General features: G+C 31.1%; 57 protein-coding genes (2 of these 57 cut by a window edge). 27 read left to right on the top strand and 30 right to left on the bottom strand.

The window, feature by feature from the left end; translation table 11 throughout:
* A protein-coding gene (gene pdxR / locus ACKTTR_RS07865; protein WP_408027321.1) for a MocR-like pyridoxine biosynthesis transcription factor PdxR crosses the window boundary here: on the bottom strand, positions 1-798 show its 5' portion. It extends 690 nt beyond the left edge of the window; the window shows 798 of its 1,488 coding nt (coding positions 1-798); the start codon lies at positions 796-798; its stop codon lies off the left edge, out of view.
* An 82-nt stretch (positions 799-880) separates the two neighbouring features.
* On the opposite strand from pdxR, the gene ACKTTR_RS07860 reads away from it, so the two are divergent.
* Genes ACKTTR_RS07860 through ACKTTR_RS07840 form a run of 5 tightly spaced genes read left to right on the top strand, consistent with a single transcriptional unit; the run spans position 881 to position 4,015 of the window.
* The gene (locus ACKTTR_RS07860) at positions 881-1,399 is read left to right on the top strand and encodes a DinB family protein (protein WP_408027320.1); all 519 of its coding nucleotides are present in this window, start codon (positions 881-883) and stop codon (positions 1,397-1,399) included.
* Positions 1,400-1,435: 36 nt separating this feature from the next.
* The gene (locus ACKTTR_RS07855) at positions 1,436-1,726 is read left to right on the top strand and encodes a DUF1272 domain-containing protein (protein ID WP_408027319.1); all 291 of its coding nucleotides are present in this window, start codon (positions 1,436-1,438) and stop codon (positions 1,724-1,726) included.
* A 3-nt stretch (positions 1,727-1,729) separates the two neighbouring features.
* Complete coding sequence (locus tag ACKTTR_RS07850; protein WP_408027318.1) at positions 1,730-2,389, top strand: pyridoxamine 5'-phosphate oxidase family protein; 660 nt, start codon at positions 1,730-1,732, stop codon at positions 2,387-2,389.
* A 38-nt stretch (positions 2,390-2,427) separates the two neighbouring features.
* Positions 2,428-3,345: an ATP-grasp domain-containing protein gene (locus ACKTTR_RS07845; protein ID WP_408027317.1), complete on the top strand. Its 918-nt coding sequence runs from the start codon at positions 2,428-2,430 to the stop codon at positions 3,343-3,345.
* Positions 3,329-4,015: a hypothetical protein gene (locus ACKTTR_RS07840; protein ID WP_408027316.1), complete on the top strand. Its 687-nt coding sequence runs from the start codon at positions 3,329-3,331 to the stop codon at positions 4,013-4,015. The genes ACKTTR_RS07845 and ACKTTR_RS07840 overlap by 17 nt, the downstream gene beginning before the upstream one ends.
* Positions 4,016-4,092: 77 nt before the next feature.
* Here the strand turns inward: ACKTTR_RS07840 and ACKTTR_RS07835 are convergent, their stop codons facing one another.
* Positions 4,093-4,959: an outer membrane beta-barrel protein gene (locus ACKTTR_RS07835; RefSeq protein WP_408027315.1), complete on the bottom strand. Its 867-nt coding sequence runs from the start codon at positions 4,957-4,959 to the stop codon at positions 4,093-4,095.
* 133 nt (positions 4,960-5,092) lie between these two features.
* On the opposite strand from ACKTTR_RS07835, the gene ACKTTR_RS07830 reads away from it, so the two are divergent.
* From ACKTTR_RS07830 to nhaA, 5 genes are all read left to right on the top strand, one after another.
* Positions 5,093-6,274, top strand: coding sequence for a class I SAM-dependent methyltransferase (locus ACKTTR_RS07830; protein ID WP_408027314.1), 1,182 nt, complete (start codon positions 5,093-5,095; stop codon positions 6,272-6,274).
* Positions 6,275-6,422: 148 nt separating this feature from the next.
* Positions 6,423-7,232, top strand: coding sequence for a formate dehydrogenase accessory sulfurtransferase FdhD (gene fdhD / locus ACKTTR_RS07825; protein ID WP_408027313.1), 810 nt, complete (start codon positions 6,423-6,425; stop codon positions 7,230-7,232).
* A gap of 95 nt (positions 7,233-7,327) precedes the next feature.
* On the top strand, positions 7,328-7,969 hold the full coding sequence (locus ACKTTR_RS07820; RefSeq protein WP_408027312.1) for an SPOR domain-containing protein: 642 nt from the start codon (positions 7,328-7,330) through the stop codon (positions 7,967-7,969).
* A gap of 55 nt (positions 7,970-8,024) precedes the next feature.
* Positions 8,025-9,503, top strand: coding sequence for a hypothetical protein (locus ACKTTR_RS07815; protein ID WP_408027311.1), 1,479 nt, complete (start codon positions 8,025-8,027; stop codon positions 9,501-9,503).
* A 113-nt stretch (positions 9,504-9,616) separates the two neighbouring features.
* Positions 9,617-10,945, top strand: a complete 1,329-nt coding sequence (gene nhaA, locus ACKTTR_RS07810; RefSeq protein ID WP_408027310.1) for a Na+/H+ antiporter NhaA — start codon at positions 9,617-9,619, stop codon at positions 10,943-10,945.
* A 12-nt stretch (positions 10,946-10,957) separates the two neighbouring features.
* On the opposite strand, the gene recG is transcribed toward nhaA, so the two are convergent.
* A complete protein-coding gene (gene recG, locus ACKTTR_RS07805; protein ID WP_408027309.1) occupies positions 10,958-13,069 on the bottom strand; it encodes an ATP-dependent DNA helicase RecG in 2,112 nt (703 codons plus the stop codon).
* Positions 13,070-13,130: 61 nt separating this feature from the next.
* On the opposite strand from recG, the gene ACKTTR_RS07800 reads away from it, so the two are divergent.
* Together ACKTTR_RS07800 and ACKTTR_RS07795 are read left to right on the top strand one after the other, a co-directional pair.
* Positions 13,131-14,342: an RsmB/NOP family class I SAM-dependent RNA methyltransferase gene (locus ACKTTR_RS07800; RefSeq protein WP_408027308.1), complete on the top strand. Its 1,212-nt coding sequence runs from the start codon at positions 13,131-13,133 to the stop codon at positions 14,340-14,342.
* A 308-nt stretch (positions 14,343-14,650) separates the two neighbouring features.
* Positions 14,651-15,082 carry a hypothetical protein gene (locus tag ACKTTR_RS07795; protein WP_408027307.1) on the top strand — a complete coding sequence of 144 codons (432 nt, stop codon included), beginning with the start codon at positions 14,651-14,653 and terminating at the stop codon, positions 15,080-15,082.
* A gap of 51 nt (positions 15,083-15,133) precedes the next feature.
* On the opposite strand, the gene ACKTTR_RS07790 is transcribed toward ACKTTR_RS07795, so the two are convergent.
* From ACKTTR_RS07790 to ACKTTR_RS07775, 4 genes are read right to left on the bottom strand one after another with little or no spacing between them, the layout of a single operon-like run.
* On the bottom strand, positions 15,134-15,595 hold the full coding sequence (locus ACKTTR_RS07790) for a MaoC family dehydratase (protein WP_408027306.1): 462 nt from the start codon (positions 15,593-15,595) through the stop codon (positions 15,134-15,136).
* 4 nt (positions 15,596-15,599) lie between these two features.
* Positions 15,600-16,220: a trimeric intracellular cation channel family protein gene (locus ACKTTR_RS07785; RefSeq protein ID WP_408027305.1), complete on the bottom strand. Its 621-nt coding sequence runs from the start codon at positions 16,218-16,220 to the stop codon at positions 15,600-15,602.
* Complete coding sequence (locus ACKTTR_RS07780) at positions 16,221-17,339, bottom strand: DEAD/DEAH box helicase (protein WP_408027304.1); 1,119 nt, start codon at positions 17,337-17,339, stop codon at positions 16,221-16,223.
* 35 nt (positions 17,340-17,374) lie between these two features.
* Positions 17,375-17,761: an acyl-CoA thioesterase gene (locus ACKTTR_RS07775; protein ID WP_121146808.1), complete on the bottom strand. Its 387-nt coding sequence runs from the start codon at positions 17,759-17,761 to the stop codon at positions 17,375-17,377.
* Between the two features lie 89 nt (positions 17,762-17,850).
* Here ACKTTR_RS07775 and ACKTTR_RS07770 point away from each other — a divergent pair, with 89 nt between their 5' ends.
* The gene (locus ACKTTR_RS07770; protein WP_408027303.1) at positions 17,851-19,188 is read left to right on the top strand and encodes an MATE family efflux transporter; all 1,338 of its coding nucleotides are present in this window, start codon (positions 17,851-17,853) and stop codon (positions 19,186-19,188) included.
* On the opposite strand, the gene ACKTTR_RS07765 is transcribed toward ACKTTR_RS07770, so the two are convergent.
* Together ACKTTR_RS07765 and ychF are read right to left on the bottom strand one after the other, a co-directional pair.
* A complete protein-coding gene (locus ACKTTR_RS07765; protein ID WP_408027302.1) occupies positions 19,185-19,859 on the bottom strand; it encodes a DUF2461 domain-containing protein in 675 nt (224 codons plus the stop codon). The two genes, ACKTTR_RS07770 and ACKTTR_RS07765, sit on opposite strands and share 4 nt — an antisense overlap.
* A gap of 79 nt (positions 19,860-19,938) precedes the next feature.
* Positions 19,939-21,030 carry a redox-regulated ATPase YchF gene (ychF, locus tag ACKTTR_RS07760; protein ID WP_408027301.1) on the bottom strand — a complete coding sequence of 364 codons (1,092 nt, stop codon included), beginning with the start codon at positions 21,028-21,030 and terminating at the stop codon, positions 19,939-19,941.
* 180 nt (positions 21,031-21,210) lie between these two features.
* Between ychF and ACKTTR_RS07755 the strand changes: the two genes are divergently transcribed.
* The gene (locus ACKTTR_RS07755) at positions 21,211-23,898 is read left to right on the top strand and encodes a TonB-dependent receptor (protein WP_408027300.1); all 2,688 of its coding nucleotides are present in this window, start codon (positions 21,211-21,213) and stop codon (positions 23,896-23,898) included.
* A gap of 82 nt (positions 23,899-23,980) precedes the next feature.
* Here the strand turns inward: ACKTTR_RS07755 and ACKTTR_RS07750 are convergent, their stop codons facing one another.
* A complete protein-coding gene (locus tag ACKTTR_RS07750; RefSeq protein WP_099214435.1) occupies positions 23,981-24,331 on the bottom strand; it encodes a 4Fe-4S dicluster domain-containing protein in 351 nt (116 codons plus the stop codon).
* A 70-nt stretch (positions 24,332-24,401) separates the two neighbouring features.
* Between ACKTTR_RS07750 and ACKTTR_RS07745 the strand changes: the two genes are divergently transcribed.
* From ACKTTR_RS07745 to ACKTTR_RS07695, 11 genes are read left to right on the top strand one after another with little or no spacing between them, the layout of a single operon-like run.
* Positions 24,402-25,463 carry an acyl-CoA reductase gene (locus ACKTTR_RS07745; RefSeq protein WP_408027299.1) on the top strand — a complete coding sequence of 354 codons (1,062 nt, stop codon included), beginning with the start codon at positions 24,402-24,404 and terminating at the stop codon, positions 25,461-25,463.
* 52 nt (positions 25,464-25,515) lie between these two features.
* Entirely contained in the window at positions 25,516-26,580 is a 1,065-nt protein-coding gene (serC, locus tag ACKTTR_RS07740; protein WP_408027298.1) for a 3-phosphoserine/phosphohydroxythreonine transaminase, read from the top strand.
* A 43-nt stretch (positions 26,581-26,623) separates the two neighbouring features.
* Positions 26,624-27,577 (top strand): D-2-hydroxyacid dehydrogenase, encoded by a 954-nt coding sequence (locus ACKTTR_RS07735; protein ID WP_408027297.1) that lies wholly within the window; start codon positions 26,624-26,626, stop codon positions 27,575-27,577.
* Between the two features lie 3 nt (positions 27,578-27,580).
* Positions 27,581-28,819: a DUF1015 domain-containing protein gene (locus tag ACKTTR_RS07730; protein WP_408027296.1), complete on the top strand. Its 1,239-nt coding sequence runs from the start codon at positions 27,581-27,583 to the stop codon at positions 28,817-28,819.
* Between the two features lie 24 nt (positions 28,820-28,843).
* Positions 28,844-29,512, top strand: a complete 669-nt coding sequence (locus ACKTTR_RS07725) for a YggS family pyridoxal phosphate-dependent enzyme (protein ID WP_408027295.1) — start codon at positions 28,844-28,846, stop codon at positions 29,510-29,512.
* Positions 29,513-29,545: 33 nt separating this feature from the next.
* Complete coding sequence (locus tag ACKTTR_RS07720; protein WP_408027294.1) at positions 29,546-30,643, top strand: exonuclease domain-containing protein; 1,098 nt, start codon at positions 29,546-29,548, stop codon at positions 30,641-30,643.
* Between the two features lie 32 nt (positions 30,644-30,675).
* Positions 30,676-31,491, top strand: a complete 816-nt coding sequence (locus ACKTTR_RS07715; protein WP_408027293.1) for an ion transporter — start codon at positions 30,676-30,678, stop codon at positions 31,489-31,491.
* Positions 31,492-32,400: a tRNA (adenosine(37)-N6)-dimethylallyltransferase MiaA gene (gene miaA / locus ACKTTR_RS07710; protein ID WP_408027292.1), complete on the top strand. Its 909-nt coding sequence runs from the start codon at positions 31,492-31,494 to the stop codon at positions 32,398-32,400. It abuts the gene before it with no gap.
* Between the two features lie 57 nt (positions 32,401-32,457).
* Positions 32,458-32,961: an OmpH family outer membrane protein gene (locus ACKTTR_RS07705; protein ID WP_408027291.1), complete on the top strand. Its 504-nt coding sequence runs from the start codon at positions 32,458-32,460 to the stop codon at positions 32,959-32,961.
* A gap of 7 nt (positions 32,962-32,968) precedes the next feature.
* A complete protein-coding gene (locus ACKTTR_RS07700; protein ID WP_408027290.1) occupies positions 32,969-33,790 on the top strand; it encodes a DUF1853 family protein in 822 nt (273 codons plus the stop codon).
* A 42-nt stretch (positions 33,791-33,832) separates the two neighbouring features.
* Complete coding sequence (locus tag ACKTTR_RS07695) at positions 33,833-34,228, top strand: hypothetical protein (protein WP_408027289.1); 396 nt, start codon at positions 33,833-33,835, stop codon at positions 34,226-34,228.
* Positions 34,229-34,276: 48 nt separating this feature from the next.
* Here the strand turns inward: ACKTTR_RS07695 and ACKTTR_RS07690 are convergent, their stop codons facing one another.
* From ACKTTR_RS07690 to ACKTTR_RS07615, 16 genes are all read right to left on the bottom strand, one after another.
* Positions 34,277-35,200, bottom strand: a complete 924-nt coding sequence (locus ACKTTR_RS07690; protein ID WP_408027288.1) for an EamA family transporter — start codon at positions 35,198-35,200, stop codon at positions 34,277-34,279.
* A 117-nt stretch (positions 35,201-35,317) separates the two neighbouring features.
* Complete coding sequence (locus tag ACKTTR_RS07685; RefSeq protein WP_408027287.1) at positions 35,318-35,992, bottom strand: type 1 glutamine amidotransferase domain-containing protein; 675 nt, start codon at positions 35,990-35,992, stop codon at positions 35,318-35,320.
* Between the two features lie 79 nt (positions 35,993-36,071).
* Positions 36,072-36,641, bottom strand: coding sequence for a Crp/Fnr family transcriptional regulator (locus ACKTTR_RS07680; RefSeq protein ID WP_408027286.1), 570 nt, complete (start codon positions 36,639-36,641; stop codon positions 36,072-36,074).
* Positions 36,642-36,650: 9 nt separating this feature from the next.
* Positions 36,651-37,805, bottom strand: a complete 1,155-nt coding sequence (locus ACKTTR_RS07675; RefSeq protein ID WP_408027285.1) for a class I SAM-dependent methyltransferase — start codon at positions 37,803-37,805, stop codon at positions 36,651-36,653.
* A gap of 18 nt (positions 37,806-37,823) precedes the next feature.
* Positions 37,824-38,411: a bifunctional phosphoribosyl-AMP cyclohydrolase/phosphoribosyl-ATP diphosphatase HisIE gene (hisIE, locus tag ACKTTR_RS07670; RefSeq protein WP_408027284.1), complete on the bottom strand. Its 588-nt coding sequence runs from the start codon at positions 38,409-38,411 to the stop codon at positions 37,824-37,826.
* Positions 38,408-39,160 (bottom strand): imidazole glycerol phosphate synthase subunit HisF, encoded by a 753-nt coding sequence (gene hisF / locus ACKTTR_RS07665; protein ID WP_408027283.1) that lies wholly within the window; start codon positions 39,158-39,160, stop codon positions 38,408-38,410. The genes hisIE and hisF overlap by 4 nt, the downstream gene beginning before the upstream one ends.
* Positions 39,161-39,163: 3 nt before the next feature.
* Positions 39,164-39,880 (bottom strand): 1-(5-phosphoribosyl)-5-[(5-phosphoribosylamino)methylideneamino]imidazole-4-carboxamide isomerase, encoded by a 717-nt coding sequence (hisA, locus tag ACKTTR_RS07660; protein WP_408027282.1) that lies wholly within the window; start codon positions 39,878-39,880, stop codon positions 39,164-39,166.
* 13 nt (positions 39,881-39,893) lie between these two features.
* Complete coding sequence (hisH, locus tag ACKTTR_RS07655; RefSeq protein ID WP_408027281.1) at positions 39,894-40,475, bottom strand: imidazole glycerol phosphate synthase subunit HisH; 582 nt, start codon at positions 40,473-40,475, stop codon at positions 39,894-39,896.
* A gap of 84 nt (positions 40,476-40,559) precedes the next feature.
* On the bottom strand, positions 40,560-41,693 hold the full coding sequence (gene hisB / locus ACKTTR_RS07650) for a bifunctional histidinol-phosphatase/imidazoleglycerol-phosphate dehydratase HisB (protein WP_408027280.1): 1,134 nt from the start codon (positions 41,691-41,693) through the stop codon (positions 40,560-40,562).
* Positions 41,694-41,707: 14 nt separating this feature from the next.
* Complete coding sequence (gene hisC / locus ACKTTR_RS07645; protein ID WP_408027279.1) at positions 41,708-42,766, bottom strand: histidinol-phosphate transaminase; 1,059 nt, start codon at positions 42,764-42,766, stop codon at positions 41,708-41,710.
* On the bottom strand, positions 42,759-44,048 hold the full coding sequence (gene hisD, locus ACKTTR_RS07640) for a histidinol dehydrogenase (protein ID WP_408027278.1): 1,290 nt from the start codon (positions 44,046-44,048) through the stop codon (positions 42,759-42,761). Before hisD ends, hisC begins: the two co-directional genes overlap by 8 nt.
* A gap of 88 nt (positions 44,049-44,136) precedes the next feature.
* Entirely contained in the window at positions 44,137-44,994 is an 858-nt protein-coding gene (hisG, locus tag ACKTTR_RS07635) for an ATP phosphoribosyltransferase (protein ID WP_408027277.1), read from the bottom strand.
* 282 nt (positions 44,995-45,276) lie between these two features.
* Positions 45,277-46,812, bottom strand: a complete 1,536-nt coding sequence (locus ACKTTR_RS07630) for a tetratricopeptide repeat protein (protein ID WP_408027276.1) — start codon at positions 46,810-46,812, stop codon at positions 45,277-45,279.
* Positions 46,813-47,156: 344 nt separating this feature from the next.
* Positions 47,157-48,929, bottom strand: a complete 1,773-nt coding sequence (gene typA / locus ACKTTR_RS07625) for a translational GTPase TypA (RefSeq protein ID WP_408027275.1) — start codon at positions 48,927-48,929, stop codon at positions 47,157-47,159.
* A gap of 203 nt (positions 48,930-49,132) precedes the next feature.
* Positions 49,133-49,441, bottom strand: coding sequence for an LETM1 domain-containing protein (locus ACKTTR_RS07620; RefSeq protein ID WP_408027274.1), 309 nt, complete (start codon positions 49,439-49,441; stop codon positions 49,133-49,135).
* The gene (locus ACKTTR_RS07615; RefSeq protein ID WP_408027992.1) at positions 49,441-50,607 is read right to left on the bottom strand and encodes a proline dehydrogenase family protein; all 1,167 of its coding nucleotides are present in this window, start codon (positions 50,605-50,607) and stop codon (positions 49,441-49,443) included. Before ACKTTR_RS07615 ends, ACKTTR_RS07620 begins: the two co-directional genes overlap by 1 nt.
* Before the next feature lie 102 nt (positions 50,608-50,709).
* On the opposite strand from ACKTTR_RS07615, the gene aroB reads away from it, so the two are divergent.
* Positions 50,710-51,768: a 3-dehydroquinate synthase gene (gene aroB / locus ACKTTR_RS07610; protein ID WP_408027273.1), complete on the top strand. Its 1,059-nt coding sequence runs from the start codon at positions 50,710-50,712 to the stop codon at positions 51,766-51,768.
* A 17-nt stretch (positions 51,769-51,785) separates the two neighbouring features.
* Here aroB and ACKTTR_RS07605 read toward each other — a convergent pair whose 3' ends face one another.
* The 3 genes from ACKTTR_RS07605 to ACKTTR_RS07595 all read right to left on the bottom strand — a co-directional run bounded on the left by ACKTTR_RS07605 (position 51,786) and on the right by ACKTTR_RS07595 (position 54,768).
* Positions 51,786-52,580, bottom strand: a complete 795-nt coding sequence (locus tag ACKTTR_RS07605) for a patatin-like phospholipase family protein (RefSeq protein WP_408027272.1) — start codon at positions 52,578-52,580, stop codon at positions 51,786-51,788.
* A 73-nt stretch (positions 52,581-52,653) separates the two neighbouring features.
* Positions 52,654-53,781 (bottom strand): N-acetyl-alpha-D-glucosaminyl L-malate synthase BshA, encoded by a 1,128-nt coding sequence (bshA, locus tag ACKTTR_RS07600; RefSeq protein WP_408027271.1) that lies wholly within the window; start codon positions 53,779-53,781, stop codon positions 52,654-52,656.
* Positions 53,782-53,922: 141 nt separating this feature from the next.
* Positions 53,923-54,768 carry a transketolase gene (locus tag ACKTTR_RS07595; protein WP_408027270.1) on the bottom strand — a complete coding sequence of 282 codons (846 nt, stop codon included), beginning with the start codon at positions 54,766-54,768 and terminating at the stop codon, positions 53,923-53,925.
* A 323-nt stretch (positions 54,769-55,091) separates the two neighbouring features.
* Between ACKTTR_RS07595 and ACKTTR_RS07590 the strand changes: the two genes are divergently transcribed.
* Positions 55,092-56,777: a helix-turn-helix domain-containing protein gene (locus ACKTTR_RS07590; protein WP_408027269.1), complete on the top strand. Its 1,686-nt coding sequence runs from the start codon at positions 55,092-55,094 to the stop codon at positions 56,775-56,777.
* Here ACKTTR_RS07590 and ACKTTR_RS07585 read toward each other — a convergent pair.
* On the bottom strand, positions 56,774-57,671 hold the 3' portion of the coding sequence (locus tag ACKTTR_RS07585; RefSeq protein WP_408027268.1) for an asparagine synthetase B. Its footprint extends 287 nt past the window's final position; the window shows 898 of its 1,185 coding nt (coding positions 288-1,185); the start codon falls outside the window, past its right edge; the stop codon is at positions 56,774-56,776. The two genes, ACKTTR_RS07590 and ACKTTR_RS07585, sit on opposite strands and share 4 nt — an antisense overlap.

The following is a 57,671-nucleotide window of genomic DNA, read 5'->3' as shown; positions in this document are numbered from 1 at the left end:
ATAAACAGCCTTTATAGGTTGTTTTTTACATAACTTTTCAATTTGATCTATTACTAGGCCATTTTCATCAACTGAAACCCTTTTAATTTGCGCTTTTTGATACTGAAAGGTAATGTCCGCAGAAGAATAATTAGTCTCTCCAACAACTATTATATCACTTTCTTTTAAAAGTAGTTGAGAAGACAACCACACTCCCATTTGGCTACCACGCGTAATTAAAATGTTTTCTTTGTTTATTTTTAAACCACGAGAATTGTTTAAATACAAAGCCAACACTTCTCTTAACTTTACATTTCCATGTGTTGAGTTATAATCTAAAAAAGCATGAACACTCTTTTTAGAGGCTATTTTTCTGTAAATTCTAGCTATCTCTTTTGTTGGCGTAAGCCTTGTGTCTGAGGTGCCATCATTTATATACATCACTCCTTCTCTTTTCTCAGTATTTTTCTCTGGTAAACGATTATTCTCGTAAAAATTAAACCCCGAGTTTTTCCTTTTAGATGTTTTAGTGGTATTTGTTAATGTTACTTTTTGAATAAGAGGTAAATTCTTGTTTACAAAAGTTCCTTTTTTAGGAATACTCTCTACCCATCCTTGCAGTAATAACTCCTCATAACAAGCAACAACTGTTTTTCTATGCACTTGTAGTAAATCAGCCAAAGTTCTTGAACCCACTAATTTTGTTCCTGGTAACAACTTCCCTTCTCTAATTAATAATATAAATTGATTAGCTAACTGTAAGTATAAAGGCTCTTTAAGGTTCTTATTAAGCTTTAATGAAGTTTTATAAGGAAACATCTGGACTACTAATTATTTAAAATCTGGATTAAAACAATAGACCATAAATATACTACATTTGAAAAAGTAAATAATATAAACAATGAAAAAACAAGAAGTACAACCAACTGAATTTAATGAATTTTATGCAAGATATTTAGCTAAAGTACTAGATAACACAAGCTTAAAAGAAGGCTTTAAAAACGATAAAGAAACTGTTATAAGGTTTTTCTCATCTATTTCAAAAGACAAGCTAGAATACCGTTATCAACCAGAAAAATGGAGTATAAAAGAAGTGTTACAACACATAATTGATACAGAACGCGTTTTTATGTATCGTATACTACGAATTGCTAGAAAAGATATGACTCCAATTGAAGGTTTTGATCAAGATATTTATATAAAACCTTCAGAAGCAAATAACAAAACAATAGAAGTTCTATTAGAAGAGTTTAAAACAACCCGTTCATATTCAATTAGCTTATTAAACAGTATTTCCAATGAAAACTTAAGCAATATTGGAGTAGCAAACAATTCTCCTGCCTCTGCAAGAGCTTGTGCTTTTATATTATTAGGTCATAGTGTTTGGCACATGGATATTATTAAAGAACGTTACTTATAATCTTAACAAGATAAACCTAAATAAAAAACTTAAAAAATGTTAGAGATTAGACCTAATTGTGAACATTGCGGTAAAGATTTACCAAATACCTCTACCGAAGCAATGATTTGTAGTTTCGAATGCACTTACTGTAAAGATTGCGCTATAGATCTATTCGAAAATGTATGTCCAACGTGCTCTGGTAATTTTGTTCCAAGACCTATTAGACCCAAAAAATTTATAGATAGACACCCCGCATCTACAAAAAAAGTTTATGACCCAAAAAATATAGATAAAACAAAAGAAAAACGCTTGAAATTTAAAGATGTTTTACCTGAAAACAGATAACAAATGAAAGAGTATCAAAAATCAAAATTAAACAGAGTTAAAAGAGGGCAAAAAAGAGCAGTTTATGATGTTGAGAAAATCAACACTATTTTAGATGCAGGGTTTATAGGTTTTGTAAGTTATATACACGAAGGAAAAGCCATCTCTTTACCTATGGCTTATGGAAGGAATAGTGATAAAATATACTTACACAGCTCGCAAACCAATAGAATGTTATTATCGCTTTTAGATGCAGGAGAAATGAGTATGACAGTAATGCATTTAGACGCTTTAGTTTTAGCACGTTCAGGATTACATCATTCTGTAAATTACCGGTCAGTAACATTATTTGGCTCAGTAAAAAAAATAGAAACCCCTAAAGAAAAAGAAGCTGCTTTATATTGTTTTATGGAACATATGATGAAGGGACGTTGGGATGATATTAGAGCTATGAAAGCTGAAGAACTTGATAGAACATTAGTAGTAGAAATGACAATTGAAACTGCCTCAGCAAAAATTAGAGATGTTGGCGTTAACGATGAGCCTGAAGATGAATTTTTGCCTGTTTGGGCAGGATTAGTTCCTTTAAAACAAATAGCGCTCCCTCCTATTTCAGACAAAAAACTAAGAGAAGATATAAAAGTACCAAATCACGTAATAGAGTATTATAATATGCATAAATAAGCATTTTATAACTTTAAAAATAGCACTACATTGCATGTATGAAAAAATACGATGTTATTATTCTCACAGACAAGAGATATGTAAATCCTCAAAAGCTTGACAACTACATTCAGAATGTATTAGATGAAGATAATTATGTCAAAATAGCTATTGAAAACCAAGGTTTAAAAGTAGCTCGTCTCTCATGGGATGATGCTACTTTTGATTGGTCTACAACAAAGTATATTTTGTTTAGAACTACTTGGGATTATTTTGATCGATTTCCTGAATTTTCAAAATGGTTAAACACTGTAAGTAAACAAACAACACTGTTAAATTCAGAAAGAATTATTCGTTGGAATATTGACAAACATTATTTACAAGATTTAAAACAAAACGGAGTACATATTTGCGAATCCTATTTTATTGAAAAAGGAACACAATTTACATTAAAAGAACTTTCTCTAAAGTATGATTTAAAAGATTTCGTTTTAAAACCTTGTATTTCTGGTGCTGCGAGACACACTTACAAGATCAATTTAGAGAATATAAACGAATATGAAGAGACTTTTTCTTCGTTAATTTTAGAAGAAGCTATGATTATTCAACCTTTTCAGTATAACATAGTTGAAAAGGGAGAAATTTCGTTAATGGTTATGAATGGTAAGTTTACACATGCTGTTCTAAAAATAGCAAAACCAGGAGACTTTAGAGTACAAGACGATTTCGGAGGCTCAGTTCACAACTACACACCTACTAAAGAAGAAATTATTTTTGCTGAAAATGCTGTTAAAGCTTGTATAGAAACTCCTATTTATGCACGAGTTGATGTTTTTACTGATAATAATAGTAAATTAGCTATTGCTGAATTAGAACTAATTGAACCAGAGCTTTGGTTTAGAAATCACCCTGCTGCAGCAGACGAATTAGCTAAAGGAATTAAACAATTAACAAACAAAAATGAAGAAGTCATTTAAGGTATTTGGAATACTATTACTTATAGGAGCGATTGTAGTAGCTTTTTTTTATTTTAAAAACAACGAAAGTCTTCCTACGGGTAAGCAAGGACCTGAAGCAGATGCTTTAGCTACTAAAATGCTTAAAGCGTTGAATTACGAAGCTTATAAAAATACTCGGTTTATAGAATGGAGTTTTAGAGGAAAACGTTTTTATAAATGGGACAAACAAGAAAATATTGTTGAAGTATCTTGGGACACTAACAAAGTAACCCTACATACAAAAAGCCCCGAAAAAAGTGTTGTTTTAGCAAACGAAAAAGAAGTCAAGAACAACGAAATACTTCAAAAAGCAATAGACTATTTTAATAATGATAGCTTTTGGCTAGTAGCTCCCTATAAAGTATTTGAAAACGGAATTGAACGTAAAATTGTACAATACGAAGGGAAAGATGCTTTATTGATTACTTACACTACAGGAGGATCAACTCCAGGAGATTCTTATTTATGGATTTTAGACGAAAACGGTAGACCTACTAGTTATAAAATGTGGGTTTCTATAATCCCTACAGGCGGAATGGAAGCCACATGGAGTGACTGGATTACAACAGAATCTGGAGCAATGTTACCGACAAAACATGAGATGCCTGTTGGTACTTTAGATATGGGAGATGTAAAAGCCTACAATTAAAATTATTAAAACTTACAAACAATAAAAAAAGAGCAGCAATTTTGCTGCTCTTTTAGTTTTTATATAATTCGATTATATTATTTTCCGAAACTATAAGAAATTCCAAAATTAATACCAAATGAAGAATATGGTACTTTTTCAGATAATTGCTTACGTGCATAAGGATTTGCTTGTGCCTCAGCTGCTTCAGTAAGTGTTAACTCATCAACATATAAAATTTCTTTAGAGTAACCATCAGGTAAATTATTAATAGTTGCTACTGTCATTCTGTTTCCATCAGGAGTAACAATCTCTGAGTTAAACTCTTTAAAAATTGCTTTATCTCTAGTTACACTAATTCCCATGTATTCTAATTCAGCAAATAAAGATACTTTATTAGAAAGTTCGTGTTTATAACCAATAGCACCTATAAACCCTAAAGGTAAACGTCCTTTATAGTCTTGAGTAAAAGTAGTTTCATTATATGTTCCGTCAGGAAAATTACCTCCGTTAGGAGTTGGTTGCCCAGACATATCTTGCTTAATATATCCTTTAGCTTCAGTTTCTCCTCCAACTTTAATTAAAGCTCCAAAACGACCGTAAATATTGTTTGTAAATTTATACACTAAAGAGGCTGAAGCTCCGTACGCTCTTGCTCTTGCAATAACATCAACATCATTTCCAGGAATGGTTACTTTTCTAATAGTTTGATCTGCACCATGTAAATAACCGAAAGCAGCTTCAACTCCAAAAGTATCATTAAAAAAATACCCACCTCTTAATTGAGTATGCATACCTTCTCCATAACTACCGTAAGTGTTCTCTACTCCTGCTGTTGTTGTTTCAGTACCAAATCTTACTCCTGCACTAGATATAGAATATCCTCCACTAGCAGAAACATAAAATTGAGCACTTGCACTCACTGTTGCTAAAATCATAGCAAACATTAAAATACTTTTTTTCATAATAAATTATTTGTTAACTTTAAATTGATAATAAGTAAACAAACGTAGTAAAAATCTAGGATTAACAAGACTTTATTACTGTTAAATTATTAGTATTATTGCGGTTAAAAGCTTTATTAAAACGACTTGATTTTTGAATAAAAATATTTTACATACTGAGGTTCAGAGTTATATTAATAATAACTTAAAAGTCAATATAGAACAATTTATTTTTAAAGGAAGTCCCTTTAAAGATGTTTCTGTACAAGAATTAGCCAATCAAATTATAGCAAAACAAAAATCAGAGAAAAAATTACCCACCTGGTTTCAAACAAAAAACATCTATTATCCACCCAAACTAAGTATTGAACAAACTTCTTCTGAAGTAACTGCCGAATACAAATCCAAGTTAGTTGATGGAAATTCTATAATTGATATAACGGGAGGATTTGGTGTAGACTGTTATGCTTTTTCTAAACGATTTAAAAAGGTTGTGCACTGTGAAATAAACAAAGAACTTTCAGAAATTGTTTCCTACAATTACGAGCAAATAAACATTTCAAATATTAAAACTGTCGCTACAGATGGATTAGAATATTTAAAAGACACTTCTGAAAAATTCGATTGTATTTATATTGATCCTTCTCGAAGAAATGAAAAAAAGGGAAAGGTTTTTTTATTAAGTGATTGCTTACCTAACGTACCTGAAAGCTTAGATTTTTTATTTGAAAAATCGAATACAATTCTAGTTAAAAACTCCCCTATTTTAGATATCACTTCAACTATAAATGAGCTAAAGTTTGTAAAAGAAATTCATGTTGTAGCAGTTAATAATGAGGTAAAAGAACTGCTTTTCTTATTAAAAAAAGATATTAAACAATCAATCGAGGTAAAAACTCATAACGTACTGAAAAACAATGCGCAGTGTTTTTATTTCAAACTAGAAAATAGTCTTGATTTTGAATATTCTTTACCTCTTAAATATCTTTACGAACCTAACGCTGCTATTTTAAAATCAGGAGGTTTTAATCAAGTAGCAAGTCAACAAAAAGTAAACAAACTACATCAACATTCTCACCTGTATACCTCTGAGAAATTAGTAAAAGGTTTTCCTGGGAGAATCTTTGAAATCAACAATGTATTTACCTATAACAAAAAAAAGGTCAAAAAACAGATTACAGAGACTAAAGCAAATATTACAACACGTAATTTTCCAAAAACTGTAGCTCAAATTAGAAAAGAAACAAAGTTAAAAGATGGAGGAAATACCTATCTATTTTTTACTACAAACCTAAACAATGAACTAATAGTCATTAACTGTACAAAAATTGATTAGTATTTATACGATTACCCAGAATTTATCGTTTACCTAATTGATAGAAGCCCCTATCGAAAAGTATGTTTTATTGTTTAGGGGTAATAAAACATACTAAAAGCCTTGATTAACATCAGGGCTTTTCTTTTTTATATACATTTGTTTTATCATGAAACAGACACAAAGCTACCAATCTATTAAACTTTCTACTGATTCTTTAGAGAAATTTGATGACACTCTTGTTATAGAAGCTCCATTACAAATAAACATCAACAAAGAATCATATACTGTCGTTATGAGAACCCCTGGTAATGATGAAGAATTAGTAAGAGGTTTATTATATGCTGAAGACATTTACAAAAAACAAGATGATGTAAAAGTAGAAATAATCAAAAGTGAAAAAGACTTTTCTACAATACTAAACGTAGATATTCCTAAAGAAAAGTTAGGAAAAGGTTATTTAAATAAACGTACCCTTTTATCAGTTTCTTCTTGCGGAATCTGCGGAAAAAAAGAATTAAAAGACATAAGAATAGAAGGTGATACTCTAAAAAACAGCGCTAAAACAAATGTTAAAGAGTTAATAGAGGTTACTAACCGTATCTCATTGAAAATGAATAAAAAACAATTTTTATTTAAAACTACAGGAGGTAGTCATGCTTGTGCTGTTTTTAACAAAAAAGAAGAGTTATTAACTATTAAAGAAGATATTGGTCGTCACAATGCTGTAGATAAATGTGTGGGTGATTTAATCAATCAAAACAAACTAAGGGAAGCCAATTATATGTTAGTTAGCGGAAGAGTTTCTTACGAAATAGTTTCTAAAGCTTTCTTAGCTAAAATACCAATAATAATTGCCGTTTCAGCATGCTCTTCTTTAGCTGTAGATTTTGCAAAAGAATTTGGAATTTTTCTTATTGGTTTTAGTAGAGATAACAAAATGACTATCTATTCTACTCCACATAATTTACAGAAATAATCAACTAAAAGCCCTATTATTTTCTTTAAAACTCACGTATAAAAAAAGATTTGTATTTTAGTGCTTTTAATAACTATTAATTAATCCACATACTTATGCCTTTTATAGAAGAAGAGAAGTTTAAGTTAATGCAAGAAGACTTAGACAACGCTAAATTAAAAAGAGAAGAAGCAGAAAGCGAATTAAGCAGCACAGAAGAAGAGTTAGCTGCACTAAAGAAGAGCTCAAAAACCCTGCCTATTTTCTTAGGGCTTCTATTAGGCCTTGCTTTAGGAGCTGCATATTATTTTTATGTAAATGGTGGTAGTAGCGCTATTAACAACATAGACATAGAAGCTGTAAAAAAGAAAGAAGCTTACAGAGTGTTGGATAGTATAAAGAGAGCTCAAGCAAGAGCTGCTAGAAATGCTGATGAATCTGATAACGATATTTCATCTAATTCTAATTCTGATATAAACACAGAAACAATGGCTGATGAAGTAGCACAAAACACAAATGGGCAAACAATTTATTCTGTACAAATTGGGGTGCTTTCAGAAAACAAATACCCATTATTATCTTCAGAAGTTATTCCTTCAACAGTTACAACTGATGATGGTTACTTTAAATACTCTTTAGGTTTGTACACTACTTTAGGTGAAGCCAAAAAATTACAAAAAGAGTTAGTAAAAATTGGATTTAGTGATGCTTTCGTAGCTTCATATATAAATGGAAAACGCCAAAAAATACATAATTAATTAAAACTTAATGCTTAACATTATTTTTAAAAGAGCACTCATAGTAAGCCTACTAATGAGTGTTCATTTTTTTTACGCACAAACAAGTACCATTCCAGAACAAAAAACACAGCTAGGATTTGGTCAAATTGATTTCTTATCGATTAAAATGCCTGAAGGAGAACAGAATATGGACTATACCGGTCTCCATTACAACCTTAAACTAAATAATTGGAGTTATGCAGGGGTTGGTTTGTATGGAGCTGTAGGAGGTATTAGAGGAGGTTTTTTTACCTTGGGAGTAAACGCAGGAATTCAACAAAAAATAACCAATAAGCTTTTTGTAGATGCAGGAATTCACTTTGGTGGCGGTGGTGGTGCATCAGCTCCTGATGGAGGTGGTGCTTTTATACTACCCCATCTTAATTTAGGATATGATTTCAAACATTTTTCTGCAACCGCAGGATACAGTTATGTTGATTTCTTTGATGGAGGTACTATTAACAGTAGCCAATTCAATGTAGCAGTACAAATTCCTCTATCTTTTGAAACCGCTGGATTTAGAGATCGAGAAAGTACTTTTTCTTTCGAAGAGCTAAAAAACACCTCTTGGAATACCTTAAGTAATAGAATATCATTACTAGTTCATTTAAATAATGCTAAAGTAACTAAAGGCTCTTATAAAGGAAATACAATACGCCTAGCAGGTTTTGAATTAAATTCTTATCTTACAGATGATTTTTTCTTTTTCGTTAAAGCAGATGGTGCTTATCACGGAATTAAGGCAGGTTATATGGATATTTTCCTTGGAGGAGGTTATCATTTGTCAATGAATAAAAATCGTACAAATATTTTAGCTAAATTTGGAGTAGGTGCCGGAGGTGGTGGTGGAGTAGATACCAAAGGAGGTTTTTTAATCTATCCAGATATCTCTTTAGAGCAAAAATTATTTGATAATGTGTATGCATCAATCAATAAAGGATACTTGATGAGCCCAGACTCTCATTTTGTTTCCTCCACTTTTGGTCTTGGGTTGAAGTATTATGTGGATAGAGACGGAATTTTATCAGATGAAAGAGAATTTTCAGAAGGAAAATTCAAAGGGTTTGATGCAGTCATTAAACAAGATTTATACTTAAACGCTGCTAGAGATGGTGATTTTGATCAAGATATGCATCAAATATCATTGCAGCTAAATTTTTTCTTAAATAAGTATTTATATGCGGCAGGTCAAACTTCTTTTGCTAACTTTGGTAATGCAGGAGCTTATGCAGAAGGGATTGTAGGTTTAGGAGTCCAAACAAATGACTTCTTTAACGGAAAAACTTCACTTTTTGCACAAATTTTAGGAGGTGCAGCTGGTGGTGGAGGTATTAGTACAGGACAAGGATTAATTGTTAAACCTAGCATTGGAGTTAATCAAAAACTTACTAATAACTTAAATTTAAGATTAGGAGCGGGTTATGTAAAAGCTAGAGGAGGAAATTTAAGTAGTACTCAAATAAATTTGGGTATTTCGTATCGTTTTTCCTTCTTAAGTGTTAAAAAGTTTTAAAAATTTAACTTTTCGTTAAAGTTTGATGAATTATCTTCGCTTTCTGAAACAAAAAAATTAATATCCTTACTTTTTTACTTTTTAAGAAAGTAAGTCACAATCTATATATAAACATGATAAAAAAGAGAATTATATCTCCACTTCAAAACTTTATAAAAACTGAAAGTGCTAGTGGTATCTTATTGTTGGCAGCTACTTTATTAGCCCTCATTTGGGCTAACTCTCCTTTTAGAGATAGTTATAATGCTTTATGGGAATATAAGATAGGTTTTAAGTCTGAACACTTCGAATTATATAAACCATTAATACTTTGGATTAATGATGGTTTAATGGCAGTATTTTTCTTTTTAATTGGGTTAGAAATTAAAAGAGAATTCTTAATAGGTGAATTAAACTCTACCAAAAAACTAGCATTTCCTCTTTTTGGAGCGCTTGGTGGTATGTTATTTCCTATTTTATTCTTCTATCTTTTAAATAAAAACCCTGATACAAGTCATGGATGGGGAGTTCCTATGGCTACAGATATTGCCTTTTCTCTAGCTGTTTTAAATACTCTAGGTAAAAAAGTACCATTAAGTTTAAAAGTCTTTTTAACAGCTTTTGCTATTGTTGATGATATAGGTGCTGTTCTAGTAATTGCATTATTTTATAGTACTAGTATAGATATTACTTTAATATCAATTGCTATAGGCTTATTAGCTTTTCTTTATTTTATTGCTCATAAAGGTTTTTATTCTCACTACGTAACTTTTATGTTTGGTGCGGTTATTTGGGTTTTATTTTTAAAAGCAGGAATACACCCAACAGTTGCAGGTATTTTAATGGCTTTTGCTGTACCTATCAGACAAAAAGTACACACTCCCGAATTTATAGCTAATTTGTCACAAATAATGGATAATATTAAAAAAGCTAAGGTTGCACCTAAGCCAATATTATCAAAAGAGCAAGTTGCTGAAATAGATAACTTAGATCATTGGATTGAAGATTACCAATCTCCTCTTCAACTTTTAGAACATAAACTACATGATTTAGTTGCCTATGCAATTATCCCAATTTTTGCTTTAGCTAACGCAGGTGTTTTAATAGATGGTGATGCTAACTTAGATACATCTCTAATAATTAACATAGCTTTATGTTTAATTTTAGGAAATAGTATTGGAATCACTACAATTATTACCACAGTTAAAAAGCTTAAAATAATAGAGGTTCCTAAAGACATAAATGCTCAACACATTTTAGGTGTATCATTTTTAGCAGGAATTGGTTTTACTATGGCTATATTCATTGCTAGTTTAGCATTTGCTAAAAGCCCAGAGTTTCTAGGTTCTGCAAAAATCGGAGTACTATTAGGTTCCCTTATTTCAGCTATAATAGGATATACGATTTTAAGATATAATAAAACTGATGAAATTGACAACGAAGAAGAATTAAGTACAAGCTAATAGTACTTAATTCTAACTTATATTACTCCAAATTCCACTTGTTTTTCTAAGCTTTTCATAAGCTTTCAACAAGCTGGAATTTTTTATTTCTGACAAATTAGGATCTTCTTGAAGTAAATTTATAGCAGCTTTACGCGCTACATGTAATATTGGACTATCTTTAACTACATCTGCTATTTTAAGATTTAACACTCCACTTTGTTGTGTTCCCATAATATTTCCCGGACCACGAAGTTTTAAATCCACTTCAGCAATTTTAAATCCGTCTGTAGTTTCTACCATAGTTTGTAATCGAGTTTTTCCATCAGAAGATAATTTATAACTCGATAATAAAATACAATAGCTTTGCTCAGCTCCGCGCCCTACTCTACCTCGCAATTGATGCAACTGACTTAATCCAAAACGTTCAGCACTTTCTATAACCATCACAGAGGCATTTGGTACGTTTACTCCTACCTCAATAACCGTAGTAGCTACCATAATTTGAGTATCTCCTTTGGCAAAACGCTCCATTTCATAGTCTTTATCAGCAGGTTTCATTTGACCATGAACAATACTTATTTGGTATTTTGGAGAAGGAAATTCTCGAGAAATACTCTCATATCCATCCATTAAATCTTTATAATCCATTGCTTCTGATTCTTGAATTAACGGATATACTACATAGGCTTGACGACCTTTAGCAATTTCATCTTTCAAGAACTTAAAAACACCTAAACGGTTACTATCATAGCGATGTACAGTTTTAATTTCTTTACGACCAGGTGGCAATTCATCAATCACAGAAATATCCAAATCACCATAAACCGACATTGCTAATGTTCTTGGTATAGGTGTCGCAGTCATCACCAAAATATGAGGAGGAATAGCTCTTCCATCAGATGGACTTTTTTCCCATAACTTTCTTCTCTGTGCTACTCCAAAACGATGTTGCTCATCAATAATAGCAATTCCTAAATTTTTAAACTGTACTTTATCTTCTAAAATCGCGTGAGTGCCAATCAAAATATGCAAAGAACCATCTAGTAAGCTTTCATGAATTTCTCTACGTTTTTTTGTTTTGGTAGATCCCGTTAATAATTCAACTTTAATATCGGTTTTCTCTAATAACTCTATAATCCCATTATAGTGCTGTGTTGCAAGTATTTCTGTCGGAGCCATTATTGTGGCTTGATATCCATTATCAATAGCTAACAACATAGTTAATAACGCTACAATCGTTTTTCCAGAGCCTACATCACCTTGTAATAATCGATTCATATGTGCTCCAGAGCCTACGTCTTTACGAATTTCTTTCAGTACTCGTTTTTGAGCTCCCGTTAAGTCAAAAGGTAAATGATTATTATAAAAATTGGTAAACTCCTCTCCTACATGCTCAAAAACAAAACCTTTCAACTTTGATTTTCGGATGAGTTTTTTCTGTAATAATTGCAATTGAATAAAGAATAACTCTTCAAACTTCAATCGATATTGTGCTTTGGCTAATAGTTCTTGATTTTTAGGAAAGTGAATATTTAATAAAGATTCTTTTTTACCTAAAAACTGATGTTTTTCAATAAAATAAGCTGGAAAAGTTTCTTCTATTTCATTATATGCTTGTTGAAACAAGTTTTGAATCATGGTACGTATAACCTTGTTACTTATTCCTTTCGTACTTAATTTTTCAGTAGATGGGTACACTGGTTGCATCGCCATTTGCAGCTTACTTTTGTACTCTTTTACTGTTTCCATTTCAGGATGAGGCATATTAGGGGTACCGTTATACCAATTTAATTTACCATAAATAACGTAGGGAACGTTTACTTTTAAACTATCTTTAATCCACTTTACACCTTTAAACCAAACTAGTTCCATAGTACCCGTAGTGTCAGAAAAAGTAGCTACTAACCTACTTCCTCTTTTTTGCTTTACGGTTTTAACTCCCGTTATTTTCCCTACGATTTGTACTTCAGCAGAATTTTGTTGCAACTGATTAATCGTATAAAACTTCGTTTTATCAATATATCTAAATGGGAAAAGATGTAACAGGTCATTACAGGTTTTAATACCTAACTCAGTAAATAGTAACTCTGCTCTAGCTACACTAATTCCTTTTATATATGTAACAGGGTGGTTTAAATTCATTAAGAACGAAAATACAAAAAGCCATTAAAATCAACTATCTTTGCACTCTTAAATTCATCAAATGAGATTACATAGAAATTTAGTTTTCGCGGTTATTGATAGCTTACGCGATATTTTTAATGAAGATGTATATGCAGATAAAGCTGTAGAGAAAGCATTGAAGAGAGATAAACGCTGGGGAGCACGTGATAGAAAGTTTGTTGCAGAAACTATTTATGATGTGGTTCGATGGAAACGTTTATATGCAGAAATAGCAAATGTAAAAGCACCGTATTCTCGTCCTGATTTATGGAGATTATTTGCTGTTTGGTGTGTACTAAAAGGAATTCAGTTACCTGATTGGAATCAAATTGAACCTACCCCTACTAGACGTATTAAAGGGAAATTTGATGAATTATTAAAAATAAGAAAATTTAGAGAATCTATTCCTGATTGGATTGATGAAGTTGGTGTACAAGAATTAGGTGAAGAAGTTTGGACCAAAGAAATAGCTGCTTTAAACAAACAAGCAGAGGTTATCTTACGTACAAATACTTTAAATACAACCAAAGCTCATTTACAAAAACAGTTAGCTTCTGAAGGAATTGACACTGAATTTATCAAAGGCTATGATGATGCTTTAAAATTAGTAGAAAGAGCTAATGTTTTTAAAACAGAGGCATTTAAAAAAGGTTTTTTTGAAGTACAAGACGCTTCTTCTCAATTAGTAGCTGCTTATTTAGATGTAGAACCAGGTATGAAGGTAGTAGACACTTGTGCTGGTGCTGGTGGAAAAACATTACACTTAGCTTCTTTAATGAAAAATAAAGGACAAGTTATAGCAATGGATATTTACGAGAGTAAATTGAAAAAACTAAAAGTACGTGCTAGAAGAAATGGAGCTCATAATATTGATACTCGTGTAATTGATTCTACAAAAGTAATTAAGAAACTACAAGGAAAAGCCGATAGAGTTTTAATTGATGCTCCTTGTTCTGGTTTGGGAGTAATTAGAAGAAACCCTGATAGTAAGTGGAAATTACAACCTGAATTTTTAGATAAAATTCGTGGTACACAACAAGAAGTTTTACAACAATACTCTAAAATGGTAAAACCAGGTGGAAAAATGGTGTATGCTACTTGCTCTGTATTACCTTCAGAAAACCAACAACAAGTTGAATTCTTTTTGGCTTCTGATGCAGGAAAAGATTTTAAGTTTGTAAAAGACGAAAAAGTACTATCACATAAATCTGGTTACGACGGATTTTATATGGCTTTATTAGAAAGAAAGTAAGCTGTAAAAATAAAATATATTAAAAAAGGCTCGGGATAATATCTCGAGCCTTTCCTTTCAATCAACTATTAAAAACTAACTAATCACTAAACATTACTTGTTAAGTAATTATATGTTTATATGACGACTATTTTCTAGTCTCGTTACATTAATTATTAGTCTTTAACATTATTTTAAGAAGGCCTATTATTTATTAGCTAATTACTTTCTTTTTTACCTCTACACTACTTCTCTGATTTACAGTCTATTTTGGATTTTGAGTTATTTATAACTACATTTAACAGTAACTAACTAAAAAACTATATTTTATGACAGATTCAAATAAACCCACTACACTTTTTTGGATTATTGGTGTTGCAGCCTTAGTTTGGAATGGACTAGGTGTTATGTCTTACATTGGTCAAGCATATATGACAGATGAAGTCAGAGCTGCTTTACCTGAAGCTGAAAGGGCTTTATACGAAAATATTCCTACTTGGGTCACTGCTGCTTTTGCTATTGCCGTTTTTGGTGGATTAATTGGTAGTGCTTTTTTATTAATGAGAAAAAAGTTAGCAAGACCAATGTTTTTACTTTCACTAATAGCTATCATAGTTCAAATGTCGTATAACTTGTTTATGAGTAGAGCGGCTGAAGTATACGGACCTGGAAGTGTTGTAATGCCTATAATGGTGATTCTTATAGGTGTGTTTTTATTGATGTATTCAAAAAAGACAATTGCGAAAGGCTGGTTGTCTTAATGCTAAGAAATACAATAGTTTAAAAGCTGTCTTTTTCAAGACAGCTTTGTTTTATTCAAATAGAACAAAAATAAATTCGGCTACACAGGCTGGTTTTTCTTGTCCTTTTATTTCTATCGTACAATCAAAAGTTAGCTTTTTACCATTTTGAAAGTCTTCTATTAGCTTAGCAGAACTAATTAAACGTAATTCACTATTCACAGGTACAGGGCTTGGAAAACGAACTTTATTCAATCCGTAATTTAATCCCATAGTTACACTTTTTACTTCAAATTGTTTGGAAATTAGTTCCGACAACATAGAAACAGACATAAATCCGTGTGCTATTGTTGTTTTTGTTGGAGAATATTTAGCTGCTTTTTCTTCATCTATATGAATCCACTGCTTATCTAATGTAGCATTTGCAAAATCATTAATCATTTGTTGAGTTACAGTATACCACTCTCCTATTGGTAATTGTTTTCCCTCTATACTAGAAAGTTCTTCTAAATTTTCAAAAACTAATTTTTTCATGTTTTTATTTACCAAATACATCTTTTTTTATACGAGGAAGTTCCAATTTATATTGTACAGCAATTGTTCTTACAATAACAATTATACCTGCAGAAATAACAAATAGCAAATCTTCATTCATTTCTAAAGGATATAATAACAAATATACAATTCCACCAGCTAAGCATGCAGATGCATATATTTCTCTATGAAAAATTAACGGAATTTCGTTTGTTAGTACATCTCTAATTACTCCTCCCATTACGGCAGATGACATTCCCATAACCAAAGCTACAAACGGATGCAAATTAAAATTGAGTCCTTTTTGAACGCCTAATAATGTAAATACGCTTATACCAATGGTATCAAATAGAAACATGGTTTTTCTTAATGGTGCTATTTTACTTCGAAATAAGAAAGTTGCTGCAACAGCTATTAAAATTGTCCAGATATAGTTAATATCTCCAATCCAGTTTATAGGGTGTGCGTTAATAAGTACATCTCTTGTCATTCCACCTCCTACAGCAGTCACAAAAGCTATTATAATGACTCCAAAAACATCAAACTTTTTTCTAATCGCTACTAACGCACCACTAATGGCAAAAGCGAAGGTTCCTGCAATGTCTATGGCGTAAATTACATCCATTTATATTGATATTTCAGAAAATTGTATTTGTAATGTTCTTTCAACTTCAGCTAAACGACTTCTTTCATTTTGAAGAATTAATGCTAATGAAACTCCCCTTTTTCCTGCTCTTGCTGTTCTACCGCTTCGGTGTGTATAATATTCCAATTGCTCTGGTAATTGATGATGAATAACAAAAGCTAAGTTTTGAACATCTATTCCCCTAGCTGAAACATCTGTTGACACCAACACTTGAAGGTTTCCATTTTTAAAAGCACGCATTACTTTATCACGCTCTTTTTGCTGCATATCTCCTTCTAAAGCTTCTACCGAAAAACCTTCTTCTTTTAACTCTTTAGTTAGTTTTTGAGCTCCTGCTTTGGTTCTTGAAAAAACTATACCTCTTTCAGCATGCCTTTTTTCTAAAAACTTTATAATTATATCCGTTTTTTCAGGAATCGTAGTTGTTACAAACTGATGCGTAATGTTAGCATTCACCAATACATTTTTGTTTACTTCAACTTGTTTTGCTGAAGCGTTCATGTATTTCTTTATAATACTTCGAATTTCATCTGGCATTGTTGCCGAAAACAACCATGTTTTACGAGTACCAGAAGTATATTTTAAAATACGGTTTAACTCTAATTTAAACCCCATACTAAGCATTTCATCTGCCTCATCAAGTACTAAGGTTTTAATATTTTTTAAGTCTACCTCTCCTCTTTCTATTAAATCAATTAAACGCCCTGGAGTTGCTACAATAACATGTGTAGTTCTTTTTAAACTATTAATTTGACGTTCAATCTTTTCTCCACCATAAACAGCTTCTACAAAAATTTTATCATCCACATATTTCGTAAACTTAAATAGTTGCTTCTTTATCTGTTGTACCAGTTCTCTCGTAGGTGATAAAATTAATGCTTGTACATTGTCTTTTGAAGCATCTATTTTATGCAAAATAGGTAAACCATAAGCGGCTGTTTTACCTGTTCCTGTTTGTGCTAACCCAATAAAATCTGAATTATTTTCAAGTAAATAAGGTATAGCTTCCTTTTGTACTTCAGTAGGAGTTGTTATTCCTAACTCTTTCAATCCCTTAACATATTCTTTTCGTACTCCTAATGCGGCAAATGTTGTCATTCTATAAATTTATAAGTGCAAAGATATTGTTTCTTTTACGGTAACAATAAGTTTGTTACTTCTTTCGTAATTCTTTTAGGCTTTTTGGTGTTAGCATCTAACAAACAAAAAGTAGTTTGAGATTTTACTAATAAAGTTTCTCCTCTATACATTTCAAAGTGACGTACCGATCTTATCCCTTCTGTTTTTCCAACCCAGGTTCTAAGTGTTACTTCGTCTCCTAATACGGCTTGATTTTTATAATCAACTTCATGTCTAATAACAAACCACACGTAATCGATGTTCTTAACATTTTTAGAAAGCTCTTTCCAATGAGCATCTGAAATGTTTTGCATCCATTGTACATATACTACATTGTTTACATGATTATATTCATCTATTTCTTCTGGAGTTACGATATGCTTTTGTTCAAATAAATTCATAAGACAAACTTACAGGATTGATGTTAATTATTACTTAAATCTAACGCTGTTTTTCTTTTGGATGGATAATTCGTGTTAATTTAGTCAGCATGAATAAAATCGCCAACGACTTAGGTACAAAAAGTATAAGTCAACTTATTTTAAAACAAGCTATTCCTGCTTCTATTGGAATTTTAGTAATGTCGATTAATATGATTGTTGATACCATTTTTGTTGGGAGATGGATTGGCGTACTTGCTATCGCAGCAATTACTGTAGTATTACCCATAGCTTTTTTAATATCATCAATAGGTATGGGAGTTGGAATTGGAGGGAGTTCTATAATCTCTAGAGCCTTAGGAGCTAACAAAGATGACAAAGCATTTGAGGTTTTTGGAAATCAAATTTCATTAACTATAGTATTATCTGTTTTATTTGTACTTGTAGGAACATTTTTCAGCACTCCTATTTTACAGCTTTTTGGGGCAAATGGTGATATTATTACACCTGCAACTGAGTACTTTGATGTAATTGTTTGGGGTGTTCCGTTTTTGGCTTTTGCTATGATGGGGAATCCAGTTGTTAGAGCTGTTGGAAAGCCTAATTATGCGATGCTAACCATGTTATTTCCTGCAATTGCTAATATTTTCTTAGATGTCATTTTCATTAAGTTTATGAACTTAGGAATGTATGGTGCTGGTTTAGCAACCTCTATTTCATATGCTGTAAGCGGATTATTCATTTTATGGTTTTTTATTTCAAAAAGAACTGAATTAAAAATAATCCCGAAGTATTTTAAGCTTAACTTTTCTATTGTAAAAGAGATTATTTCTCTAGGAGGAGTAACTGTAGTTAGGCAAGGAACGATAAGTATTTTGACTATTGTTTTAAACTATTCTCTTTTTAAATATGGAGGTGAAATTTCAATTGCTATTTATGGTATTATAAACAGGGTTATGTTATTTGCATTATTTCCTGTTTTAGGAGTAACACAAGGTTTTTTACCTATTGCAGGATACAATTATGGAGCCAACAATATTGAAAGAGTAAAAGAAACTATAAAAACATCCATCCTTTTTGGTACAGGTATCGCTGTTTTAATTTTTATAATGATCATGCTATTTCCAACTGAATTAGTTGGTGTTTTTACAGAAGATGAAAAGTTATTAAAACTCACTCCTGATGCATTAATTGTAGCTTTCTTGGCAACTCCTGTAATTACTACTCAATTAATTGGATCTGCCTATTTTCAAGCAGCAGGTAAAGCGTTGCCTGCACTATTGTTAACACTCTTAAAACAAGGGTTCTTTTTAATTCCTTTAGTGTATATACTTCCTAAATTTTATGGCGTAAATGGTGTTTGGATGTCTTTTCCTATAGCAGATGTTTTATCTACTGCGCTTACCTATGCTTATTTGAAAAGAGAAGTTAGATTGAACCTAAATTAATCTAAAATACTTTCTCCATTCAAATTCGTAGTTAGCACATCGCTCATATAATTAAAAAACGGACGTAAAGCTTTAAAAGCGTCATCTACCTTTGTTAAAAAATCAGGAGCTAACACTTCTTTATCAGTAAAACGTTGAATAGCTATATATCCTTTTTTACGAATCAAATCGATATCTGGATGTTCCTTATCAAATCCTTTAGGAGCAGTTTTAAGTTCGTCTCCTTCTAGCTTACCACCAAAATGTTGTGTGTAATTTTTTTCTTTTAAAATTTCTCTAATTTCAGAAGCGTCTACCTCAAATTCTTTTCGAATACGTAAAAGATCTTCTTTATTTGGCTCCCAGAATCCACCAGCGACAAAACTATCTCCAGGAGAAATATGCAAATAGTACCCACCTCTTAATTCTGGTTTTTTTCTATGAAAAGAACCTCCAAAATGTGTTTTATAAGGCGTTTTATCTTTTGAAAAACGCACATCTCTGTAAATTCTAAACAACTTAAACTTATCAATCTCATCATGTTTATTTAAGTTTTCTTCAATCTTCTTATAAATAGCTTTCGCATTATTTTGAGCTTCAATAAAACGTGGTTTAAACTCTGTAAACCATTCTCTATTATTATTTTCTTTTAAGTCTTTTAAAAACTGAAATGTTTGTTTTTCTAGTTGCATAGTAAGCGAATTTGAAATTCTAAGGTACAAAAAAACTCCACTAAAAATTAGTGGAGTTTTTGCTTTATTTTTCGAAAGATTACACGTTAAATCTAAAGTGCATAATATCACCATCTTTAACAATATACTCCTTTCCTTCTACTCTCATTTTACCTGCTTCTTTCACCTTAGCTTCGCTACCGAATGATACATAATCATCATAACTAATAGTTTCAGCACGGATAAACCCTTTTTCAAAGTCTGTATGAATAACTCCTGCCGCTTGTGGTGCAGTTGCTCCTACAGGAATAGTCCAAGCTCTTACTTCTTTTACACCTGCAGTGAAATAAGTTTGTAAGTTTAATAATTTATAAGCCGAACGAACTAAGCGAGAAACTCCTGCTTCTTCTAATCCGATATCAGCTAAGAACATTTGACGTTCTTCGTAATCATCTAATTCTGTAATATCTGCTTCCGTACCTACTGCTAAAACAATAACTTCAGCATTTTCGTGTGACACAGCTTCCTTAACTTTATCGACATATGCATTTCCTGAAACAGCTGAACCTTCATCAACATTACACACGTATAAAACTGGTTTTGCAGTAATGAATTGTAGTGGTTTTACAAATTCCTCTTCTTTTTCTGTAAACTCAATAGAACGAACAGATTTTCCTTCTAACAAAGTAGTTTCTACTTTCAATAAAATTTCTAATTCTACCTGTGCTTCTTTATTACCTGTTTTAGCAGTTCTTTTTACACGCTCTAAACGTTTTTGAACAGTCTCTAAATCTTTTAACTGAAGCTCAATATCAATAGTTTCCTTATCACGAATAGGATCTACTGAACCGTCTACATGTACAATATTATCATTATCAAAACAACGTAATACATGTAAGATAGCATCTGTTTCACGAATATTAGCCAAAAACTGGTTACCTAAACCTTCTCCTTTACTAGCTCCTTTTACTAAACCAGCAATATCTACAATCTCTACAGTTGCAGGTAAAACTCTTTCAGGATTCACTAGTTCTTCTAGCTTTTCTAAACGAGTATCAGGTACGTTTACTACTCCTAAATTAGGTTCAATGGTACAAAACGGAAAGTTTGCACTCTGCGCTTTTGCGTTAGATAAACAGTTAAATAAGGTTGATTTCCCTACGTTTGGTAATCCTACAATTCCAGCTTTCATTCTATTGTTTTATTGAAATTTTGCGAGTGCAAATATAGTGCTTTGCTTTCTAAAATTTCTATTTATTTAATATTCATTTAAGTTAGTTTTCAGCTAACAACTTTATGTTTTTAACATTTTTTTAAGATTTAACTTGAATTTTTATTACTTTTAGGAAATTAACAAAAAAATATTTTTTAAATGAAAAAACAGACCCTTCTTATTATTTACCTATTTTTTGGTGGGCTTTACTTGTTAAATGCTCAAACATTAATTAAAGGAACAGTTAAAGACATTAATAATGAACCTTTACCAGGAGCTAATATTGTAGAGAAAGGAACTTCTAACGGAACTTCTACAGATTTTAACGGAGAGTTTTCACTTAATGTTAATACTGATGGAACTTTAATCGTTAGTTTTTCAGGCTTTGAAACACAGGAAATACCTATCAATGGAAAAACTAATTTTAATATTGTTTTAAAAGAAGGTTTAGAATTAGATGAAGTTGTTATCGTAGGGTCTAGAAATCCTAAAAGAACTGCTATCGACACACCAGTACCTGTTGATATAATTGATGTAGGAGATTTAGCAACTAAAAATGGTAAAGTAGAAGTAAATGATATATTACAGTACGCAGCCCCATCGTTTAATGCTACTAAGCAATCAGGATCTGATGGTGCCGACCATATAGTACCAGCTTCTTTACGAGGTTTAGGTCCAGACCAAACTTTGGTACTTATTAACGGTAAAAGACGTCATCAATCATCACTTGTTAATATTTTTGGAACACGTGGACGTGGAAATTCAGGAACTGATTTAAATGCAATTCCTTCAGCTGCTATTAAAAGAATTGAGGTCCTAAGAGATGGAGCTTCAGCGCAGTACGGTTCTGACGCTATTGCTGGGGTTATCAATATTGTTTTAAAAGATAATACCGATGGTGTTTCTGGAAGTGTTGGCTATGGAGCTTATAGTACTGCTATAGGAAGTGGATGGGCAGAAGCAACAGGAGAAACTTTATACAATGTAGAAGGAAAGAATAGATTAGATGGAGAAGACAAAAGTTTTGATGGAGGAACTTTTAAACTAGATTTAAACTACGGAGCAAAATTAAATGATAAAGGAGGTTTTGTAAACTTTACTACTGAATTATTATCTAAAGAAAGAACGTTAAGACCAGGTTTTTCTTGGCGAAAAGGATATGGTAGTGCTGCTATAGATGGATTCAATTTTATGGTAAATGCTAGTTTACCTATTAATGACAACACAGAAGTTTATGCTTTTGGAGGTAGAAATTATAGAGACACTGATGCTTATGCTTTTTCAAGAGATAGTTTTGATGAAGGTGATAATAGAAGTGTTCCTAGTATACACCCTAATGGATTTACTCCAAGAATTACCTCGAATATTACTGATATTTCTGTGTCGACAGGAATTAAACATAAATTAGAAAATGGTTGGGAGATTGACTTCAATAATACTTATGGAGAAAACAAATTCCATTATTTTATAAAAGATTCAAACAACGCCTCTTTAAAAGATGCCTCTCCTATCGATTTTAATGCAGGAGGTCATAGTTTATCACAAAACACTACTGGATTAGATTTTAATAAGTACTTAGAAGATTTAATGAGTGGAGTTAACTTAGCCTTTGGTTTAGAGTATAGAACAGAGAACTTTATCATTTTTGCTGGTGAAGAAGCTTCTTATGGACTATATGATGATAACGGTGTTTTAATGACAAATCCTGCTGTTCAACCTGTAGCTGTTGATAGTAATGGAGATGAATTACCTGGAGGTTCTCAAGGGTTTCCTGGATATGGACCTGACAATGAAGTTGACCGTTCAAGAAGTAATGTAGGTATCTATTTTGATTCTGAATTTAACTTTACAGAAAAATTCTTAGTAGGAGCAGCCGTTCGTTTTGAAGATTACAGTGACTTTGGTAGTACATTTAACTTTAAGTTAGCTTCAAGATTTAAAGCTAGTGATAATTTAACCTTGAGAGGGTCTATTTCTTCTGGATTTAGAGCGCCATCTTTAGCTCAATTATATTATAATCTAAAATTTACCAATATTGTTAATGGGGAGTCTTTACCTTCATTATTATCTGCAAATAACAGTACAGTAACTAGAGCTTTCGGAATAGAGCAATTAAAAGAAGAAACAGCATTCAATGCAAGCTTAGGGTTTACCTATAAAATTGGTGGATTCACAGCAACCATTGATGCGTATTCTATTACTGTTGATGATCGTATCATTTTAACAGATAATTTTGATGCTTCAGGGTTGAATTTAGGAGTTGATGCAGCACAATTCTTTGCCAATGGTGTTGACACCAAAACTCAAGGATTAGATATTGTTCTAAACTATAAAAAATCTTTTGAAGACCATAGAATTGATATAGGTTTAGTAGGAAACTTTAACGATACTGAAATTGAAAAAATAAAGAATGGTAACTTAAACAGGTTTACTTTCTTTAGCCCTTTCTCTGAAGCTTATTTAAAAGCAGCAGCTCCAGATCACAAATTCGGTTTAAACCTTGGATATGGATACAAGAAGTTTGATGTATCTTTAAACCTAACTAAATTTAGTGAAGTTCAATTACAAGATTTTCAATGGGTAGACTCACCTGCAACTACACAAGCAGAAGCAGATGCTTTATATGCTGTTGCTACTGATGTTTATGATAGAAAAATAACAACTGATTTAAGTTTAAGCTATGCTTTTACCGATAAAATTACGTTTACAATTGGAGGAAATAACATTTTTAACGTGTACCCTACTCCACAATTTGATGGATGGACTGATCAAGGTGGGTTAGCTGATTCTGTGCAAATGGGATCAGACGGTGCTTATTTCTTTACTAGATTAGGTTTTAAACTTTAAAAAAGAGATTGCATAAAAAAATCCCGAGAATATTCTCGGGATTTTTGTTTTTATCTTAATTCTAAAAGTCTAACCTCTTAGATTATTCGTTATGCATAAAACGTTGTTTTGCCAATAACTCCTCTTCTGTTTCTACATTATCTTCATCAGGAACACAACAATCAACAGGACAAACAGCAGCACATTGTGGCTCTTCATGAAAACCTTTACATTCTGTACATTTATCTACAACAATGTAATAAATTTCATCTGAAATTGGCTCTTGATCTTCGTCTGCATTGGCAGATTTACCATTTGGTAAAACGATATTACCTGTTAAATCAGTTCCATCAGCATATTTCCAGTCATCTGCACCTTCATAAATTGCTGTATTAGGACATTCAGGTTCGCAAGCCCCGCAGTTTATACATTCATCAGTTATTATAATTGCCATAATTAATCTCTTTCAGTTTTGTAACTTTGCATTCGCAAAAATAGTTCCAATTTAATTTAGAACCAAATAAATGGATAGTATAAAAAGTAGAATTAACGCTTTTCATAAACTAGGAGAATTTTTAAGTCAATTTTCTCAAGAAAAAATAGAGAAAAAAGAACGTATAGAACACAATGAGTTATTTTTTGATGGATTTAAACATCAATTAAAAATAGCAGGAGAAAATAACACCTGGTTTACCAGAGAAAACATATTATTCTCTATAGAAAATTGGGCAAAAGCACTTACTTCAGAAAACTTAACTAAATGGATAGCTAGCGAAGATTTAGGTAACAACGAATCTAAATTAGTTGCTGTTATTATGGCTGGAAACATTCCTTTAGTAGGCTTTCATGACTTTTTATCAGTTCTCGTTTCTGGGCACTCAGTATTAGTTAAGCAATCGTCTAACGATAAACATTTACTTCCTTTTTTAGCAAAATATTTAGAATATGTTGAACCTGAACTAAAAGGAAAAATCACGTTTACTGAAGAAAAACTAACAGGATTTGATGCGGTTATAGCTACTGGTAGTAACAATACAGCACGTTATTTTGAATATTATTTTAAAAATAAACCAAGTATCATTCGAAAAAGCAGGAATTCTGTTGCTGTATTAACAGGAAACGAGTCGGAAGAACAATTACAAAACTTAAGTGAAGATGTTTTTCGCTATTTCGGTTTAGGCTGTCGCTCAGTTTCTAAAGTTTTTATTCCTAAAGATTACAATTTTGATGCTTTTTTTAATGGAATGTATCAACAACATGAAATCATTAACAATGTTAAGTACGCTAATAATTACGATTACAACAAAGCAGTGTATTTAATGAGTGAATTTGATATTTTAGAAAATGGCTTTTTAATGATTAAAGAAGATAAAAGCTACGCCTCTCCTATCGCTTCTGTTTTTTATGAGTATTATGACAATACTGATGATTTAAAAATTAAACTGTGGGAAGATAGAGAGCAAATTCAGTGTATAGTGGCCAATAATTTTATTGAAAATGAAGTAGCATTCGGACAGACACAACACCCAAAGTTATGGGACTACGCCGATGGTGTAAATACACTAGATTTTTTATCTAAAATTTAAAAGAGTCTCTATATAAATTTGCACCTTTGTGTAACAAAACACAACAACACAAATGAAAAAACATAACTTTAGTGCAGGCCCTTGTATTTTACCTGAAGAAGTGCTCAAAAAAGCATCAGAAGCAGTCATTGATTTTAATAATGACAACTTATCTTTAATAGAAATATCACACAGAAGTCAACCTTTTGTAGATGTAATTGAAAAAGCGAGAAGTTTAGCATTAGAATTATTAGGACTTGAAAATAAAGGCTACAAAGCATTGTTTTTACAAGGTGGAGCCAGTATGCAGTTTTTAATGGTTGCTTATAACTTATTAAATAAAAAAGCAGCTTATTTAAATACAGGAACTTGGAGTGATAAAGCTATAAAAGAAGCTAAATTATTTGGCGAATTAGTAGAAGTCGCTTCTTCAAAAGATAAGAACTTCAATTATATTCCCAAAACATATGAAATTCCTACAGATGTAGATTATTTCCATTGTACCAGTAATAATACCATTTATGGAACGCAAATGAAAAGTTTTCCTGAAACTTCAGTTCCTATGGTATGTGATATGAGTTCTGATATTTTTTCTCGTCAACTGGATTTTTCAAAATTTGATTTGATTTACGCAGGAGCTCAAAAAAACATGGGACCAGCCGGTACTACGCTTGTTGTGGTTAAAGAAGATGTTTTAGGTAAAGTTGAGCGCCAAATTCCTTCAATGTTAAATTACCAAGTATTTATTAACAAAGAAAGTATGTTTAATACACCACCTGTATTTGCAGTATATACTTCAATGTTAACATTAGAGTGGTTGAAAGACTTAGGTGGTATCGAATTCATTGAAAAAGTGAATGAGAAAAAATCAGCACTATTATACAGTGAAATAGACAGAAATCCTTTATTTAAAGGGGTCGCTGCTATAGAAGATCGCAGCCATATGAATGCAACTTTTAACCTAGTTGATCAAAATTTACAAACTAAGTTTGATCAAATGTGGCAAGAGGCCAATATTAATGGATTAAGCGGCCATAGAAGTGTTGGTGGTTATCGTGCAAGTATGTATAACGCTTTGCCTCTATATAGCGTACAGACTTTAGTAGATGTAATGCAAGAGTTAGAAAGAATAAGTTAGATACAACGTCATTTTTTACAATGACATTTTAATATAAAGAACGATGAAGATATTAGTGAATGATGGAATTTCCGCTAGTGGAATACAAGCTTTAGAAAACAAAGGTTTTGAAGTTATAAATACAAAAGTTGCACAAGAGCAGCTAGAAAATTATATAAACGATCATGCTATTGATGCTATTACAGTAGGTAATACTACACAAGTACGACAAGAGTTGATAGATGCTTGTCCAAGTATTAAACTTATTGCTTGCTTAGGAACCGAAATGGACAACATTGATGTTGATTATGCTATTGATAATGGAGTTCATGTTGTGAATAGTGAAGATGCTTCGGCAACTTCAATTGCTGAATTGGTATTTGCTCATTTATTCGGAATGGTTCGTTTTTTACATCAGTCAAATCGAGAAATGCCTTTAGAAGGAGATATGCGCTTTAACGCCTTAAAAAAGCAATACTCGCAAGGAACTGAGCTAAGGGGTAAAACATTAGGAATTATTGGGTTTGATACCGTAGGACAAGAAGTAGCTAAAACTGCGCTAGCTTTAGGTATGGAAGTGATAGCTACTGATGTAGAAATAGACAATGCAACCATCACTATTCCTTTTTTTGATGGTCAATCGGTAGATTTCTTTATTGAAACAGAAACTATAGATAATTTATTATCAAAATCAGACTTTATTACACTACATCTTCCTGCTCAAGAAGGGTATGTTATAGAAACTTCTTTGTTTGATAAAATGAAAAATGGTGTAGGAATTATAAACACTTCTCATGGAGGTGTTCTAAATGAGGTTGATTTAGTTAAGGCTATTGAAAGTGGAAAGGTTAAATATGCAGGATTGGACGTTTTTGAAAGCCAACCAAGACCTGAAATTCAACTATTAATGAACCCTGAAATATCGATGACCCCTCATATTGGAGCTTCAACTATTGAAGCACAAGATAGAGCTGGTATTGAGCTTGCTAATAAAATCATTGAATTTCTAAGCGAATAATCTATGGCAATTGTAAAACCATTTAAAGCTGTTAGAGCCACCAGAGATAAAGTTGCTTTAGTATCTTCTAAATCTTATGAAATTTATACTCCTGCGGAAATCGGAGCTAAACTTGATTTTAATCCGTATACTTTTTTGCATGTAATTAATCCTGGGTATAAATATCATAAACAAGATGTAACAGGAGAACAACGCTTTAAATTGGTACACAATCGTTATTTAGAATTTAAAGAAAATGAAGTCTTTAAACAAGATGAGGCTCCTGCCTATTACGTATATCAAAAAACAACTCCAAATGATAATTTCTGTGGAATTATTGCAGCCACTTCTGTAGAAGATTATCATAATGAAGTAATAAAAAAGCACGAAGACACTTTAAAGGAGCGTGAATTACTATTTGAAAATTACTTAAAAAATACAGGTTTTAATGCAGAACCAGTACTACTCACCTACCCTGATAATGATGTAATTAATACTATTGTAAAAAAGTATCAGAAAGAAAGAGCCGAATACGAGTTTTCTACATCTGATAGGGATTTACATTTTTTATGGATTATAAACGATAAGAAGGATGTAGAGCAAATAGCAAAAGCTTTTAAAGACGTTAATACTTTATATATTGCTGATGGACATCATCGTTCAACATCTTCATGCTTATTGGCACAAAATTTAGCAGAGAATAATCCAAAGCATACAGGAAAAGAAGACTATAATTTTTTCATGAGTTACTTATTACCTGAGAGTCAGGTAAAAATTTATGAATTCAATAGATTTATAAGAGATTTAAACGGATTAACTCCAGAGGAACTTTTAATAGAATTAGATACTCATTTCAGAATTGAGAATCGTGGACAAGAATTGTATAGACCTAAAGAAAAGCACCATTTTAGTATGTATTTAAACGGTGAGTTTTATGCTTTATATTTACGTAAATCAGCTTATGAGTTTACTGATTGTTTAAGTGAATTAGATGCCTATATTTTATACACAACCGTTTTAGAACCTATTTTAGGAATTGATGATATAAGAAACGCTTCTAAAATTGTATATTCTCAAGATAAATCTGATGGGTTGGAACTAAAAACAAAGGTTGACAATGGTGAGTTTAAAGTTTCTTTTGGAATGTTACCTACTAATATTCAAGAACTAAAAACTATTGTTGATGCTGGTTTAATGATGCCACCGAAAACAACCTACATAGAACCTAAATTAAGAAGTGCTTTAACTATTTACGAGTTTTAGTGTAAGGTCTGATAAACAATTATTATGATTACAGGAATTAAAGAAAATCTTCAAAAAATAAAATCAACACTGCCAGAAAATGTAACGTTAGTTGCAGTCTCTAAAACCAAACCTATTGCCGACCTACAAGAAGCTTACGATGCTGGTCAGCGAGTATTTGGGGAGAATAAAATACAAGAAATGGTAGCTAAGTATGATGAATTACCTAAAGACATAAAATGGCATATGATTGGTCATTTACAACGTAATAAGGTAAAATACATGGCTCATTTTGTTGATTTAATTCATGGTGTAGATAGTTTTAAAACATTAAAAGAAATAAACAAACAGGCTAAAAAGCATAATAGAGCTATCAACTGTTTGTTACAAGCTAGGATAGCCAAAGAAGACACCAAATTTGGACTACCTTTTGAAGATATTGAAAATATTTTAGCTTCAGAAGAATTAAAAGAACTTGAAAATATAAAAATTGTAGGTTTAATGGGGATGGCAACTTTTACAGATAACCAAGAGCAATTACAAGAGGAATTTTCATCACTAGCTAATTTCTTTAATAAGAATAAAGAAAGCTATCCTAATTTAGAAACACTATCTATGGGAATGAGTGGTGATTATGAATTAGCCATAAAAAATGGCAGTACCATGGTACGAATAGGAAGCTCTATTTTTGGAGTTAGAAATTATATTGCTTAGATTTACATAGACCAGCTTAAAAAAGGGAGAGATTTGTACGCTATTTTAGACATTGAAACTACTGGAGGAAAATATAACGAAGAAGGAATTACAGAAATTGCCATCTATAAATATGACGGACATCAAATTGTAGATCAATTCATTAGTTTAGTAAATCCAGAAAGAGAAATTCAGGAGTTTGTTGTAAAACTTACTGGTATTAATAACAAAATGCTGCGAAATGCACCTAAGTTTTATGAAGTAGCGAAAAGAATTGTTGAAATAACTCAAGATTGCTTCATTGTAGCTCACAACGCTAATTTTGATTATCGCATTCTTCGTACCGAATTTGACCGATTAGGTTATAAATACAAACGTAATACACTTTGTACAGTAACTTTAAGTAAAAAACTTATCCCTGAATCTCCATCTCATAGTCTGGGAAAACTATGTAAATTTTTAGGAATTCCTATGTCTGATCGTCATAGGGCTACAGGTGACGCATTAGCCACTGTACAATTATTTAAGCTATTGATAGATAAAGATGTTGAGAAAGGTATTATTCAACAATCTATAAAGTATTTTGACAACAGGCATGAAAAGTTTCGTATTCAAAGAATATTAGATAGTTTGCCTGAAAAAGAAGGTATTTTTTATGTCCATAATCATGAAGGAACAATCATTTTTGTAGGTAGAGGTAAAAATATAAAGCAAGAAACAAATAAACTTTTTTTAAAAGAAACTAGAAAAGCTTTAAAAGTAATAAAAAGAGTTACTAGGGTTTCTTATGAAGAAACAGGAAATATGCTTTTTACACGCTTAAAATACCATTTAGAGCTTGAAAAACTAAAACCTAAGTACAATATTATTAGAAAAAGAAAAATTACAGACAAAAGCTTTAATCATGATCATATGCTTATTGTTGATAAAGGTAGAACTCCAGAAGAACACGCTGTAATTTTAATTGAAAAAAACGAAGTTATAGGATATACATATACCAATCTTGCATTTCAAGAAAACCAGTTGTCTATTCTAAAGTCAATGCTCACTCCTATTGAACACAAAGAGCTAGCTAAAACAATAATTAAAAATTACTTACTAAAAAATAAAGTGTCTAAAATAGTACGATTACAAGTTGAAAATAATTTGTAATATTGCTATAAAGCATTCAAAAACCTGATCTTTTGGATAATAAAACACTTAATTGGAGAGAAAAATTACATGAAGTAATCTATGAAGCAGACACCCCTGCTGGTAGGTTATTTGATATAGTCTTATTATTTGCAATTTTGGCAAGTATTATATTGGTTATGCTTGAAAGTGTTGAGAGTTTTGATAATAAACATCATGACTTCTTATACATCTCTGAATGGATTATTACTATTTTTTTTTCTATTGAATATATTCTTAGAATTATTTCAATAAAAAAACCCACAAAATATATTTTCAGCTTTTATGGTATTATAGATTTACTATCTACCATTCCTATGTACCTAACATTCTTTTTTGTTGGTACACATAGTAGTTTAATAGCTTTAAGAGCATTACGTTTATTAAGAGTCTTCAGAATTTTAAAAGTCTCTAGATATATTGGGGAATCCAATCAATTAATAAAAGCGTTAAACGCTAGTAAAGCTAAAATTGGAGTATTTCTTTATTTTGTGTTAATTATCTGTATCATTTTAGGATCCGTAATGTATTTTATTGAAGGGGCAGAAAACGGCTTTACAAGCATTCCTAGAAGTATTTATTGGTCAATAGTAACACTTACAACCGTTGGTTATGGAGATATTGCTCCACAAACAGCTTTAGGGCAATTTATAGCGAGTATTACAGTAATTATTGGTTACGCTATTATTGCAATACCTACTGGAATTGTAAGTTCTGAAATGACTAAAAAGAACGTGCATCTAAACACCCAATCTTGCCCAAATTGTTCCTATGATGGACACAAAGATGATGCAGAATTTTGTTATCATTGCGGAACAAAACTGAACTAAATGTCACAAAAAAATACGTTAATTACGATTGTTGGTGCAACGGCTATTGGTAAAACAGCACTTAGTATTAAACTAGCACAACATTTTAATTGTGATATAATTTCGTGTGACTCTCGTCAATTTTATAAAGAAATGTCCATAGGAACAGCTGTTCCTGATTCTGAAGAACTGGCTTCTGCTCCACATCATTTTATTCAAAATAGAAGTGTTTTTGAAGATTATTCTGTAGGGCAATTTGAAAAAGATGCACTAAAAACTCTAGACGAACTGTTTATCAAAAATCCAGTTCAAATAATGGTAGGTGGAAGTGGTTTATATGTGGACGCAGTTTTAAAAGGATTAGACTATTTTCCTGATGTAGACCCTAAAATAAGAACCAATTTAACCGCTGAATTAGAAAATAAAGGAATAGTACACCTTCAAAACCAATTAAGAGAGCTTGATATTGAAGCTTACAATTCTATTGCTATAGACAATCCACATCGACTAATCCGTGCATTAGAAATTTGTATAGGTACTGGAAAAACATATAGTTCTTTTAAAAACAAACCTAAAGCACCACGTAATTTTCAATCTATAAAAATAGGTTTAAAAGCAGATAGAGAAATCATGTACGATCGTATTAATCGTCGGGTAGATATTATGATTGAAAAAGGTTTAATGGAAGAAGCTAAAAAACTACACCCACACAAAAGTCTAAATGCACTACAAACAGTAGGGTACCGAGAATTATTCGATTATTTTGAAGGTAACTTTACTAAAGAATTTGCTATTGAGGAAATTAAGAAAAACTCTAGAAGGTTTGCAAAACGACAAGGAACATGGTTCCGTAAAGATTCAAACATCTTATGGTTTGATTTTCAAGAAGATGTTCAAAATATCATAAAAACTATTGAAAATAAACTTTAACGCTTTTTAAGAACACTAAAAAAATCACTTTTTTATATTTGTCAAAAACAGAAATACATGAAACTAAAAATCACTTTTATACTAGCCTTATTTTTTATCGGATTTTCAAATGCTCAAACCAAAGTTGGAACGGTAAACAGTGAATTAATCATTAGTAAAATGCCACAAATGAAAGGTGTTTTACAACGAGTAGAAAATTATGGTAAAAAACTAGACTCTAGTTTTCAAATAAAAGCTACAGAATATAAAGCTAAAGTAGATTCTTTTAAAGCAGAAGAAAAACTAATGACAGAAGACGATAAGAAAACTAGATTCCAAGAATTAAGAACTCTTGAGCAAGAAATGGGTAAATTTCGTCAGAACGGGTCAGCTATGATGCAAATACAAAAAGAGCAGAGCTTGCGCCCTTTATATAAAAAACTAAGTGAAGTAATAACTGAAGTAGCTAAAGAAAATGGATATACACAAATTTTAACTACTACTGGGAATGAATTTGGATATATCGATGAACGTTTTGATATCACTAAACTAGTATTAGATAAATTAGGAATTAAAGAGTAGATCTTTTATGTACCAAAAACAAAAAGACTTACAATTACAATACGAAGGATTTTTAAAAACACCTTTTCTATGGCATGGAAAAGGTGTTTTTAATTTAGAACAATTTCCTATTTCAATAACTCAAACAACTTCGTTTAATCAAGAAATCAAACAAAAACTACGTTTGGGCAAGTTGGTTGAACGTTTTGTTTCATTTCAATTAAATCAAGATATTTCTATATCAATCCTTGCTGAGAACATTCAAATTCAAAAAGAAAAAATTACCGTAGGTGAATTGGATTGTTTGCTATTAAAAAATGAGAGACCAATTCATTTAGAAGTTATATATAAATTCTATTTGTACGATGCGACTGTAGGTAACTCTGAAATTGAACATTGGATAGGACCAAATCGACGTGACTCTCTTATTCAAAAACTAACAAAACTTCAAGAAAAACAACTGCCTCTACTCTACTCCAACCATACAAAAGCCTATCTAGACGAATTAAAACTAAAAATTAATGAAATAAAGCAACAGGTGTATTTTAAAGCGCAGTTATTTGTTCCTTTAAAAGACTTTAGAAGTAGTTTTAAACAGGTTAACAATGATTGCATTTACGGTTTTTATGTCTACCCAAAGGAATTAGCACAATTCTCAGATTGTAAATTCTATATTCCTAATAAACATAACTGGTTGGTGAATCCGCATTCAAATATTAACTGGTTAACTTTTGAAGCATATCAAAATAAACTTCAACAGTTTTTAAATGAAGAAAATGCTCCTCTTTGTTGGCTAAAGAAACCAAATGGCGAACTTTTTAAGTTTTTTGTGGTTTGGTGGGACAATTAGTGTATTTCAAATTACTTATTAAATTTGCCTACAAAAAAGTTTATGAAAAATTCAAATCTATTTCTCTTACTACTCTTCACCTTAGTTATTTTCTCTTCTTGTTTTAAAGATGACCAGCCTACCACTTGTGTTGAAGCTAATGAAGTTTCTCTTGACTATTTTCAACTAGAGTCTAAAATACATACAAGTAAAAAGTCAGAATTTAAACTTTCAAATGTATGTGATGTAGACACAAGGATAACTGAAATACTTCTTAAAGGAGATAATCCTCAAGACTTCAGTATTGAAGGATTATCTATAGGAACAAGTATCAGCAGGAAAGGCACTTATTTTAATCTAATATTTACACCAACTAAAGTTGGCATAAGAAAAACTATCATAATAATAAAACATGATACAGGAGAGCTAGCTATGCATCTATCGGGTAAAGGAATATAATTCGTGTGTTTAAGAACACGACTAAAAATAATCCTTGCTAATAGGAATCTAAACTTTTTGTGGTTTAGAAGTTACTTTAAGTTTTGATATTCGTTTTCTTGATGTAATAAAATAAACTCCAGATAATAATACAATAGACGCTATTACCGATTGTGTTGTTAAGGTTTCATCTAAAAAATACCATCCTAAAAACAAGGCTACAACAGGATTTACGTATGCAGATGTTGATACTTTTTCTGTTGGAACAATTTTTAATAAATAATTAAAAGATGTAAATGCAACAATACTTCCAAAGGCAATTAATAAAAACATCGCACCTTGTGCTTTAAAAGACCAATCTAGAGGGGAAGACCAAGTTTCTTTTAATAAAACAGAACCTATAAAGAGAAAAAGTCCTGCAAAAAGCATTTGATATCCTGTACTAACAAAGAAATTTTTAGGAAGCGTAGCTTTGGCTACAAAAACACTTCCATAACTCCAACTTAGTACGCACGAAAAAATCATAAAAATTCCTATTAGCATATCTTTTGAAGTCGTAATTTCATTTTGACTTACTAACAAATACATTCCTATTATTCCTAAAACAACTCCAATAATAGATTGTCTTTGCATCTTCTTTCCATCAATTAAACGTAGTAGTAACAATACAAATAATGGCTGTGTTGCCGCTAATAAAGCACCAAAACCACTATCTACAAATTTTAATGCCCACACAAACATCCCATTTCCATACACTAAAAAAAGAAAACCAGCTATCGCAGAATTTAAAAGTTGTTTTTTAGTCACTTTTATTTCTCTTTTTAAAAGTTTAGCTATTAGCATGATTAGCGCTCCCGATATAGAAAAACGAATAGCTGCTAATAACAGTGGAGAAACCTCAGTAACAACAATTTTATTTAGTAAATAGGTTGATCCCCAAATAACATAAATAGCTATAAAAGCAGCTATAATAAGCGATTTAGATTCTTTCATTTTTTTGTATTCTAACGAGCTAAAAGTACAATAAAACCTTTTTGCTTGTTCCTAAAAAATCAAAATCGTTTAAAAATGTTTTTAAACGATTTTGATTAAATATTTATTCTTACATAATTATAATTTTGCTAATAACTTTTCAGCTACTAGTTCTGATGATGCTGGATTTTGTCCTGTAATTAAATGACCATCTTCAATTACATATTCTTGCCAATCTCCTGCTTTACTATAAATTCCTCCATTACTTTTTAGTTCATCTTCCACTAAAAATGGTACTATTGAAGTTAACTGCACTGCATCTTCTTCTGTATTAGAAAAACCAGTTACTTTTTTACCTTTAACTAAAGGAACTCCATTTACTTTAGCATCTTTTAATACTATAGGTGCATGGCAAACAGCTCCTACTGGCTTACTATTAGCATAAAAAGCTTCTATTAAAGCTACAGAATCTTTATTTTCAGCTAAATCCCATAAAGGCCCATGTCCACCTGGATAAAAAATAGCGTCATAATCAGCTTCACTAATATCACTTAACTTTGTAGTGTTCGCTAAGACAGCTTGAAGTTCTTCATCTTTATTAAAACGAAGCGTAGCAGGTGTTTGAAAATCTGGTTCATTACTCTTTGGGTCAATTGGTGGTTGCCCTCCTTTAGGTGATGCTAAAACCACTTCAACTCCTTTGTCTTTTAATAAGTAATAAGGTGCCGCAAATTCTTCAATCCAAAACCCTGTTTTTTCTCCTGTATTTCCTAGTTCTTCATGACTAGTAAGTACAAATACTACTTTTTTCATATTATTTCTGTTTTTTAAGTTACCTCAAAATTAGTATATGAAAGGTGAAAAAAAATTGATGTATGATAATAAAGAAGACTTAGGAAACTTCTTTTCGTATTCTGCTTAAGCTTTCAGTTGTTATTCCTAAATAGGATGCTAAATGATAATTTTTAATTTGCTGCTCTATATTTGGATAGGTTTGTAAAAACAAATGATATCTCTCTTTAGCTGATAGCACCAAGTTATTTAGAATCCTTTTTTGAAATCGTACTGTTGAACGCTCTAACTTTTTTCTAAAAAAATGTTCTATTTTAGGAACCTTTTCATAGATATTATCCAAGTCATTCTTAGCAACTTTTAATACAATAGCATCAGTAATACACTCAATAGCAAGTACAGACTCTGATTCAGAAAAATAACCTATATAATCACTAATCCACCAATCGTGAATTGCAAATTGTATCGTATGCTCTTTTCCTTTAGCATCCATAAAAAAAGTCCGTAAACAACCTTTTACTACATAGTATTGATAATATACTTTTTCATTCACATGTAATATGGTTTCTCCTTTTTTATAGGTTCCTTCCGAAAAAATATCTTCAACTACCTTTAATTCTTCATTTTCTAGCTGAATATCTTTAAATGCATTACTAACAGACGTACTCATTACAAAATATTATAGTAACCCTTCTAAATAATGTTGTTCTATTTGATAAGCTTCTTTTAAATCTGAAATTTTGGCTTCAATACGTTTCTTATCTACTTTTTTGGATGACTTAGCACCAATCAACATTACATTTTTACGTGTATGTTCGTTACTGATAAACTCAAAAACCTTCGTGCTATAGTTATTTTTTTCCAAAATTAAAGCACGAATGGTATCGGTTACCATTTCAAACTGACGTTCTTTAAAAATACCATATTTTAACAAAGGACTCTCCTGCTCTTTTCCTTTTACTTGCTGACGGATTTGTTTATGACAACACGGAGCACAGATAATCAATTCAGCTTTTGAAACCAAACCTTTGTAAATAGCGTCATCTGTGGCTGTATCACAAGCATGTAAAGCAATTAAAATATCTATTTTACTATTATCGTAGTCCTGAATTGGTTGTGCTACAAAAAGTAATCCTTTAAACCCACATTTTTTTGCAATATCATTACAATAATCAACTAAGTTTTGTCGCAACTCAATACCTGTTACACTTGCAGTATATCCTTTTTGATTTACCAAGTAATCGTATAATGCAAAAGTTAAATACCCTTTTCCTGATCCCATATCTACAATATTGATATGCTTAGGTAATTTAACTGATTGTATCTGGGCTTCAATAATTTCTAAATACTTGTTAATTTGACGGTATTTATCTGCCATTTTAGGAATTACTTTCCCTTCTTTATCCGTTACCCCCAAATGATATAAATATTCGCTGTTTTCAGCTCTTTTTTCTTTGGGCTTATCATGAGTTTCTGGTAACTTGTTTTTAAAACTAGGCTGTGTAGTTTTATAACTTACTTTTTTCTTTTTAGAAATAAAGACTAGCAAATCGTTTTCTAACGTAAATAATGTCGCTGCTCTAAACTTTTCTGAAAGTAAATGAGTTAGTTCTTCAATACTTTCTTCAAACGAATAGTTTTTTGTTTGATCATTTGTTTTATATCTATATAAAAACTGAAAACACACGTCTCCTTTTAACGTTATTTGACGAACGTATACATTCGACAAGTCATCACTTTTACGAATTGGTTTACTTAAAGTTAATTTTACAAAATCATTTTTTTGTATGCTATTTTGGAACTCAGTAAACAGTTGGTGTAAGGCTTCTTTCATATTACAAAAATACTACCTTTATTTTATTCTACTTTTTAAAACTTCTTCAATATCAGTTATCGTAAAACCTTTGGCTTTTAGTAAAATTAAATAGTGATACAACAAATCTGCTGCTTCATTTTTAAATAGTTCATCGTTATTATCTTTTGCTTCAATAACGACTTCCACAGCTTCCTCTCCTACTTTTTGGGCTATTTTATTAATCCCTCTTTTGTAGAGTTTATTGGTGTATGAGCTTTCTACATTGTTATCTATTCGGTCAGCAATAACACTTTCCAATTCGTATAAAAAACCTTTAGAAGTCTCTTCTGCAAAACATGAAGTCGTTCCTTTATGACAGGTTGGTCCTTCAGGAGTTACTTTAATCAATAAGGTATCATTATCACAGTCTAATTGAATGTCTTTCACCCATAAAAAGTTTCCAGACTCTTCACCTTTTGTCCAAAGTCTATTTTTACTTCGGCTATAAAAAGTAACTTTTCCTTCTTTTTGTGTTTTGGTAAAGGCTTCTTTATTCATATACCCTAACATTAATACTTGCAAAGTAATATTATTTTGTATTACTACTGGAACCAATCCATTTCCTTTTATAAAATCTATATTCATCGTATGGGTATGTTTTGTGTTTTTAATTCTTTTTTTAGTGTGGGTATAGGTATTTCACCAAAATGAAAAATGCTCGCTGCTAATCCGGCACTAGCTTCTGTTTTGGTAAATACTTCTGTGAAATGCTCAGTTTTTCCTGCGCCACCAGAAGCAATTACAGGAATATTTACAGATGAACTCACTACTTTAGTTACTTCAATATCAAATCCGTTTTTAGTTCCGTCACTATTCATAGAAGTTAATAAAATTTCACCAGCACCTAATGCTTCCACTTTTTTGGTCCAATAAACAGTTTCTAGTTCAGTTTCATAAGTTCCTCCTTTTGTAAATACTTTCCATTCCCTATTTACATTTTTTGTATCAATGGCTACAACTACAAACTGACTGCCAAACCTATCTTTTAAATCAGTTATCAGTTGCGGATTTTTTACAGCTGAAGAGTTAATACTCACTTTATCCGCACCAGCTTGTATCAACACTACAGCATCTTCTACAGTACTGATTCCTCCTCCCACAGTGAATGGAATATTAATTTCTCGTGCTATCGTTTTTACTAATTCTACTAAAGTTTTTCTATTTTCTAACGTAGCCGTAATGTCTAGAAAAACCAATTCATCAGCTCCTTGCTTCACGTACTGTTTAGCCAACTCAACTGGATCTCCAGCATCTTTAATATCTATAAAGTTAACTCCTTTTACAGTTCGCCCGTTTTTTATATCCAAACATGGAATTATTCTTTTCTTTAACATCTTCTAACTTATAAATTCTTGTAACTCTTTTAAACTGACCTTTCCTTCATAAATAGCTTTACCTACGATAGTACCTTCACAACCAATTTCTTTTAATCTGTGTAAATCATTAATATTTGCTACTCCTCCACTGGCTATTAAATTTACTGAGGTTTTACTTAAAATTTCTAAGTATAAATCTAAAGAAGCTCCTTGCAACATTCCATCTTTAGCCACATCGGTACAAATAGTATTAGAAATACCTATTTCTTGATATTCATTTATAAAATCAACAATATCTACTTCTGAGGTTTCTAACCAACCGTTGGTAGCTATTTTTCTGTTTTTGCAATCGGCTCCTAAAATTATTTTATCCTTTCCATATTTAGTCAACCATCCAATAAATGTATCTGGATTCTTTACAGCTACACTACCTCCTGTTATTTGATTAGCGCCACTTTCAAAAGCGATACGAGCATCTTCATTAGACTTTAAACCTCCTCCAAAATCGATTTTTAAATTGGTTTTTGTTGCTATTTGTTCTAATATTTTTTGATTTATAATTCTACTCGATTTTGCTCCATCTAAATCAACTAAATGCAAATATTGAATTCCATTTGCTTCAAATTCTTTAGCTACTTCTAATGGGTTTTCATTGTATATTTTCTTTGTATTGTAATCTCCCTTGGTTAAACGAACACATTTACCTTCTATAATATCTATTGCGGGTATAATTCTCATTTTTAATCTCTTTTTATAACTCTAAAAAATTCTTCAATAATTGCTCTCCAACATCTGCTGATTTCTCTGGATGAAACTGCATGGCATAAAAATTATCTTTCTGTATAATGGTGCTAAACGGAGTAATATAATCACAAGCTGCTAGTGTGTTTTCACATACTTCTGCATAATATCCATGAACGTAATATACATCATCATTTAGAGTTATATTTTTTAGTAATTCAGCCGATTTTAATTCCGAAAAATTATTCCATCCTATGTGAGGAACTTTTTCTTTTGGTGGAAATTGCTTTGTTTGTGCATCAAAAATCCCCAAACACTTCGTATTTCCTTCCTCAGAAGATGTACACATTAGTTGCAATCCTAGACAAATTCCTAGTACAGGCTGTTGTAAGGAAATAATTAATTCATCAAGGTTTCTTTCTCTTAAATATCGCATCGCTGAACTTGCTTCTCCAACTCCAGGAAATATCACTTTATCTGCTGACTTTATTTCTGTTGGATTATCAGTAATAATACTTTCGTATCCTAGGCGCGTTAACGCATTTTGTACCGATCGAATATTACCTGCATTGTATTTTATAATCGCTATCATATTTTTCAATTATCATTTATCAATTATCAGTTACCTGTTATTCTTTTTAACCATTGTTCACCGATAATTGATTATTGTTCATTGTTATAAAACTCCTTTTGTTGACGGTAAAACCATCTTATCAACATCTCTTTTTACTGCTACTTTTATGGCTTTAGCAAAAGCTTTAAAAATCGCTTCGATTTTGTGATGTTCGTTTGTTCCTTCTGCTTTGATATTTAAATTACATTTAGCACCATCTGTAAATGACTTAAAAAAGTGAAAAAACATTTCTGTGGGCATTTTACCTATCATTTCTCTTTTAAAATCTACGTCCCAAACTAACCAGTTTCTTCCACCAAAATCAATAACTACTTGTGCTAAGCAATCATCCATAGGTAGACAAAAACCGTAACGCTCAATACCTAATTTGTTACCAAGAGCTTTGTTAAAAACTTCTCCTAAAGCAATCGCTGTATCTTCAATAGTATGGTGTTCATCTACTTCTAAATCACCTCTTACTTGGATATTCAAATCCATTTGACCGTGACGCGCTATTTGGTCTAACATATGGTCAAAAAAAGCAATCCCAGTATCAATATTACTTTTTCCTGTTCCATCTAAATTTACCTCTATTTTTATTTGAGTTTCATTAGTTTTTCTCTCTATAGAAGCAGAACGGTCTTCTAACTTTAAAAATTCATAAATAGCATTCCAATCGTTACTTTCAAGAGCTATAAAATCATCTAACGCTGCTCTTTTCACTGTAATTTCATCGGAACCTAAATAGGTTTCATCGTTAATGTAAATTGCTTTGCTTCCTAAGTTTTTAGCCAATTCTACGTCAGTTAGACGATCTCCTATTACAAAAGAATTTTTTAAGTCATATTCTTTAGAAAAAAATTTGGTAAGTAGTCCTGTGTTTGGTTTTCTAGTAGGTTGATTGTCTTTAGCAAAGGTTCTATCAATAATTTCTTCTGAAAATTCAATACCTTCTTCTTTCAAGGTATTCATTATAAAATTATGAACAGGCCAAAACGTATTTTCTGGATACACTTCTGTTCCCAATCCATCTTGGTTAGTTACCAATACTAATTCAAAATCTAGTTCTTTGGCTATCTTACTTAATCCTTGAAAAACTTTTGGGTAGAATTGTAGTTTCTCAAATGAATCTGTTTGTTCGTCTGCTGGTTCTTTGATTAGGGTACCGTCTCTATCTATAAATAATATTTTTTTCATCGTATTTTTAAAGTTTAAAGTGAGTTTTCAACTTCACCTGATATAACACTTAGCTTTTGTAGTGCTTCTATTAATTTTTTATTCTCTTTTTCACTACCTATTGTAATTCTTATACAATTACGTACTAAATTATTTCTATTTCTAGTAATAATTTTTTGGTCTACTAATTGAGCATACAATTTATTAGCATTAGTAACTTGTATTAAAATAAAATTAGCTTCTGAAGGATATACTTTTTTAATAAATTCAATTTCTTGTAGCTCCTTTTCTAATTTCTCTTTTTCGTTGAGAATAATGTTTTTCTCTATTTCAAACTGAGCTATGTTATCCAGCTTTTCTAAAACTGCTTCTTGATTTAATTTACTTACATTGTATGGCGGCTTTACTTTGTTATATAAATCAATAATATTAGAATTTGCGTAAGCTACACCTACTCTTACACTAGCTAAAGCCCAAGCCTTACTAAATGTTTGACTCACAACTAAATTAGGGTAGCTCTTTAATTGGTTTATAAAAGATTCTTTTGTGCTGAAATCAATATAAGCTTCATCAACAATTACAATTCCTTTAAATTTACTAAGAATAAACTCAATTATTTCTTTGTTAAAACAATTTCCTGTAGGATTATTAGGAGAACAAATGAAGATTAACTTTAAGTTTTCATCACCTAAATACGTTTCTAGACTATTTATATCAATCTGAAAATCTTCAGTTAAAGGTAATTCTATTAACGATACATCATTAATGGCCGCAGAAACATTGTACATTCCATAAGATGGTGTAAAAGTTAATGCTTTGTCTTTCCCAGGATTACAAAATATTCGAAAAGCTAAATCGATAACTTCATCACTTCCGTTTCCTATAAAAATTTGATTTTTATCAACATCCTTAATAGCTGATAATCGCTCTTTAATAGCTATCTGCTGTGGGTCAGGATAACGATTTAAGGTTCCAAAAGGATTTTCATTTGCATCTAAATATACTTCTGCCATTCCTTTAAACTCATCTCTAGCCGAAGAATAAGCTTTTAATTGTTGAATGTTGGGGCGTATTATTTTTTCTAAACTAAACATTTCTAATTTCTTTTAATCTAACCGTAATCGCATTTTTATGAGCTTGTAAACCTTCTGCTTGCGCCATTAGTTCTATAGCTTCTCCTATATTTTCAATTCCTTCTTTAGTTACTTCTTGGAATGTGATTTTCTTCACAAAACTGTCTAATGAAACACCACTGTAATTTTTCGCATAACCGTTGGTAGGTAACGTGTGATTGGTTCCACTGGCATAATCTCCCGCGCTTTCACAACTGTAATTTCCTAAGAATACCGAACCTGCATTTATAATTCCGTCAATATATCCATCAATCTCTTTTGAAGCTATGATTAAGTGTTCTGGCGCATATTCATTACTAAAACCAATACATTCTTCTTTAGAACTTAACACTACAGCAAAACTATTTTCAATTGCTTTTTCAGCTAATTCTTTTCTAGGCAACTCTTCTATTTGTTTATTGACTTCTATTACTACACTTTGTGCAACTTTGTCAGAAGTAGTTACCAAAATAGCCTGACTATCAGATCCGTGTTCAGCTTGTGATAACAAATCAGCCGCTACAAAAACAGGGTTACTTGTTTCATCTGCTATAACCAATACCTCACTTGGTCCTGCGGGCATATCAATAGCAACGCCTTGTTGTTGTACTAGTTCTTTAGCCTTCGTTACGAATTGATTTCCTGGACCTAATATTTTATATACTTGAGGAATGGTTTCTGTTCCGTAAGCCATCGCTCCAATAGCTTGTGCTCCTCCTACTTTGAAAATTTTAGTTACTCCTACCAAAGAAGCGGTGTATAGAATAGCTGGATTAATTTTACCTTCTTTATTCGTTGGGGTACACAGTATTATTTCTTTACAACCCGCTATTTTTGCAGGAACTCCTAACATTAAAATTGTTGAAAACAAAGGAGCTGACCCTCCTGGAATGTATAAACCAACTTTTTCTATAGCTACATTTTTTCTCCAACAAGTAACTCCTTTAGTTGTCGTTATCTTTTTAGATACTTCTTTTTGAGAGTTGTGAAATATTTCAATATTAGATTTTGCTAATTGTATCGCTGATTTTAATTCTTCTGATACTAAGTTTTGTGCTTCTTCTAACTCTTCTTTAGAAACTTCTAACTCGGTTAACAACACTCCATCAAATAATTGTGTGTATTTTTTTAAAGCTTTGTCTTTATTAAGCTTTACATCATTTAATATTGTTTGTACTGTTTCCTGCAAACTGTTTTCGCTTAAAGTAGCTCTTTTACAAAGTGAATTCCAAGTTTGTTTTGCTGGATTTTTTATAATTTTCATCTGTTATTTTCTTTTGTTTTTTACTGTCATGCCTTTACTATAATCAGCACAGATACCGGGAATTAAACCCTTGGCTATCTCCCTAAGATTAAACAACCATTTTTTCTATTGGACAAACTAAAATTCCTTCTGCTCCATTATTTTTTAACTCATCTATAATTTCCCAAAACTGATTTTTATTCAACACGGAGTGTACTGAACTCCATCCTTCTTCTGCTAATGGTAATACAGTTGGACTACGCATTCCTGGTAAAATATCAATGATTTTTTCAAGCTTTTCATTTGGAGCATTTAACAGCACATACCTTGATTGTCTTGCTTTTAATACTGATTGAATTCTAAATTGTAATTTGTCAAGTATTGCTTGTTGTTGCTCTTTTATTTGAGGAGAAACCGCTAACACAGCTTCCGACTTTAGTAAGACTTCTACTTCCTTCAAATTATTTTTGAACAGAGTTGAACCGCTTGAAACAATATCACAAATACCATCGGCTAGCCCAATATTAGGAGCTATTTCAACTGAACCATTGATAATGTGTAATTGTGCCTGAATGTTACTTTCTTGTAAATATTTTAAGACAGTGTTTGGATATGAAGTGGCTATCCTTTTATTCTGAAAGTAGGTAATTCCTTTATATTCTTCATTTTTTGGAACTGCTAAGGATACTTTACACTTTGAAAACCCTAATTTTTCTATAAATTGAATTTCTTCTCCTTTTTCTATTAATAAATTCTCTCCAATAATGGCTATATCTACTACTCCATCCTTTAAATATTGTGGAATATCTCCGTTTCTTAAGTAGAAAACTTCTAATGGAAAGTTACTTGCAGAAGCTTTTAGTTGATCTTTACCATTATCAATGGCAATTCCACAGTCTTTAAGAATTTGTAGAGACTCTTGGTTGAGTCTTCCTGATTTTTGTATGGCTATTTTTAATTTACTCATTTCTAGTTTTGAATGGGTTTGAGTAAATCGTTTTGAGAAGCTTCTTTCCTGGCGCCTTGGAAATAAAAAACCCGTTTGATTTACTCAAACGGGTTTAAAATATATTTTGATTTTATTCAATACATTTTCAGCTCGCTTGAGTGCAAGTATGAAAATGATGATGATGTAATTGAATAAAATTCATGTTTTTGTTTTTGTTGTACAAATATTTGCATTTTATTTTTGATTATGCAAACTTTTCTGAAAAAATATTTATTTTTTAGACTTTTACAAGTCCATATACTATAAATTACTGAGAAAATCATATAAATTTTCATCTTTGGCTAACCCCATTTTCTTTTTTATCCTATATCTTGTAGTTTCTACACTTCTTGGTGATACATTTATCAGTTGCGCTACATCTTTACTTTTTAAATTAGAAATAATATATGTACAATGCTTTAAATCATTAACTGATAGGTTTGGCGCTATTTCTTTCAATCTGTTAAAAAAATCGGGTCTAATTTTTTCAAATTGAATTTTAAAATCTTCCCATAATTCATCTTCAGAGATTAAGGAATTTAGTTTATTACCAATTGTTATTAAATAAGAAGATACTTCAGGATTATTGTTAGTGTAAGACTCAATATCTTCACTTATTTTTCTAATGGAATCTGTATATGTTGAAATTTTTAAAACTTTTGAAAATAGTGTTTGTTCATTTAAACTTAAAAGATTCTCTATTTCTTCTTTTTTATTATCTAAGTCTTTATTTTTTTCTTTTAAAGTATCAATTAAGTTTCTAAGATTGGTATTGAGTTTTAATATTTCGTTCTTTTTACTGTTATTTTTTTTTGCAAAAGAAATCGTTATGATTGAAAATATTATTAATAAAACTATTATAGTTACACTTAATATCAAAAGTTTATTTTGACTCTTAATTATAGTATCTTTATCGTTTATTAATTTATTTTCTAATTCTAATTCTCTAACAAAAGAGTTTTTTAATTCTTCTTCTTTTTTAGTATTATTTTCCTCTAAATTATCACTAACTTTTTTATATCTTTTTAACGCTTCTACATAGTTGTTTTGATGTTCATAATACTTAGCATACACTTTATTTAATAAGCTGTTCTCATAACTATCAGTTAATAAAATATAATTTTCCGCAATTTTTAAGTTTTCAAAAGCTTTTTCTGGTTGTTTTAACTCTAAATAGCTATCAGCTATAAAAATATACAATCTTTTTAGTCCTTCTGTTCTGTTTTTTTCTTCATGAATCAATTCAATACACTTTTTAGCGTATTCTATAGATTTTTTCCATTTTTTTCTTCTGACAGAATTTTTTGTTAGGTTATAATAACTGTCAATCTGTTGTGTCAACTCATTTATTTTTTCATAGTAAACAATAGCTTTTTTATATAATTCTTCAGCTTTTTGATATTCTTTTTTGCTTATTACTAAATTAACTCCTCTTGAATTATATATCGTCCCCATTAAAAGGTAATCATTTGTTATTTGGGCTAATTCAAATGATTTTAAAAAGAAATATTCTGCCTTATCGTACCTTTTTAGTAATAGATTATTAACCCCTTCTAAATAATAAACTTTACTTTTAATACTGTCTTCTTTTACTTCAATTTTATTTAATTTAATAAATTGAAGTGTTTTATCTAATAACCTTGGGTCTTCTGTTTTTTGAAAGGAATAATAATTATCTACAATTACTTTTTTGTAATTTTTTGCATTATTATCTATCTCATTATTTTGCGCCAATAATGAAGTAATACAAAGAAAGAAATTAACTATAAAAGAATGAAGGGACTTATAGTTACTCATTTTTTTTTGTTTTTTTGGTACGTTATTTCTACTACATTAGAATAAAAAAGTATAGATATTACTATAATTTATCTCATAAATATACATCATTTATACTACATCATTATATTCATGAAATATAACTTCTATATTTAGAATGATTTTATTAATCCCCTTATTTAATATAAATCAATTAACAAACTATCAAAGCATTTAATACCCCTTAATTCAACCCAAAGTAAAAGTTTTGATAGTTTTTTATCTTAAATAAGAATATTATGTTCTTATAGTGTATTTAATAACCACAACATAAAAAGCCATCTGAAATTCAGATGGCTTTTTTATATATTAAAATTAAATATATACTATTTTATAAAATTAATTTTACGCATACGTAAACTTTCTGGAGTAACTTCTAAATACTCATCTGGTCTAATATACTCCATACATTCTTCTAAAGAGAAATCAATTTTTGGAGCAATTTTCACACCATCATCAGAACCAGAAGCACGTACGTTTGTTAACTTCTTTCCTTTAATTAAATTTACTGCCATATCATCTGCTTTGGCATTTTCACCAACCACTTGACCCTTGTAAATCTCTTGGTTTGGATCAATAAAGAAACGTCCTCTATCTTGTAAACGGTCAATTGCATAAGCGGTTGCTTTTCCTGTTTCAGAAGAAACAATAGCACCTTTTAACTCTTCTGCAAACTCACCTTTATAAGGTCCATATTCGCTGAATCGGTGGTTTATAATTGCTTGACCAGCTGTTGCTGTTAATATTTTATTACGTAAACCAATTAGCCCTCTTGATGGAATTGTAAATTCTAAGTGTTGTAAATCACCTTTTGGCTCCATTACTAATAAATCTCCTTTACGTAAAGAAACTAAGTTAATTGCTTTAGAAGCTACATCTTCAGGAACATCTATTGATAATGTTTCGTATGGTTCGCTCTTAACTCCGTCAATGTCTTTTAAAATAACTTGAGGACGACCTACTTGTAATTCATATCCTTCACGACGCATCGTTTCAATTAACACCGATAAATGTAATACTCCACGTCCGAAAACGTTAAATTTATCTTCTGTATCGGTTTCATCAACACGTAACGCTAAGTTTTTCTCCATCTCCTTAAATAAACGATCACGCAAGTGACGAGAAGTTACAAACTTACCTTCTTTACCAAAGAACGGAGAGTTGTTAATTGTGAATAACATACTCATAGTAGGTTGATCTACTTCTATTCTTGGTAATGCTTCTGGATTATCTACATCAGCAATCGTATCACCAATTTCAAAATCTTCTAATCCTGTAACCGCACAAATATCACCACTACGTACTTTATCTGTTTCAGCTTTACCCATTCCTTCAAAAACGTGTAATTCTTTAATACGAACTTTTTTAGTAGTTCCATCAGCTTTACAAAGCATGTAGTCTTTGTTCTTTTCTAAATCTCCACGATATACACGTCCAATTGCAATTCTTCCTTTAAATGAAGAGTAATCTAATGATGTAATTTGCATTTGAGGTGATCCTTCACGATATGGAGCTTCTGGAATTGTTTCAATTACAGCATCTAATAAATCGATGATGTCTTCTTTTGGCTCTTGCCAATCAGTACTCATCCATCCATTTTTAGCCGAACCGTAAATAGTAGTAAAGTCTAACTGCGCTTCAGTAGCCTCTAAAGCAAACATTAAGTCGAATACTTTTTCATGTACTAAATCTGGTGTACAGTTTTCTTTATCAACCTTATTTACTACTACGATAGGAGTTAATCCTAATTCGATTGCTTTTCCTAATACAAAACGAGTTTGTGGCATTGGTCCTTCAAAAGCATCAACCAATAATAAAACACCATCAGCCATTTTTAATACACGTTCTACTTCTCCACCAAAGTCGGCGTGACCAGGAGTATCAATTACATTAATTTTAACTCCTTTATAGTTTACTGATACGTTTTTAGATAAAATGGTGATACCACGTTCACGCTCTAAGTCGTTGTTATCTAATAATAAATCAGTGCGTTCTTTACGTTCGTCTAAAATTTTAGCTTGATCTATAATTTTGTCTACCAAGGTTGTCTTTCCGTGGTCAACGTGTGCTATAATAGCAATATTTCTTATTGATTGCATTCGTGCTTATTTTGAAGCTGCAAAAGTAGTGTTTTATTGTTTACGATTTACGAAATTTTATTTATGAATTCGTAATATTTGATTTAAAGCATTATAAAAGTATCATTTTACCTGCTTTTCTCTTACTTTAAAAGAACTTCAGAGGTCTTAATTTTCTATCTTAGCTAGATAAAAAACATAATATATTGAGGGTAAGCTGGTAATTATTCAGGTTTAGGGTCTTCTAACTCCTTATCATCTGCTTTAAAAGCACTTGGTAAAATATCAGGAATTAATTTTATAAGTAAAGGCAAAAGTAAAGCCCCACCAGGAAGCATAAATACAGTAAAAGCAGGAATTGCTTTACAAATATCAAGTGTTTGTTCTTTTACTTTTGCCTTTTCTTCGTCAGTTAATGAAGTTGTTAGTGATTTTCTAACAAGAAAGACGAGCTCCCTACTCTCTTGAAGCTCTTTAGCTAATCTTTTTTTATTTCTATAGATAGCCTCTTTTATTTCATCAACTGTATTCATTAAAGCTTTCTACGTGCTTTTTCAGTTTTAAGTAAATTCAATTCTCTGGAAGTTTGCCCAGCTACTGAAGTATTTTCTTCTGCTCTACGAATTAAATATGGCATCACATCACGAACAGGTCCAAATGGAACGTACTTCGCTACATTATACCCTTCTTTAGCTAAATTGAAACTAATATGATCACTCATACCATATAATTGCCCAAACCACATGCGTTTATCGTCTTTAGCAATGTTATGTTCTTTAGCTAAATCCATTAACAAATATGAGCTTTCTTCATTGTGAGTTCCTGCAAAAATTGCCATATTTTTATGATCCATCATATAACGAACTGCTTCATTATAATTATCATCCGTTGCTTGTTTATCCACACAGATAGGAGATTCGTAACCATTTTCTTTAGCTCTTTCACGCTCCTTTTCCATATAAGCTCCACGAACAACTTTCATTCCAATATGATATCCCTTTTGGTGCGCTCTTTGGTGTAAGTTTCGTAAATATTCCATACGATCATGACGATACATTTGTAGCGTATTGAAAACAATGGCTTTTTCTTTATTGTAGATTTCCATTAACTCTTCAATTAAATCATCTGCAGCATCTTGCATCCAGCTTTCCTCTGCGTCAATTAGTAATGGAACATCTTTTGTTTTTGCAGCTTTACATACAGTATGAAAACGTTCTACAACTCTATCCCACTCTACTTTTTCTTCTGAAGTTAACTCTTTTCCTTCAGTTAATTTTTGATATAAGGCAAATCGTCCAAAACCTGTTGGTTTAAAAACTGCATAAGGTATAGATTGTTTTTCTTCAGCAAAATTGATCGTTTTCAACGTCATTTTTAAAGCATCATCAAACTGGGCTTCATCTTCCTTTCCTTCTACCGAATAATCTAAAATACTGTGTACATTACCTTGTTCGTACATTTTTTCGATATTAGGTAAGCAATCATCTTCACTTACTCCTCCACAAAAATGATCAAAAACTGTTGAACGAATTAATCCTTCAACTGGTAAGTGTGCTTTTAAAGCAAAGTTTGTTACCGCTGTACCTATTCGAACCATTGGTTGGCTCTGAATCATTTTAAACAAAAAATATGCACGTTCTAACTCTGAGTCAGATTTTAATTTAAAAGCAGTTTCTGTATTGTCAAAAAGTCTCATTATCGAGGTAATATTATATCTTTATTTATAGAGACAAATATAATTGAGTAGACTGATATATTTTAATTTTTTCTATTTAATTTCGCCTTATATTTTTTTGTTATTATGACCACAATTAACGCAGCAACATACCCTATTCATTTTGAAGAAAAAGGCTATAATGAATTAACTTCTTTAGTTTCTGAAAGAAACTATTCTTCAGTTTTTATTTTAGTGGATGACAACACTTTAGATTGTTGTTACCCTCGATTTATACAATTATTTGCTACGGACAAACCTATTGAAGTAATTCAAATTGATGCCGGTGAAGTTCATAAAAACATAGAAACTTGTATGGGAGTTTGGAATGTAATGACTGAATTAGGAGCTGATAGAAAAAGCTTATTGATTACCTTAGGTGGTGGTGTGATTACTGATTTAGGTGGTTTTGTTGCTTCTACATTTAAACGTGGAATTGATTTTGTGAATATTCCTACAACCTTATTAAGCATGGTAGATGCTTCTGTTGGGGGGAAAACAGGTGTTGATTTAGGTGTATTAAAAAACCAGATTGGTGTATTTGCTAACCCTGAATTGATTATTATTGATCCTGAATATTTACATACAGTAACTCCTAGAGAAATTCGTTCTGGTACTGCAGAAATTATTAAATATGGAATGACGCACGATATCAAGTTGTTTAACGAAATTAAAGATAACGATAAGCTTAATATTGTTGACTTGATTCATCGTTCGATAGAAATTAAGAATGAAGTTGTTTTAGAAGATCCTAAAGAACAAGGTGTTCGTAAGGTTTTAAACTGGGGACATACTATCGGCCATGGTGTAGAGTCTTATTTTTTAGAGAACCCTAAAAAAGAAGCCCTAACGCATGGTGAAGCTATTGCAATTGGAATGGTTTGCGAAGCTTACTTATCATCAAAAGTATTAGAATTTCCTGAAGATAAAGTTTCTGAAATAAAAGATGCTATTATTAAAATTTATGGTAAAGTAGCTTTATCAGAAGATGATTTTCAGCCTATTCTTGAGTTGATGAAACATGATAAAAAGAATATAGGAGGAGAAATTAACTTTGTACTCCTTAGCGATTATGAAGATTTTAAAATAAACAGCAAAGCTTCTGATGACTTAATCAAAGAAAGTTTACTGTTTTATAATTCATAAAGAGTTTTTATACCTCTTTATTTTAATTTTTCGTCTATATATTTCTTGGCAGTTTCATAAATAGCATCTACTTCTTTAGTACTAAACCCGCTAAATTCACCTAAGGGGAAACAAATAGTTGCATATGTTTTAAAGAATTTATGCTCTTCGGAAGATAACATCAAAAGCTTAGATGTATGTGCTAAAACTTTTAGAGTTGTATTTAATTCTTCGCTAGTTTTTTCGGAAGGATACACAACATAACTACCTACAATTGGGTATTCGGAATCTTTAAATGGTGTAGTTGGAAAGTTGTCTATAATTCCTCCATCAGAGTAAAGCATACCATCTATTTTGACAGGATTGAATAAGCCTGGTAATGCACATGAGGCTAATACTGGCTTTAACAAATCTCCTTCATAAAAATACTGGGTAGTTCCTTTATTCAAATTGGTTGTAGAAACTGTTAAAGGTATATTCAACTCTTCAAATGTTGGTTTTATTTTGTCTTCAATTAACCTTGCATAATTTGAAGAATTAAAAATTCCTGGTTTTGCTATGGTTATCCATGAAAACTGAAATATTTCAGTGGTTTTAAAGAAATTCAAAATTTCTTGTGGTCTCATCCCAGAAGCATACATAGATCCTACTAATGAGCCAGAACTACATGCTGAAATAGCATTAATTTTGATGTTTAATTCTTCTAGCTTTTCTAATAATGCAATATGGGCTACTCCTTTTTCTGCTCCTCCACTTAGTACTAAATTGATAGGTACTTTAGCATCTAAGGTTTTTATTTTTTCAAGAGAGCATTGATACTTTTCTTTAATCATCTTTCTCTATTTATTAGCTTTTATTTTCTTTTTTAAAGATAGTATAATAATTCTTAATTGAATTATCTCTAGTTTAACTTACATAGCACTTTTTATAAAGTCTTTCGTAAGCAGGTAATATATTATCTAGTGAAAACAGTTTAATATGTTCTTTTGCGTTTTCTTTAAACTGGTTCAAAACTTCATCTTCTTTTAAAATATTAATAGCATTGTTAGCCATACCTTCAATGTCACCTAACTCACTTAAAAAACCTGTTACACCATCAATGTTTACTTCAGGTAATCCTCCTGTATTTGTAGAAATAACTGGAGTACTTGCTGCCATTGCTTCTAAAGCTGCTAACCCAAAACTCTCTGTTTCAGATGGTAATAAGAATACATCTGTATAACATAATATTTTTGCTACCTCTGTACTATTTCCCATAAAAAGCACTTTGTCTTCGATTTCTAACTCTTTCGCTAAGTTTTCCGCTTTTAAACGTTCAGGACCATCACCAACCATCAACAATTTTGAAGGAATCTCTTTTTGAATCTTATTAAAAATTCGAATTACGTCGTCAGTACGTTTTACAGGTCTAAAATTACTTATATGTGTTAAAATCCTTTCCTCTGGTTTAGCTAGTGCTTCTCTTTTACACTCTCCTTCGTGTGCTCTATCATATTTTTCTCCATCAATAAAATTGTACACCACTTTAATATCTTTATCTATATTAAATAGTCGAAGAGTATCTTCTTTTAAACTGTTAGATACAGCAGTAACTTCATCTGATTTGTTTATACTAAATTCTACTGCTGTTTTATAGGTTGGATGACTTCCTACCAAAGTAATATCGGTACCATGTAATGTTGTTACTACCTTTACATCAATACCTTTATCTTCAAGCATTTTCTTTGCCATATAAGCAGCATATGCATGCGGAATCGCGTAATGTACATGTAATACTTCAAGATCATATTTTTGTACTACTTCTACCATCTTACTAGATAAAGCTAACTCGTAAGGCTGGTATTGAAATAGCGGATATTCTTCTAAAACAACTTCATGAAAATGTAAACGGTGAGAAAAGAAATCTAATCGTACAGGTTGATTGTAAGTTATAAAATGTACTTCATGTCCTTTATCTGCTAATGCCATTCCTAATTCGGTTGCTACTACTCCACTTCCTCCAAAGGTAGGATAACATACAATTCCTATTTTCATGTGTATTGTTTGATTATTTTTTGAATATGATTATTGACGTAAATTTACGGTATTACTTACTTTTTTTTGTAAAGATTTTCATAAAATAAAAACGCCATTACAAAGTTTGTAATGGCGTTTAAAATAATATTTAGTTATCTATTAATAATCTCCTAAAGTTTCTGGATTTTGAGCTAAAGCAACCTCTAACTGTTCATCGTTAGGTGCTTTACCATGCCATGCGTGGGTATGCATCATAAAATCAACTCCATTCCCCATTTCTGTGCGTAATAATACACAAACTGGCTTACCTTTTCCTGTTCTAGATTTTGCTTCTGCCATTCCTGATAAAATAGCTTCTACATTATTTCCTTCTGCAATTTCTACAACATCCCAACCAAAAGCTTCAAATTTAGCTTTTAAGCTCCCCATAGCTAAGACTTCATCGGTAGATCCATCAATTTGTTTTTCATTTACATCTACAGTAGAAATTAAGTTATCAACTTTTTTAGCTGCTGCATACATTACAGCTTCCCAAATTTGTCCTTCTTGTAATTCACCGTCTCCGTGTAAAGAATATACAGTTTTGTTATCACCATCTAACTTTTTAGCTTGGGCTGCACCAATAGCAACACTCATACCCTGACCTAACGACCCCGAAGCAATACGTACTCCTGGTAAATGTTCGTGTGTAGTTGGGTGCCCTTGTAAACGAGAGTCTAATTTTCTAAATGTTTCTAATTCGGCTACTGGAAAAAATCCACTACGAGCTAAAACACTATAATAAACTGGCGAAATATGTCCGTTTGATAAAAAGAATAAATCTTCGTTTTTACCATCCATAGAAAAATCAGTAGAATAGTCCATGATTTCTTGGTATAAACACGTAAAAAATTCTGCACACCCTAAAGAACCTCCTGGATGTCCTGAATTTACAGCATGTACCATGCGTACGATGTCTCTACGAACTTGTTGTGTAAACTCTTGTAATTGTTGTGTTGTTGGCATTATTGTTTTGTTTTATGCCCACAAATGTAATTGATTATGTAAAAATGAGCAATTACTTTTTTATTTAAGTAAAAAGAAAAAGGGTTCATATAAATTAAGTTTTCTTTTTCGTTTAATTTTCCCGTTCTAATGAATCGTTGTTGAACCCTTTATTTACGTGATTCAAATAACTCATTTGTTTGTTTTATATACAAATAGTTGTACACGGATTTTATAAAAAACGAGTCCCAATAAAAAATAAACATCTTATTTTCAGGTTTTTAAATAAATAAAGTAAAGTCACGTTTTTTTTGGTACTTTTGAATTCAAGTTGGTTAACTGTTATGAAAAAAATATTTTTTTTATTACTTATTATGGGATTTAGTATAGAAGTTTTCTCTAAAAACCAAATAAGAAAAGACACTTTATCCCAAAAAAAATTTCAAGAACTAGTTCATTCATTTTATGTAAACAAGCATGATACTTTAAAAGCTGCTATATATGCAAAAGCAGTTTATAATAAAGCTATTATTGAAAATGATACCATGAACATGTTACAAGGAAAGTTTTTTTTAGCCGATATTTATAATGATAAAAACATTTATTTAAGTTTTTGTGATTCTTTGATAAATATTACTAAAAAACGCCCCTCAAAAAATTTCCCTTCTGCAATATATTATCATAAATCAATATCTTATTTTAATGATGGAATAAATAGTAAAGCTTTAGAAGAGTTAACATTAAGTAGACAAACTTTAAGAGAAAATGATAGCCTAAAACATTTACTTTTTATTCAGCTTGCTATGATTAAAAGTTCTGTTGGAGAGGTTGAAAATGCAATAGCTCTCTATAAAAAAGCCTACCTATTTGCTAAACAAAAAAAGTACTTAAGGTATGAAGATTTCTCTACTCTACCTTTAAATATTGCCTCCGCTTACAAGAAACTTAATAAAATTGATTCTGCTTTTTTTTATAATAACGAAGCAGTAAGCTTATATGAAAAAATAAATGATAGTTTGAGTTTAGGGTATTCTTTTTATGTGTTAGGTAGTATAGAAAATAGAAGGAAAAACTATAATGAATCAATAATCTCATACAAAAAATCTATTCCTTATATCATTAGTGATGAGAACTACAGAATTTTAATCAGGGCTTATGTTAAAATAGGCGTTCAATACAATTATTTAAAGGATAAAAAAAATGCCTTAAAATATCATTTAAAAGCAGATTCTTTGTTTAATGCAAGAGAAATACCTAGTAAATATTTAGAAGACACCTATAAATATTTAATCGACCATAATAAAAAGAATAAAAACTTAAAGAAACAATTACTGTATATAAATAAGTTATTAGAAATAAAGGATTTTAAATTAAATGAAGAAAAGAAAATAAACAAAACACTCACTGAGGAATACGACATTCCTAACTTATTATCAGAAAAAAAACAAGTTATAAAAGAACTAGAAAAGGAAGTTAATGAGTCTAAGAGAAATAAAGTAGTTTATATTTCTTTATTAGCATTATCATTTGTTTTGGTAGGATACCAAGTCAAAAGAAAAAGAACTTTTAAAAAACGTTTTGTAGCATTAGCCAATCAAAACAAAACTGCAGATAAGAAAGAGCTAGAAACTATACCACAACAAACCATTAATAAATATGAACTTTCTAACGAAACTATTAATACCATTATTAATGGGCTTGAAGCTTTTGAAAAGAATGCAGATTTTTTAAACTCAAAAATAAATTTACAACTGTTAGCTGATAGATTAGATACTAATACTAGCTACTTATCAAAAGTAATCAATCAATACAAAAGGAATTCTTTTTCTAGTTATATAAATCAACTTAGAATTGAATATGCTATTGAAAAACTTAAAAATAATGCTCTCTGGAGAAAGTACACCATAAAAGCTATTGCAAAGGAAGTTGGTTTTAAAAATGCTGAATCTTTTTCGAGAGCATTCTATAAACTTGCTGGTATTAAACCTTCTTATTTTATTAAAGAGTTAGAAAAGTCTGAAAAAAATTAGGTCTTTTGTTTTTTCTTTTTAGCTGCAGGAAACAGTACATTATTCAATATTAAACGATATCCTGGTGAGGTTGGATGCAAGTCTAATTCTGTTTTAGGGTCTCCTACCCTATGTTGATAATCTTCAGGGTCATGACCTCCATAAAAGGTAAACATTCCTTTCCCTTTAGTTCCGTGAATATAACGTCCCTCTCTATTTGTTTTATTTTCTCCTAAAACAATGATTGTAGATTTTATAGTATTAGGATCAAAAGATGTTGTTTGTCCCATAAAACCTTTTACTAACATTGTGTGATTTTGTGTTAACATAGTTGGCACTTGATCCCATTTTGCAGAAAATTCCTTCAACACAAAGTAATCTACCTCTTTCCTTATTCTTCGTTTACGAGTCATATCTATTGAAGAAAACTCATAAGTAGTAGGGTTACGAATCAGTTCAAAATCTTTAAAAGCAAAGGTTTTATTAAAGTTTATTTTTGATTGGTAATTAGGTTCTGAAGCATCACCATCAAACATTCCTTCACAAATATCTACACCATCTGCAGCCAGCGCAATATCAAAACTATCGGTTGCAGAGCACATCGCAAACATAAACCCACCACCTACTACATAATCGCGGATTTTTTTAGCTACGTCTCCTTTTTCTTCTGATACTTTACTGTACCCTAGTTTTTTTGCTAAGGCTTCTGCATCTTTCTTTTGTTGAATGTACCAAGGTGCAGTTCTAAAAGCTCCATAAAAACGTCCGTACTGACCTGTAAAATCTTCATGATGTAAGTGTAACCATTCATATAATAATAGTTTATCATTTAGTACCTCTTCATCATAGATTACATCAAACGGAATTTCAGCATATGTTAGTACCATGGTAACTGCATCATCCCAAGGCATTTTA

The sequence above is a fragment of the Tenacibaculum litoreum genome (genome assembly GCF_964513915.1).
Taxonomy (GTDB): domain Bacteria; phylum Bacteroidota; class Bacteroidia; order Flavobacteriales; family Flavobacteriaceae; genus Polaribacter; species Polaribacter litoreum.
This window is presented reverse-complemented; position numbering and strand designations above follow the sequence as displayed.

Bases quoted from the DNA above. Each gene is read 5' to 3' on its own strand.
- ACKTTR_RS07860 (WP_408027320.1), top strand. From the start codon at position 881: ATGAAAAAACAAGAAGTACAACCAACTGAATTTAATGAATTTTATGCA.
- ACKTTR_RS07855 (WP_408027319.1), top strand. From the start codon at position 1,436: ATGTTAGAGATTAGACCTAATTGTGAACATTGCGGTAAAGATTTACCA.
- ACKTTR_RS07850 (WP_408027318.1), top strand. From the start codon at position 1,730: ATGAAAGAGTATCAAAAATCAAAATTAAACAGAGTTAAAAGAGGGCAA.
- ACKTTR_RS07845 (WP_408027317.1), top strand. From the start codon at position 2,428: ATGAAAAAATACGATGTTATTATTCTCACAGACAAGAGATATGTAAAT.
- ACKTTR_RS07840 (WP_408027316.1), top strand. From the start codon at position 3,329: ATGAAGAAGTCATTTAAGGTATTTGGAATACTATTACTTATAGGAGCG.
- ACKTTR_RS07835 (WP_408027315.1), bottom strand. From the start codon at position 4,959: ATGAAAAAAAGTATTTTAATGTTTGCTATGATTTTAGCAACAGTGAGT.
- fdhD (WP_408027313.1), top strand. From the start codon at position 6,423: ATGAAACAGACACAAAGCTACCAATCTATTAAACTTTCTACTGATTCT.
- ACKTTR_RS07820 (WP_408027312.1), top strand. From the start codon at position 7,328: ATGCCTTTTATAGAAGAAGAGAAGTTTAAGTTAATGCAAGAAGACTTA.
- ACKTTR_RS07815 (WP_408027311.1), top strand. From the start codon at position 8,025: ATGAGTGTTCATTTTTTTTACGCACAAACAAGTACCATTCCAGAACAA.
- nhaA (WP_408027310.1), top strand. From the start codon at position 9,617: ATGATAAAAAAGAGAATTATATCTCCACTTCAAAACTTTATAAAAACT.
- recG (WP_408027309.1), bottom strand. From the start codon at position 13,069: ATGAATTTAAACCACCCTGTTACATATATAAAAGGAATTAGTGTAGCT.
- ACKTTR_RS07800 (WP_408027308.1), top strand. From the start codon at position 13,131: ATGAGATTACATAGAAATTTAGTTTTCGCGGTTATTGATAGCTTACGC.
- ACKTTR_RS07795 (WP_408027307.1), top strand. From the start codon at position 14,651: ATGACAGATTCAAATAAACCCACTACACTTTTTTGGATTATTGGTGTT.
- ACKTTR_RS07790 (WP_408027306.1), bottom strand. From the start codon at position 15,595: ATGAAAAAATTAGTTTTTGAAAATTTAGAAGAACTTTCTAGTATAGAG.
- ACKTTR_RS07785 (WP_408027305.1), bottom strand. From the start codon at position 16,220: ATGGATGTAATTTACGCCATAGACATTGCAGGAACCTTCGCTTTTGCC.
- ACKTTR_RS07780 (WP_408027304.1), bottom strand. From the start codon at position 17,339: ATGACAACATTTGCCGCATTAGGAGTACGAAAAGAATATGTTAAGGGA.
- ACKTTR_RS07775 (WP_121146808.1), bottom strand. From the start codon at position 17,761: ATGAATTTATTTGAACAAAAGCATATCGTAACTCCAGAAGAAATAGAT.
- ACKTTR_RS07770 (WP_408027303.1), top strand. From the start codon at position 17,851: ATGAATAAAATCGCCAACGACTTAGGTACAAAAAGTATAAGTCAACTT.
- ACKTTR_RS07765 (WP_408027302.1), bottom strand. From the start codon at position 19,859: ATGCAACTAGAAAAACAAACATTTCAGTTTTTAAAAGACTTAAAAGAA.
- ychF (WP_408027301.1), bottom strand. From the start codon at position 21,030: ATGAAAGCTGGAATTGTAGGATTACCAAACGTAGGGAAATCAACCTTA.
- ACKTTR_RS07755 (WP_408027300.1), top strand. From the start codon at position 21,211: ATGAAAAAACAGACCCTTCTTATTATTTACCTATTTTTTGGTGGGCTT.
- ACKTTR_RS07750 (WP_099214435.1), bottom strand. From the start codon at position 24,331: ATGGCAATTATAATAACTGATGAATGTATAAACTGCGGGGCTTGCGAA.
- ACKTTR_RS07745 (WP_408027299.1), top strand. From the start codon at position 24,402: ATGGATAGTATAAAAAGTAGAATTAACGCTTTTCATAAACTAGGAGAA.
- serC (WP_408027298.1), top strand. From the start codon at position 25,516: ATGAAAAAACATAACTTTAGTGCAGGCCCTTGTATTTTACCTGAAGAA.
- ACKTTR_RS07735 (WP_408027297.1), top strand. From the start codon at position 26,624: ATGAAGATATTAGTGAATGATGGAATTTCCGCTAGTGGAATACAAGCT.
- ACKTTR_RS07730 (WP_408027296.1), top strand. From the start codon at position 27,581: ATGGCAATTGTAAAACCATTTAAAGCTGTTAGAGCCACCAGAGATAAA.
- ACKTTR_RS07725 (WP_408027295.1), top strand. From the start codon at position 28,844: ATGATTACAGGAATTAAAGAAAATCTTCAAAAAATAAAATCAACACTG.
- miaA (WP_408027292.1), top strand. From the start codon at position 31,492: ATGTCACAAAAAAATACGTTAATTACGATTGTTGGTGCAACGGCTATT.
- ACKTTR_RS07705 (WP_408027291.1), top strand. From the start codon at position 32,458: ATGAAACTAAAAATCACTTTTATACTAGCCTTATTTTTTATCGGATTT.
- ACKTTR_RS07700 (WP_408027290.1), top strand. From the start codon at position 32,969: ATGTACCAAAAACAAAAAGACTTACAATTACAATACGAAGGATTTTTA.
- ACKTTR_RS07695 (WP_408027289.1), top strand. From the start codon at position 33,833: ATGAAAAATTCAAATCTATTTCTCTTACTACTCTTCACCTTAGTTATT.
- ACKTTR_RS07690 (WP_408027288.1), bottom strand. From the start codon at position 35,200: ATGAAAGAATCTAAATCGCTTATTATAGCTGCTTTTATAGCTATTTAT.
- ACKTTR_RS07685 (WP_408027287.1), bottom strand. From the start codon at position 35,992: ATGAAAAAAGTAGTATTTGTACTTACTAGTCATGAAGAACTAGGAAAT.
- ACKTTR_RS07680 (WP_408027286.1), bottom strand. From the start codon at position 36,641: ATGAGTACGTCTGTTAGTAATGCATTTAAAGATATTCAGCTAGAAAAT.
- ACKTTR_RS07675 (WP_408027285.1), bottom strand. From the start codon at position 37,805: ATGAAAGAAGCCTTACACCAACTGTTTACTGAGTTCCAAAATAGCATA.
- hisIE (WP_408027284.1), bottom strand. From the start codon at position 38,411: ATGAATATAGATTTTATAAAAGGAAATGGATTGGTTCCAGTAGTAATA.
- hisF (WP_408027283.1), bottom strand. From the start codon at position 39,160: ATGTTAAAGAAAAGAATAATTCCATGTTTGGATATAAAAAACGGGCGA.
- hisA (WP_408027282.1), bottom strand. From the start codon at position 39,880: ATGAGAATTATACCCGCAATAGATATTATAGAAGGTAAATGTGTTCGT.
- hisH (WP_408027281.1), bottom strand. From the start codon at position 40,475: ATGATAGCGATTATAAAATACAATGCAGGTAATATTCGATCGGTACAA.
- hisB (WP_408027280.1), bottom strand. From the start codon at position 41,693: ATGAAAAAAATATTATTTATAGATAGAGACGGTACCCTAATCAAAGAA.
- hisC (WP_408027279.1), bottom strand. From the start codon at position 42,766: ATGTTTAGTTTAGAAAAAATAATACGCCCCAACATTCAACAATTAAAA.
- hisD (WP_408027278.1), bottom strand. From the start codon at position 44,048: ATGAAAATTATAAAAAATCCAGCAAAACAAACTTGGAATTCACTTTGT.
- hisG (WP_408027277.1), bottom strand. From the start codon at position 44,994: ATGAGTAAATTAAAAATAGCCATACAAAAATCAGGAAGACTCAACCAA.
- ACKTTR_RS07630 (WP_408027276.1), bottom strand. From the start codon at position 46,812: ATGAGTAACTATAAGTCCCTTCATTCTTTTATAGTTAATTTCTTTCTT.
- typA (WP_408027275.1), bottom strand. From the start codon at position 48,929: ATGCAATCAATAAGAAATATTGCTATTATAGCACACGTTGACCACGGA.
- ACKTTR_RS07620 (WP_408027274.1), bottom strand. From the start codon at position 49,441: ATGAATACAGTTGATGAAATAAAAGAGGCTATCTATAGAAATAAAAAA.
- aroB (WP_408027273.1), top strand. From the start codon at position 50,710: ATGACCACAATTAACGCAGCAACATACCCTATTCATTTTGAAGAAAAA.
- ACKTTR_RS07605 (WP_408027272.1), bottom strand. From the start codon at position 52,580: ATGATTAAAGAAAAGTATCAATGCTCTCTTGAAAAAATAAAAACCTTA.
- bshA (WP_408027271.1), bottom strand. From the start codon at position 53,781: ATGAAAATAGGAATTGTATGTTATCCTACCTTTGGAGGAAGTGGAGTA.
- ACKTTR_RS07595 (WP_408027270.1), bottom strand. From the start codon at position 54,768: ATGCCAACAACACAACAATTACAAGAGTTTACACAACAAGTTCGTAGA.
- ACKTTR_RS07590 (WP_408027269.1), top strand. From the start codon at position 55,092: ATGAAAAAAATATTTTTTTTATTACTTATTATGGGATTTAGTATAGAA.